This is a genomic window from uncultured Cellulomonas sp. (assembly GCF_947494015.1).
Classification (GTDB): Bacteria; Actinomycetota; Actinomycetes; order Actinomycetales; family Cellulomonadaceae; genus Pengzhenrongella.
Genome location: NZ_CANLTL010000015.1, coordinates 57,672 through 115,342, shown reverse-complemented (window position 1 = coordinate 115,342; position 57,671 = coordinate 57,672). Strand labels below are relative to the sequence as shown.

The 57,671-nt window shown below is 74.5% G+C and carries 48 protein-coding genes (2 of these 48 cut by a window edge); 28 read left to right on the top strand and 20 right to left on the bottom strand.

Annotated features, from left to right (window positions below):
* Together Q0840_RS15860 and Q0840_RS15855 are read right to left on the bottom strand one after the other, a co-directional pair.
* Window positions 1–389: the beginning of an alpha/beta hydrolase gene (locus Q0840_RS15860; protein WP_298461092.1), read on the bottom strand. Its footprint begins 838 nt before the window's first position; the window shows 389 of its 1,227 coding nt (coding positions 1–389); the start codon lies at window positions 387–389; the stop codon falls past the left edge of the window.
* Between the two features lie 2 nt (window positions 390–391).
* On the bottom strand, window positions 392–1,648 hold the full coding sequence (locus Q0840_RS15855; protein WP_298461090.1) for a kynureninase: 1,257 nt from the start codon (window positions 1,646–1,648) through the stop codon (window positions 392–394).
* A 216-nt stretch (window positions 1,649–1,864) separates the two neighbouring features.
* Here Q0840_RS15855 and Q0840_RS15850 point away from each other — a divergent pair, with 216 nt between their 5' ends.
* On the top strand, window positions 1,865–2,542 hold the full coding sequence (locus tag Q0840_RS15850; protein ID WP_298461087.1) for a haloacid dehalogenase type II: 678 nt from the start codon (window positions 1,865–1,867) through the stop codon (window positions 2,540–2,542).
* Window positions 2,543–2,567: 25 nt separating this feature from the next.
* Here the strand turns inward: Q0840_RS15850 and Q0840_RS15845 are convergent, their stop codons facing one another.
* Window positions 2,568–3,539, bottom strand: a complete 972-nt coding sequence (locus Q0840_RS15845; RefSeq protein ID WP_298461085.1) for an aldo/keto reductase — start codon at window positions 3,537–3,539, stop codon at window positions 2,568–2,570.
* 131 nt (window positions 3,540–3,670) lie between these two features.
* Between Q0840_RS15845 and Q0840_RS15840 the strand changes: the two genes are divergently transcribed.
* Window positions 3,671–4,177, top strand: a complete 507-nt coding sequence (locus Q0840_RS15840; protein WP_298461082.1) for an SRPBCC family protein — start codon at window positions 3,671–3,673, stop codon at window positions 4,175–4,177.
* Window positions 4,178–4,180: 3 nt separating this feature from the next.
* On the opposite strand, the gene Q0840_RS15835 is transcribed toward Q0840_RS15840, so the two are convergent.
* Window positions 4,181–5,887 carry an ABC transporter ATP-binding protein gene (locus tag Q0840_RS15835; RefSeq protein WP_298461079.1) on the bottom strand — a complete coding sequence of 569 codons (1,707 nt, stop codon included), beginning with the start codon at window positions 5,885–5,887 and terminating at the stop codon, window positions 4,181–4,183.
* Window positions 5,888–6,097: 210 nt separating this feature from the next.
* On the opposite strand from Q0840_RS15835, the gene Q0840_RS15830 reads away from it, so the two are divergent.
* The 7 genes from Q0840_RS15830 (at window position 6,098) to Q0840_RS15800 (ending at window position 14,158) form a co-directional block, all read left to right on the top strand.
* Window positions 6,098–7,306 carry a dipeptidase gene (locus Q0840_RS15830; protein ID WP_298461076.1) on the top strand — a complete coding sequence of 403 codons (1,209 nt, stop codon included), beginning with the start codon at window positions 6,098–6,100 and terminating at the stop codon, window positions 7,304–7,306.
* Entirely contained in the window at window positions 7,306–8,952 is a 1,647-nt protein-coding gene (locus Q0840_RS15825) for an ABC transporter substrate-binding protein (RefSeq protein WP_298461073.1), read from the top strand. The genes Q0840_RS15830 and Q0840_RS15825 overlap by 1 nt, the downstream gene beginning before the upstream one ends.
* 15 nt (window positions 8,953–8,967) lie before the next feature.
* The gene (locus Q0840_RS15820; protein WP_298461072.1) at window positions 8,968–9,930 is read left to right on the top strand and encodes an ABC transporter permease; all 963 of its coding nucleotides are present in this window, start codon (window positions 8,968–8,970) and stop codon (window positions 9,928–9,930) included.
* Window positions 9,927–10,859, top strand: a complete 933-nt coding sequence (locus tag Q0840_RS15815) for an ABC transporter permease (RefSeq protein WP_298461071.1) — start codon at window positions 9,927–9,929, stop codon at window positions 10,857–10,859. Before Q0840_RS15820 ends, Q0840_RS15815 begins: the two co-directional genes overlap by 4 nt.
* Window positions 10,849–12,072 (top strand): Xaa-Pro peptidase family protein, encoded by a 1,224-nt coding sequence (locus Q0840_RS15810; protein ID WP_298461069.1) that lies wholly within the window; start codon window positions 10,849–10,851, stop codon window positions 12,070–12,072. Before Q0840_RS15815 ends, Q0840_RS15810 begins: the two co-directional genes overlap by 11 nt.
* A 99-nt stretch (window positions 12,073–12,171) precedes the next feature.
* Window positions 12,172–13,086, top strand: coding sequence for an alpha/beta fold hydrolase (locus Q0840_RS15805; RefSeq protein WP_298461068.1), 915 nt, complete (start codon window positions 12,172–12,174; stop codon window positions 13,084–13,086).
* 10 nt (window positions 13,087–13,096) lie between these two features.
* Window positions 13,097–14,158, top strand: coding sequence for an Lrp/AsnC family transcriptional regulator (locus Q0840_RS15800; RefSeq protein ID WP_298461066.1), 1,062 nt, complete (start codon window positions 13,097–13,099; stop codon window positions 14,156–14,158).
* A gap of 67 nt (window positions 14,159–14,225) precedes the next feature.
* Here Q0840_RS15800 and Q0840_RS15795 read toward each other — a convergent pair whose 3' ends face one another.
* Window positions 14,226–15,698: an alpha-N-arabinofuranosidase gene (locus Q0840_RS15795; RefSeq protein ID WP_298461138.1), complete on the bottom strand. Its 1,473-nt coding sequence runs from the start codon at window positions 15,696–15,698 to the stop codon at window positions 14,226–14,228.
* 123 nt (window positions 15,699–15,821) lie between these two features.
* The gene (locus Q0840_RS15790; RefSeq protein WP_298461064.1) at window positions 15,822–16,511 is read right to left on the bottom strand and encodes a GntR family transcriptional regulator; all 690 of its coding nucleotides are present in this window, start codon (window positions 16,509–16,511) and stop codon (window positions 15,822–15,824) included.
* A gap of 299 nt (window positions 16,512–16,810) precedes the next feature.
* On the opposite strand from Q0840_RS15790, the gene Q0840_RS15785 reads away from it, so the two are divergent.
* From Q0840_RS15785 to Q0840_RS15735, 11 genes are all read left to right on the top strand, one after another.
* A complete protein-coding gene (locus tag Q0840_RS15785) occupies window positions 16,811–18,535 on the top strand; it encodes a GH39 family glycosyl hydrolase (RefSeq protein ID WP_298461062.1) in 1,725 nt (574 codons plus the stop codon).
* Window positions 18,532–19,377 carry an aldo/keto reductase gene (locus Q0840_RS15780; RefSeq protein ID WP_298461060.1) on the top strand — a complete coding sequence of 282 codons (846 nt, stop codon included), beginning with the start codon at window positions 18,532–18,534 and terminating at the stop codon, window positions 19,375–19,377. Before Q0840_RS15785 ends, Q0840_RS15780 begins: the two co-directional genes overlap by 4 nt.
* A 31-nt stretch (window positions 19,378–19,408) precedes the next feature.
* Window positions 19,409–20,383: a carbohydrate ABC transporter permease gene (locus Q0840_RS15775; RefSeq protein ID WP_298461058.1), complete on the top strand. Its 975-nt coding sequence runs from the start codon at window positions 19,409–19,411 to the stop codon at window positions 20,381–20,383.
* The gene (locus tag Q0840_RS15770; RefSeq protein WP_298461056.1) at window positions 20,380–21,321 is read left to right on the top strand and encodes a carbohydrate ABC transporter permease; all 942 of its coding nucleotides are present in this window, start codon (window positions 20,380–20,382) and stop codon (window positions 21,319–21,321) included. The genes Q0840_RS15775 and Q0840_RS15770 overlap by 4 nt, the downstream gene beginning before the upstream one ends.
* A 43-nt stretch (window positions 21,322–21,364) precedes the next feature.
* Window positions 21,365–22,810 carry an ABC transporter substrate-binding protein gene (locus tag Q0840_RS15765; RefSeq protein ID WP_298461054.1) on the top strand — a complete coding sequence of 482 codons (1,446 nt, stop codon included), beginning with the start codon at window positions 21,365–21,367 and terminating at the stop codon, window positions 22,808–22,810.
* Window positions 22,811–22,838: 28 nt separating this feature from the next.
* Window positions 22,839–23,606 (top strand): SDR family NAD(P)-dependent oxidoreductase, encoded by a 768-nt coding sequence (locus Q0840_RS15760; protein WP_298461053.1) that lies wholly within the window; start codon window positions 22,839–22,841, stop codon window positions 23,604–23,606.
* Between the two features lie 271 nt (window positions 23,607–23,877).
* The gene (locus Q0840_RS15755) at window positions 23,878–24,798 is read left to right on the top strand and encodes a sugar phosphate isomerase/epimerase (protein WP_298461052.1); all 921 of its coding nucleotides are present in this window, start codon (window positions 23,878–23,880) and stop codon (window positions 24,796–24,798) included.
* Window positions 24,799–24,970: 172 nt separating this feature from the next.
* On the top strand, window positions 24,971–25,945 hold the full coding sequence (locus tag Q0840_RS15750; protein ID WP_298461050.1) for a 3-hydroxyacyl-CoA dehydrogenase family protein: 975 nt from the start codon (window positions 24,971–24,973) through the stop codon (window positions 25,943–25,945).
* 59 nt (window positions 25,946–26,004) lie between these two features.
* Window positions 26,005–27,717 (top strand): dihydroxyacetone kinase family protein, encoded by a 1,713-nt coding sequence (locus tag Q0840_RS15745; protein WP_298461048.1) that lies wholly within the window; start codon window positions 26,005–26,007, stop codon window positions 27,715–27,717.
* Between the two features lie 61 nt (window positions 27,718–27,778).
* Window positions 27,779–28,246, top strand: coding sequence for a ribose-5-phosphate isomerase (locus Q0840_RS15740; RefSeq protein WP_298461046.1), 468 nt, complete (start codon window positions 27,779–27,781; stop codon window positions 28,244–28,246).
* Window positions 28,243–29,019 carry a triose-phosphate isomerase gene (locus Q0840_RS15735; RefSeq protein ID WP_298461043.1) on the top strand — a complete coding sequence of 259 codons (777 nt, stop codon included), beginning with the start codon at window positions 28,243–28,245 and terminating at the stop codon, window positions 29,017–29,019. Before Q0840_RS15740 ends, Q0840_RS15735 begins: the two co-directional genes overlap by 4 nt.
* 33 nt (window positions 29,020–29,052) lie before the next feature.
* Here the strand turns inward: Q0840_RS15735 and Q0840_RS15730 are convergent, their stop codons facing one another.
* Genes Q0840_RS15730 through Q0840_RS15695 form a run of 8 tightly spaced genes read right to left on the bottom strand, consistent with a single transcriptional unit; the run spans window position 29,053 to window position 38,713 of the window.
* Window positions 29,053–30,183, bottom strand: a complete 1,131-nt coding sequence (locus Q0840_RS15730; protein WP_298461040.1) for a glycerate kinase — start codon at window positions 30,181–30,183, stop codon at window positions 29,053–29,055.
* Window positions 30,180–31,889 (bottom strand): sugar phosphorylase, encoded by a 1,710-nt coding sequence (locus tag Q0840_RS15725; RefSeq protein WP_298461037.1) that lies wholly within the window; start codon window positions 31,887–31,889, stop codon window positions 30,180–30,182. Before Q0840_RS15725 ends, Q0840_RS15730 begins: the two co-directional genes overlap by 4 nt.
* The gene (locus tag Q0840_RS15720; RefSeq protein ID WP_298461036.1) at window positions 31,886–33,193 is read right to left on the bottom strand and encodes a glycoside hydrolase family 36 protein; all 1,308 of its coding nucleotides are present in this window, start codon (window positions 33,191–33,193) and stop codon (window positions 31,886–31,888) included. The genes Q0840_RS15725 and Q0840_RS15720 overlap by 4 nt, the downstream gene beginning before the upstream one ends.
* Window positions 33,190–34,320, bottom strand: coding sequence for a Gfo/Idh/MocA family protein (locus Q0840_RS15715; RefSeq protein WP_298461033.1), 1,131 nt, complete (start codon window positions 34,318–34,320; stop codon window positions 33,190–33,192). Before Q0840_RS15715 ends, Q0840_RS15720 begins: the two co-directional genes overlap by 4 nt.
* Window positions 34,317–35,372: a zinc-binding alcohol dehydrogenase gene (locus Q0840_RS15710; protein WP_298461030.1), complete on the bottom strand. Its 1,056-nt coding sequence runs from the start codon at window positions 35,370–35,372 to the stop codon at window positions 34,317–34,319. The genes Q0840_RS15715 and Q0840_RS15710 overlap by 4 nt, the downstream gene beginning before the upstream one ends.
* A gap of 13 nt (window positions 35,373–35,385) precedes the next feature.
* The gene (locus Q0840_RS15705; RefSeq protein ID WP_298461027.1) at window positions 35,386–36,252 is read right to left on the bottom strand and encodes a carbohydrate ABC transporter permease; all 867 of its coding nucleotides are present in this window, start codon (window positions 36,250–36,252) and stop codon (window positions 35,386–35,388) included.
* On the bottom strand, window positions 36,249–37,286 hold the full coding sequence (locus Q0840_RS15700) for a carbohydrate ABC transporter permease (RefSeq protein WP_298461025.1): 1,038 nt from the start codon (window positions 37,284–37,286) through the stop codon (window positions 36,249–36,251). The genes Q0840_RS15705 and Q0840_RS15700 overlap by 4 nt, the downstream gene beginning before the upstream one ends.
* Window positions 37,283–38,713: an ABC transporter substrate-binding protein gene (locus tag Q0840_RS15695; protein ID WP_298461022.1), complete on the bottom strand. Its 1,431-nt coding sequence runs from the start codon at window positions 38,711–38,713 to the stop codon at window positions 37,283–37,285. The genes Q0840_RS15700 and Q0840_RS15695 overlap by 4 nt, the downstream gene beginning before the upstream one ends.
* Before the next feature lie 157 nt (window positions 38,714–38,870).
* Here Q0840_RS15695 and Q0840_RS15690 point away from each other — a divergent pair, with 157 nt between their 5' ends.
* A complete protein-coding gene (locus Q0840_RS15690) occupies window positions 38,871–40,019 on the top strand; it encodes an ROK family protein (RefSeq protein WP_298461019.1) in 1,149 nt (382 codons plus the stop codon).
* A 9-nt stretch (window positions 40,020–40,028) separates the two neighbouring features.
* On the opposite strand, the gene Q0840_RS15685 is transcribed toward Q0840_RS15690, so the two are convergent.
* Window positions 40,029–40,799, bottom strand: a complete 771-nt coding sequence (locus tag Q0840_RS15685) for a copper homeostasis protein CutC (protein ID WP_298461017.1) — start codon at window positions 40,797–40,799, stop codon at window positions 40,029–40,031.
* Between the two features lie 163 nt (window positions 40,800–40,962).
* Between Q0840_RS15685 and Q0840_RS15680 the strand changes: the two genes are divergently transcribed.
* Complete coding sequence (locus Q0840_RS15680) at window positions 40,963–44,016, top strand: AAA family ATPase (protein ID WP_298461014.1); 3,054 nt, start codon at window positions 40,963–40,965, stop codon at window positions 44,014–44,016.
* 72 nt (window positions 44,017–44,088) lie between these two features.
* On the opposite strand, the gene Q0840_RS15675 is transcribed toward Q0840_RS15680, so the two are convergent.
* Entirely contained in the window at window positions 44,089–44,685 is a 597-nt protein-coding gene (locus Q0840_RS15675) for a hypothetical protein (RefSeq protein ID WP_298461012.1), read from the bottom strand.
* 248 nt (window positions 44,686–44,933) lie between these two features.
* Between Q0840_RS15675 and Q0840_RS15670 the strand changes: the two genes are divergently transcribed.
* Window positions 44,934–46,565: a trypsin-like peptidase domain-containing protein gene (locus tag Q0840_RS15670; RefSeq protein ID WP_298461010.1), complete on the top strand. Its 1,632-nt coding sequence runs from the start codon at window positions 44,934–44,936 to the stop codon at window positions 46,563–46,565.
* Between the two features lie 63 nt (window positions 46,566–46,628).
* On the opposite strand, the gene Q0840_RS15665 is transcribed toward Q0840_RS15670, so the two are convergent.
* Window positions 46,629–48,125 carry an NAD(P)/FAD-dependent oxidoreductase gene (locus Q0840_RS15665; protein ID WP_298461008.1) on the bottom strand — a complete coding sequence of 499 codons (1,497 nt, stop codon included), beginning with the start codon at window positions 48,123–48,125 and terminating at the stop codon, window positions 46,629–46,631.
* A 60-nt stretch (window positions 48,126–48,185) separates the two neighbouring features.
* Between Q0840_RS15665 and Q0840_RS15660 the strand changes: the two genes are divergently transcribed.
* The 3 genes from Q0840_RS15660 (at window position 48,186) to Q0840_RS15650 (ending at window position 50,341) form a co-directional block, all read left to right on the top strand.
* Window positions 48,186–48,407 carry a hypothetical protein gene (locus Q0840_RS15660; protein ID WP_298461005.1) on the top strand — a complete coding sequence of 74 codons (222 nt, stop codon included), beginning with the start codon at window positions 48,186–48,188 and terminating at the stop codon, window positions 48,405–48,407.
* A gap of 85 nt (window positions 48,408–48,492) precedes the next feature.
* On the top strand, window positions 48,493–49,344 hold the full coding sequence (locus Q0840_RS15655) for a sigma-70 family RNA polymerase sigma factor (protein ID WP_298461002.1): 852 nt from the start codon (window positions 48,493–48,495) through the stop codon (window positions 49,342–49,344).
* Window positions 49,345–49,447: 103 nt separating this feature from the next.
* Window positions 49,448–50,341 (top strand): NAD(P)-dependent oxidoreductase, encoded by an 894-nt coding sequence (locus Q0840_RS15650; protein WP_298461000.1) that lies wholly within the window; start codon window positions 49,448–49,450, stop codon window positions 50,339–50,341.
* Between the two features lie 28 nt (window positions 50,342–50,369).
* On the opposite strand, the gene fdhD is transcribed toward Q0840_RS15650, so the two are convergent.
* The 3 genes from fdhD to Q0840_RS15635 form a co-directional block, all read right to left on the bottom strand.
* Window positions 50,370–51,215 carry a formate dehydrogenase accessory sulfurtransferase FdhD gene (gene fdhD / locus Q0840_RS15645; RefSeq protein WP_298460998.1) on the bottom strand — a complete coding sequence of 282 codons (846 nt, stop codon included), beginning with the start codon at window positions 51,213–51,215 and terminating at the stop codon, window positions 50,370–50,372.
* Between the two features lie 164 nt (window positions 51,216–51,379).
* Entirely contained in the window at window positions 51,380–53,995 is a 2,616-nt protein-coding gene (locus Q0840_RS15640; RefSeq protein ID WP_298460996.1) for an ExeM/NucH family extracellular endonuclease, read from the bottom strand.
* A gap of 167 nt (window positions 53,996–54,162) precedes the next feature.
* Window positions 54,163–55,437, bottom strand: a complete 1,275-nt coding sequence (locus Q0840_RS15635) for a glycoside hydrolase family 3 N-terminal domain-containing protein (RefSeq protein WP_298461134.1) — start codon at window positions 55,435–55,437, stop codon at window positions 54,163–54,165.
* Window positions 55,438–55,641: 204 nt separating this feature from the next.
* On the opposite strand from Q0840_RS15635, the gene Q0840_RS15630 reads away from it, so the two are divergent.
* Window positions 55,642–57,021: a sensor histidine kinase gene (locus Q0840_RS15630; protein WP_298460994.1), complete on the top strand. Its 1,380-nt coding sequence runs from the start codon at window positions 55,642–55,644 to the stop codon at window positions 57,019–57,021.
* A protein-coding gene (locus Q0840_RS15625; RefSeq protein ID WP_298460992.1) for a response regulator transcription factor crosses the window boundary here: on the top strand, window positions 57,018–57,671 show its 5' portion. Its footprint extends 36 nt past the window's final position; the window shows 654 of its 690 coding nt (coding positions 1–654); its start codon is at window positions 57,018–57,020; its stop codon lies off the right edge, out of view. The genes Q0840_RS15630 and Q0840_RS15625 overlap by 4 nt, the downstream gene beginning before the upstream one ends.

The following is a 57,671-nucleotide window of genomic DNA, read 5'->3' as shown; positions in this document are numbered from 1 at the left end:
ACGCCCGGCGAGCGGTCGGGCGCGCGGTCGCCGAGGTCGACGCGCAGGATCGCGGCACCCTCGGGCAGCCGCAGGTCGGCGACGTCCGGCGCGTCCGCGGGCAGGACCAGCACCACCTCCGCCGTCGTGGGCTCGCCGGCGGGCTCGTCGGCTGCGTCGTCGGCGGGGTCGCCGGCGGACCACCGCACGGCGCTCGCGATCTCGGCCGGGCCGGCCGAGGTCACGAGCTCGCCGGGCACGCCGGACGTCGTCAGGGCGCGCTCGACCACCTCGCGCGCGGCGCCGACGTCGGGCACGGCGCCGCGCGCGAGGACGACGCGCAGCCGGCCGCCGACCGGAGAGACACCGGGCGAGGCACCGTGCGCGGCCCCGGCCGTCGGGTCCCCCACCGTCACGGCAGCGGCCGGGACGCGAGCACGTCGCGCAGCGCGACCATGCCGTCGTACAGCTCACGGAAGCTCGTGCTCAGCGGCGCGGGCCCGATCCGGACGCCGCCGGGGTCCCGGTAGTCCGGGATGACGCCGCGCTCCCACAGCAGGTCGGTGACCTCGCGGTGGTCGGCGCGGCGGAGGGTCACGTGGCCACCGCGTCGACCCGGGTCACGCGGCGAGGCGACGTCCACGCCCAGGTCTGCCAGCCAGGCGTCGGCGAGCTCGAGGGTGAACGTGGTCAGCGCGAGGGACTTCGCCCGGACCGCCGCCATGCCGGCGCGGTCGACGACCTCCAGACCGCACCGCAGGGGGACCATGGCCAGGATGGGCGGCGTGCCGCTGACCAGGGCCCGCGCACCGGACGCCGGCGCGTACCCGGGCCCCATGGTCATCGGCTCGGCGTGGCCCATCCACCCCTGCACGGGCTGGCGCAGGCGACCCTGGTGGCGGGTCGCGAGGTACCCGAACGCCGGCGACCCCGGACCACCGCACAGGTACTTGTAGGTGCAGCCGACGGCGAGGTCGACACCCCACGCGTCCAGGTCCAGCTCCACCGAGCCGACCGAGTGGCTCAGGTCCCACAGCACGAGCCCGCCGGCCCCGTGCACCGCGGCGGTGATCGCCGGCGCGTCGGCCAGGTACCCCGACCGGTAGGCGACGTGGCTGAACGTCGCGACCGCGGTGCGCGGCCCGACGGCGGCACGCACGGCGTCGAGCGTGATGCCGAGCGCCGGATCGGTCCGGACCCAGCGCACGGTCAGGCCGCGCTCGGCGGCGACGCCCTCGACGACGTACCGGTCGGTCGGGAAGTTGTCGGTGTCGCAGACGATCTCGTCGCGACCGGCGGGTGCGGCGTCCACCGCGGCGCGCAACAGCTTGTAGAAGAGCACGGTCGTGGAGTCGGCGACCACGGTCTGCCCGGCGGCGGCACCGAGCGCGACCCGGCCGAGCTCGTCGCCGACCACCTCCGGCCACTGCATCCACCCGTCGGTCCAGCCGCGGATGAGACGTCCGGCCCACTGCGAGCCGACGAACTCGCTCATCCGGTCCGCCGTGGCGCGCAACGGCCGGCCCAGGGAGTTGCCGTCGAGGTAGGAGACCACGTCCGGAGCGGCGTCGAGCAGGAACTCCTCGCGCACCGCGGCCAGCGGGTCGGCGGCGTCCAGCTCCTCGGCGCGCCGGCGCCAGTGCTGGTCGGCCTGGGCGGTCGCGGTCACGGGGCTCCTCGGCGTGGGTCGGACGTCCTGTCGGGCCGGCGGGTCGGCCCGGCCACCAGCAGACCGTAGACGCCCGCCGGGTGGGCGCGCCGCCGGGCTGGCACGCTGGGCGCAGCCGCCGGCGCACCGGCACCGGCGCACCGGGCACCGGCGCACCGGGCACCGGCGCACCGGCGCACCGGCGCACCGCGCGCCGACCCTGCAGGAGGACCCACCGTGGACCGACACCCCGTCGTGGTGCTCGACGTGAACGAGACGCTGTCCGACATGTCCCCCCTGGGGGAGCGCTTCGCCGAGGTCGGCGCGCCGGCGCACCTGGCGTCGCTGTGGTTCGCCACGGTGCTGCGTGACGGCTTCGCCCTGGCGGCCAGCGGCACGCAGCAGCCGTTCGCCGCGGTCGCCGAGGCCGACCTGCGGCTGGCCCTCGCCCCGCACGACCTGGACCGGCCCCTGCCCGACGCCGTCGAGCACGTGCTGGCCGGGCTGCACGCCCTCACCGTGCACGACGACGTCCCGGCCGGCCTGCGTACGCTGCGCTCCGCCGGGCTGCGGGTCGTCACCCTCTCCAACGGCGCCGCGAGCGTGGCCGACCGGCTGCTGGCCGACGCCGGCGTCCGGGACCTCGTCGAGCGGACGCTCAGCGTCCAGGACGCGGGGGTGTGGAAGCCCGCCGCGGACGCCTACGCGTACGCGGCCGAGGTGTGCGGGGTCGACGTGGCCGACCTCGTCCTGGTCGCCGTGCACCCGTGGGACGTCGCCGGTGCCGTCCGTGCCGGGGCCGCCGGCGCCTGGGTGAACCGGTCCGGCAGCGAGTACCCGCAGGTCTTCGCCGCCCCGACGGTCTCCGGCCGGTCGCTGCCCGAGGTCGCCGACGCCGTCGCCGCCCGGTCGTGACCACGTCCGACCGGGCGGACCGGCGTCACGGTGCGGCGGTGTAGAAGTTGCGCTCCCAGCGGTGGGCGCGGATGGTCTCGCGCTGCTCGTCGGTCAGGTGGCGTCCGTCGCTGGTGGCGCAGTTGCGCTCGACGTTGCGGACCGTGCGCATCCCGGCGATGACGGTCGACACCGCGGGCTGGTCGAGGACGTAGCGCAGCGCGACGTCGGCGACCTCGTCGGTGCCGATGCCCAGGCCGTCGGTGAGGGCCTGCACGTGCCGCTCGACCTGCGCGGCCCGGTCGCCGCCGAAGTAGCGGTTGCGGAAGTCGCCGTCGGGGAAGGTGGAGTCGGCGGTGATCCGGCCGGTGAGGCCGCCCTCGTCGAGGGCCACGCGGACGATGACGCCGACGCCGTGCTCGACGCAGGCGGGGTAGAGCTCGTGCTCCGGCTGCTGGTGGAACGCGTTGTGGATCACCTGCACCGTGTCGACCTCACCGGTGCGGATCAGCGCGAGGGCGTTCTCGGGCTGGTAGTCGTTGATCGAGATCCCGAAGTGGCGCAGCTTGCCCTCCTGACGCAGCGCTGCGACGGTCTCCAACCAGTCGCCCTGGCCGACCCACTCGTCGCTCCACACGTGGAGCTGGACGAGGTCGAACGCCTCCAGGCCGGACGTCCGCAGGCTGATCTCGAGCTGTTCGCGGATGTGGTCGCCCGGGAACGTCTCGTCGGGGTGCAGACCGGACGGGGCGGGCCAGACGCCGTTCTTCGGTGGCACCTTGGTCGCCACGAGCACCTCGCCGGGGTGGTCGCGCACGACCTGACCGACGATCCGCTCGCTCTCGCCGTAGCCCCGCGCGGTGTCGATGACGTTCACGCCGAGCTCGATGGCGCGGTGCAGGGCGGCGACCGACTCGTCCTCGGTGGCGCCGATCCAGGCCGACTGCCCGATCCCCCAGGCGCCGTAGCCGATCTCCGAGACGGTCAGGCCGGTGCGGCCCAGCGGGCGGTACTCCATGGTCGGGCTCCTGGGTGTGGTCGGGTCGGGCCGGGGGTGGTCGAGCCGGGCGGGGTCCACCCTGGACCCCGTCCTCGCGCGGCGCGACCCGGGGCTGGTCGCCGGGGTCGGGCCGGAGCACCATGGGCGCCATGGCACCGAGCGGCCGCACCGGCGACGTCGTGCAGGGTCCGGACGGCGTCGCCGTCGTGTTCGACCGCGAGTGGACGAACCCGCCCGCCGACGTGTGGTCGGCGCTGACCGACCCAGACCGGCTGGAGCGGTGGTTCGGCCGGTGGAGCGGTGACCCGACGTCGGGCACCGTCGAGGTGACGATGACCGCCGAGGAGGGCGCACCGGCGGAGCCCGTGACGATCGACGCCTGCGAGCGTCCGCACCGCCTGGCCGTGACCACGGGCGCCCCGGGGCAGGGGTGGCCGCTGGACCTCGTGCTGTCGTCGCTGCCCGACGGCGGGACCCGGCTGCGCTTCACCCACCGCCTGCGCGCGGGCGACGACGCCGCGAGCATCGGGGTCGGGTGGCACTACTACCTGGACCGGCTCGACGCGGTCGTCGCCGGCCGGCTGCCGACCGGGTCCTGGGACGAGTACTTCCCCGCCCTGGCCGTCCACTACGCGGCGCCGGCCGGCCCGGGCTGAGGGTCAGGCCGCCGGGCGGGCCCCGGTGAGCTTGCCGCGCTCGGCGCGGGTGAGCGGCGGGATCGAGGCGAGCAGCTCGCGGGTGTACTGCTCGCGGGGCCGGGCGAAGATCTGCCCGACGTCCCCCGTCTCCACCTCGAGGCCGTGGTGCATGACGAGCACCCGGTGGGCCAGGTTCTGCACGACCGACAGGTCGTGGGAGATGAACACGATGCCGACCCCCAGGCGCTCCTGGATCTCCACCAGCAGGTCCACCACCTGGGCCTGGATGGTCACGTCCAGCGCGGACACCGGCTCGTCGCACACCAGCACGTCCGGGTCGCGCACCAGCGCCCGGGCGATCCCGATGCGCTGGCGCTGCCCGCCGGAGAACTGGTGGGCGAAGCGGTCCATCGCGTCGGCGCCCAGACCGACCAGCCCGAGCACCTCGGCGACCCGCTCGTAGCGCTCGGCCCTCGTCCCGGTACGGCGCACCGCCATCGGCTCGGCGACGACGTCGCGCACCCGCATCCGCGGGTCGAGCGACGTGTACGGGTCCTGGAACACCATCGGGATCCCTGCCCGGGCGGTGCGCCGGCGCCCGTGCGTCCGGCGCGTCACGTCGGTGCCCCGGAACGTGACGGTCCCCTCGTCGGCGCTCTCCAGCCCGACGAGGATCCGGGCCAGGGTGGACTTGCCGCTGCCGGACTCCCCCACCACGGCGAGCGTCTCCCCGCGCCGCAGGGTCAGGTCCACGCCACCGACGGCACGCACGCTCGTCCGCGACAGCCGCGACCCGGTGTGGAACACCCGGGTGATGCCGGTGGCCCGCAGGACGACGTCGTCGGCCGGCCCGTCCCCGGCCGCGGCCGGCGTGGCGGGCGGCAGCACGCGCGCCGGTGCCGGCACGGGGGCCGAGCCCAGCAGCTGACGGGTGTAGGCGGCCCGCGGCGCGGCGAACACCGCGTCGGCGTCGCCCTGCTCGACGACCACGCCGCGGTACATCACCGCGAGCCGGTCGGCGACCTCGGTCACCACGCCGATGTCGTGGGTGATCAGGAGCACCGCCATGTCCAGGCGGCGGCGCAGGTCGTCCAGCAGCCGCAGGATCTGGGCCTGCACCGTGACGTCCAGGGCGGTGGTGGGCTCGTCGGCGATCAGCAGCTCGGGCTCGAGCGCGATGGCCATCGCGATGAGGATGCGCTGACGCATGCCGCCGGAGAACTGGTGCGGGTAGTCGTCCACGCGCTGCCCCGGTCGGGCGATCCCGACCAGGTCCAGCAGCTCGACGGCGCGGGCTCGTGCCGCCTTGCGGGACAGTCCGCGGTGCACGCGGAACACCTCGCCGATCTGGTCGCCGATGGTCAGCACCGGGTTGAGCGACGACAGCGCGTCCTGCAGCACCATGCTCATGCGCTCACCGCGCACCTGGCGCCGCGCCCCCTCGTCGAGGGTGAGCAGCGACGTGCCGGACAGGCTCAGCTCGTCGGCCGTGACGACGGCGGCGGCGTCCTGGATCCCCATCACGGCGCGGGCCGTGACGGTCTTGCCGGACCCCGACTCGCCGAGCAGCGCGACGAGCTCGCCCGGGTGCACGTCGAGGTCGACCCCGGTGGCGGCGATCACGGCCGGTCGGCCGGGTGGGGTGAACCGTACGTCCAGGCCCCGCACCCGCAGCACGGGGGGACGGGTGCCGGCTCGCGGGGGCGTCGGCTGGTCGAGGATGGCCATGGGCCCATCCTGCACCCGACCAGGCGCCGATATGTTGCGTTCCCGTAAATTATCGCGCCGAAGTTTCGCGGTTTGGTTGACTCTCGCGCCGGATTCGGCGAAGAGTGTGCGTCAGGCGCCGGTACCGACCTGCGCTCCCGCCCCGACGAGCCCGACGGACGCACACCGACGTGCGAGCCGGCGCCGGCTCCTCGACCAAGGAGGACCACCGTGCTGGAACCGGCCAAGCGGTACACCGGCTACACCGCCTACGACTACCTGGAGCCCGGCGTGGACTACCGCGCCTTCGGGTACGCCGACCAGATCGGTCGCGTGCCGGAGTACGCGGGGCTCGACCTGTCGACGGACCAGGCCGAGCGCGCCCAGCGGCTGCTCGCCGAGGAGGTCGTGATCTCTCTGCACGAGCACGTGCAGGCGTTCCCCGCCGACATGACGAACCTGCGCGACCACATCCGCCAGGGCCGCGAACCCACCGCCTACCAGGGCCTGTCCCGCTCGGGCCTGACCGCCGTCTTCGACAACGGCATGGACGGGACGTGCTGCATCTCCAGCGACGCCGGCTGGAAGTACCAGGACGTCCTGTTCGACCTGGGCGTGCGGATGGCCGACCTGGCCCACCAGGACTTCGTGATCAAGGGCGAGACGCTGGCCGACATCCGCCACGCCCACGAGACCGGGCGCATCGCCCACGTCTTCGCTCTCGAGGCCTCGACCATGATCGAGAACGAGGTCGACCGGCTCGACGTGCTCTACGGGTTCGGCGTCCGGCAGATGGGCATCGCGTACTCCGAGGCCAACACCCTCGGCAGCGGCCTGAAGGAGCGCGGCGACGGTGGGCTGACGTACTTCGGCGAGCGGGCGGTCGCCCGGATGAACAAGCTGGGCATCGCCATCGACGTCTCCCACTCGGGTGACCGCACCTGCGTGGACACCATCAAGGCGTCGACCAAGCCGATCTTCATCACCCACGCCGGGGCCCGCGCCGTCTGGCCGACCAACCGGATGAAGACGGACGAGACCATCGTCGAGTGCGCGCGCCGCGGCGGCGTCATCGGGCTCGAGGCGGCGCCGCACACGACCCTGTCCCCGCAGCATCCGAAGCACAGCCTCGAGTCGGTCATGGACCACTTCGTGTACTGCGTGGACCTGGTCGGCATCGACCACGTGGCCTTCGGGCCGGACACGCTGTTCGGCGACCACGTCGGCCTGCACAAGGCCTTCGCCGCCAACCTCTCGCTCGGCCAGGCGCACGCCGGCGTCGAGTACGAGGAGGTGCCGTACGTCGACGGGCTGGAGAACCCGGCGGAGGCGATGGGCAACATCATCGGCTGGCTGGTCCAGCACGGGTACTCCGACGACGACATCCGCAAGGTCGTCGGCGGCAACATCATCCGCGTTCTCGAGGAGGTCTGGGTCTGATGCGCCGTCCGTCCGCACTCCCCGCCGCGGCGGTCACCGCCCTGGCCGCGCTCGCCCTCGCCGCCTGCGCCCCGCAGGCACCCGAGGAGGCCGACGCCCCCGCGACCGGCGGGTCCACCGCTGCCGCCGCCGGCAGCGACACCCTCACCATCGCCACCACCACCGACGTCGTGAACTACAACCCGCTGATCGGCAACAGCCGCAGCGACTACTGGATCACCAACCTCATGTACCCCCACCTGCTGTCGATCGCCGACGACGGCTCGAAGGAGCCGATGCTCGCCACGGACTGGGGCTACGTCGACGACACCACCGGGTACTACGAGATCCGCGACGACTTCATGTGGAGCGACGGCGAGCCGCTCACCGCCGACGACGTCGCCTACACGCTCAACGCGGTCAAGCGCGACGCCCCGGCCGGGACGTTCTACGGCCAGATGGGCACGTTCGAGGCCGAGTCCGCGGTCGCCGTCTCCGACACCCGGGTGGAGTTCACGCTCACCGAGCCCGACACCTCGCTCGTCGAGGAGATCGGGTTCTGGGGGAACGTCGTCCCGCAGCACGTCTTCGAGCCGGCCGGGTCGGTGGCCGAGTTCGCCAACGACGGCAGCGACGGCGGCTGGGTGAGCGCCGGACCGTACCTCCTCACCGACGTGCAGGCCGGCCAGAGCTACACCATGGAGCGGGTCGAGCCGTACCCGCTGGTCGAGGGCGGCGTGCCCGGCCCCGAGACCGTCGTCTACCGGGTCCTGCCGGACGTCAACACCGAGATCCTCGCCCTGCAGAGCGGCGAGGTGGACGCCATCGCCAACGCGCTGCCGCCCGCGCAGGTGGAGCAGCTGCGCAGCACCGAGGGCATCGAGGTGGTCGAGGTCGTCGGCCTCGGCTACGCCCACATGGTCTACAACATGGACAACCCCGACCTGGCCAAGACCGAGGTGCGCCAGGCCCTCGCCCACGCCGCGGACTACGAGTCGATCCGGCAGGTCGTGCTCCAGGGCCAGGCCGTCTCGACCGGCTCCAGCGCGCTGATGCCGGTGCTCGCCGACTACTACGACGAGTCCCTGACGGAGTACGAGTTCGACCCCGAGCTGTCGCGGTCCCTGATGGAGCAGGCCGGCTACACCGCCGGACCCGACGGGATGTTCCCGGTGTCGTTCCGGCTCATCTACTCCCTGCAGGACTCGGTCGGCAGCCAGTGGGCGCAGCTGGTCCAGGCCAGTGCCGCCGAGGCGGGCATCACGATCGAGCTGCAGGGCACCGAGCGCAACACGTACCTGGCGATGACCAACGAGGGCGACTACGACATCTACGCCGGCAACTTCGCCATCATGGACGACCCGGTGACGAACTTCCGGCTGTCGTACCTGCCCGGCGGCGCGATCAACTACACCCACGTCGACGACCCCGAGCTCAACGAGCTCATCGCCCAGGCCGGGGTGACCACCGACGAGGACGAGAAGATCGAGCTGATGCGACAGGCCGCCGCGATCGTCCACGAGCAGGTCTACGACAACATCATGTACACGCAGAACCTGTACGTGGCGCACAGCTCGGACTGGACCGGCTTCATCTCCAAGCCCAGCGAGCTGCTGTCCATCGTCAACCCGGTCTCGGTCGCCAGCGCCCGCAAGACCGACGGCTGAGGGAGGGCTGCCCGCGTGTCCATCGCCCTGTTCGTCCTGCGCCGCCTGGGACGAGGTGTGCTCACGGTCTGGTTCGCCGTCACCGTGACCTTCCTCCTGCTGCGGCTGCTGCCCGGCGACCCTGCCCTCGCCGTCGCGAGCACGAACATGACCGAGGAGGCGCGGGCGGCCCTGCTCACCCAGTACGGCCTCGACAAGCCGCTGCCCACCCAGTACGTGCTGTACCTGGGCCAGCTGCTCCAGGGGAACCTGGGGACGTCGTTCACGCAGTCCGTGCCCGTGCTGGACGTCCTCGCCCAGCGGATCCCCTGGACGCTGCTGCTCACCGCGACCGCCCTGGTGCTCACCGTCGTCGTCGGGATCCCGCTGGGGGTCGCGGCGGCGGCCCACCAGGGACGGTTCGTCGACCGCGCCGTGCAGGTGATCGGCGTGACCGGCCAGTCCTTGTTCGTCCCGAGCGTCGGCATCCTGCTGCTCTACCTGTTCGGCCTGCAGCTCGGCTGGCTGCCGATCGGCGGCGCCTACAGCCAGAACGTGTTCGGGTTCGAGTGGTACGGGTCGGTGCTCAGCCACCTCGTGCTGCCCGCCGTCTCGCTCACGCTCATCCAGCTCGGCTCGTACGCGCTGACCATGCGGGCCACCGTGGTGGAGGCGCTGCGGGACGACTACGTGGTGCTCGCCCGCGCCAACGGGATCCCCTACCGGCGGATCCTGTGGAAGCACGCGCTGCGCAACGCGCTGCTGCCGGCGACGACCCTGATCGGCCTCCAGCTCGGATTCCTGGTCGGCGGCGCGGTCCTCACCGAGACCGTGTTCGCCTACCCGGGCGTGGGCCGCGGCATCTACGAGGCCGTCACCCAGCTCGACTTCCCCGTGCTCCAGGGCGCCTTCCTGCTGCTCGCGGTCACGGTCGTCGCCGCGAACACCCTCACCGACATCGCGTACGGATTCCTGGACCCCCGAGTGAAGGCGTCATGACCAACCCCATCCCGGACACCGAGCTCGTCCCCGCCGTCGACCAGCCCGCCCTCGACGAGCCCGCCGTCGACGAGCCCGCCGGCACCGACGGGACCCGCGCCGGGCGGGCCACCTGGCGGGCGTTCCGCCGCCAGCCGCTGGGCATGATCTCCCTGGGCGTCCTCGCGCTGCTCGTCCTCATGAGCGTCGCCGCACCGCTGCTGTCCGCCGCGCCGGCGTCGTTCAGCGTGGACGTCCTGCGGCCACCGGGCGGGGACCACTGGTTCGGCACCGACGCCCTCGGCCGTGAGGTCTTCGCCGAGGTCGTCTGGGGGGCCCGCCAGTCGCTGCTCGTGGCGGGTGCCGCCTCGCTGATCGCCATCGTGGTCGGCACCCTGGTCGCCGTCGCGGGCGCCTACGTTCCCGCGGTGGACAGCGTCGTGGGCGTCGTCGTGGACCTGACCCTGTCGCTGCCCGTGCTGCCGCTGATGATCCTGGTCGCTGCGCTCGCCGGCCCGAGCACGACGACGATCATCCTGGTCATCGCGGCGTTCTCCTGGCCCGAGGTCACCCGCCTGGTGCGGTCCCAGGCACTGTCCGTCGTTCACCTGCCCTACGTCGACGCCGCCCGGCTGATGACCGGCCGGCACGGCTGGATCATCGGGCGGCACGTGATCCCCGCCGTCACCCCGGTCATCGTCGTGTCGGTCGTGGTGACGGCCTCACGCGCCGTGCTGTCCGCCGCCGGGCTGGCGTTCCTCGGCCTCGGCGACCCGACCGTCTGGTCCTGGGGCCGGATCCTGTACGAGGCGCAGCAGTCCGGCGCGATGGTCAACGCCTGGTGGCTGACCCTGTTCCCCTCGCTGGCCATCCTCGCGCTGGTGCTGTCGGCGACCCTGCTCTCGATCGCGTACAACGACGCCCGGAACCCGAGGAACCATGACCGCTGACGCCGTCACCTCCGTCCTGCCCGACGCGCCGGGCGGCCGGCGCACCCGGCTGGACGCCGACGTGCTCGACCGCCTGCAGGACTCCGTGCGCGCCCGCACCGCGCTCGCCGGGATGGACGCCGTCCTCACCGACGACCCCGACGACGTCGCCTACCTCACCGGGTTCTTCCACCACCCGTGCGAGCGGCCGGTGGCTGCCCTCGTGGAGACGTCGGGACGCACCCTCCTGCTGGTCCCCGAGCTCGAGCTGCAGCACGCGCAGGAGCAGCACGCGCGCGCCGAGCTCGTCTCGTACCCGGAGTACCCGGGTCGCCAGAGCCCGTTCGCCGCGCTCGCGCGGGTGGCCGCCCGGCCGGCCGGGGCGCGCATCGGGCTCACCACCACGATGACCCAGCACCGGCTGGCGCTCGCCGGGGCGGCGTTCGGGGACGTCGCCTGGGTGCCGACGGAGCTCGTCACTCGGGCCCGCTACGTCAAGGTGCCCGAGGAGGTCGCGCTGCACCGGGAGGCCGCCCGGATCACCGACCTGATGCTCGCGGCCGGGGTCGAGCTGGTCACCGACGCCGTCGCGGCCGGCGGCGCGCTGCCCAGCGAGCAGGAGCTCGCGGCGCACGTGACCCGGACCGGCACCGGCCTGATGTACGCCGAGCACGCCGACGTCGTCGTCGTCTCCCCGCTGGCCGGCGGACTGGTCTACGCCGGGGCCAACTCCGCGATCCCGCACGGGCTGCCGTCGGGCTACCGGCTCCGCCCCGGGGACACGTTCATGCTGTCCCTCGGGTGCGCCGTGGGCGGCCGGTTCGTGGAGGGCGAGCGCACCTTCGTGCTCGGCGAGCCCTCGGCGGACCAACGCCGCTACCACGACGCGGTGCGCGACGCACAGGCCGAGGGCGGACGCGCGATCGCACCGGGGGTGCGCTGCGCCGACAGCAACGCCCGCTGCCTCGACGTCATCCGCGCCCGTGGGCTGGGCGGGTACCTGCGTCACCGGCAGGGCCACGGCATCGGCGTCGGCATGCACGAGCCGCCGTGGCTCGAGGACGGCGACCCGACCGAGCTGATCCCCGGCATGGTCGTGTCGAACGAGCCGGGGATCTACGTGCCCGGGCATGCCGGGTACCGGATCAGCGACAGCATGCTCGTCACGCGCACCGGCTCCGAGCCGCTGACGTCGTTCCCCCGCTCGCTCGACGACTGCGTCATCCCGGTGTGACGCCCCGCGCCTCCCGCCCGCCCGGCTCAGCCCAGCCCAGCCCGGTCCAGTCCAGCCCAGTCCAGTTCAGCCCAGCCCAGTCCAGTCCAGGAGCACACCGTGACCACTCCGCCCGACGTCTCCCCCGAGTTCGCCCGTGCCACCACCGGTGCCCAGCGGGTCCGCATCAACGGCAACGAGCTCGCCGTCGAGGTGCTCGGGCCCCAGGGCGCGCCGGTCGTCCTGACCCACCACGGCGCCCCCGGCCTGGGATCGCGCGCCGAGCCGCGGGCGTCGTTCGGCCGGCTCGCGGACGAGTACCGCGTCGTGGTGTTCGACGCGCGCGGCAGCGGTGAGTCCGAGGGCTCCGGCGAGCTGAGCCACGAGCAGTGGGCCGCCGACCTGGACGCCCTGCGCGAGTGGGCCGGCGCCGAGACGGTCGCGATGGCCGGCGGCTCGTACGGCGGCTTCATGGCGATGGAGTACGCGATCCGCTACCCGCACCGGGTCCGGGCGCTCGTGCTGCGCGACACCTCGGCCGACAACGGCAACGCCCACCTCGCGCGCGAGAACGCGCTGGCCTCGGACCGCGTCACGGTCGACATGGACAAGTTCGACCGGATCGACCGCGGGCAGGTGCGCGACGACGAGGACCTGCGCGACTGCTGGCGCGAGATCCTGCCGCTGTACGACTTCGTGTACGACCCGGCCGCCGTGGAGCGCAAGGTCGAGGCCACCCCGTACCGGTACCAGGCGCACAACTACGCTTTCTCCGTGAACCTGCCGCAGTACGACCTCAAGCCCCTGCTGCCGCAGATCACCGCGCCGACCCTGGTCACCGTGGGGCGCACGGACTGGATCACCCCGGTCGCCTGCAGCGAGACGATCGTCGACCTCGTGCCGGGTGCCGAGCTCGCCGTCTTCGAGCACTCGGGTCACTCCCCGCAGATCGAGGAGGCCGAGGCCTGGACCGCCACCGTGCGCAGCTTCCTGCACCGGGTGTACCCGCCGCACCCGGCCGGTGGCGGGTCCTGATCGGCACGCCATGAGCCGACTGCTGGGCCCGCTCGACGAGCTCGACACCCGGATCGTCGTCGCGCTGCAGGAGGACGGGCGCGCGTCGTGGCGCAAGGTCGCCGACGCCGTCGACAGCCCGGTCACCACGGTGGCGCGCCGCGGTCAGCAGCTGCTGGCCGACGGCATCGTCAAGGTCACCGCCGTCCCGGCGCTGGGCGCCCACGGCCCCTACGACAACTTCCTGGTCCGCATCAACTGCACCCCCGGGACGCACGCCACCGTCGCCGCTGCGCTCGTCGAGCGCCCGGACGTGCGGTTCTGCACGATCGTCACCGGCAAGTTCGACATCATGGCCGAGCTCGTGGTCTACGGCGGGGTCAGCCGGTACCCCGAGCTCATGGCCGGGCTGCACGGCGTGGACGGCGTCGAGCGCTCGCGCAGCGACCTGATCCTGCACGTCTACAAGGTCACCCACGACTGGTCCCGCCAGCTCTCCGGGCGTGACCCGGGGCTGCCCGACACCCTCCCGCCCGACGTGGCCGCCGAGCCCGAGCCCGAACCGGCCGACCTCGCCCACCTGGACGCCGCGGACTGGGCCATCCTCGACCGGCTGCAGCAGGACGGGCGGGACACGTTCCAGTCCGTCGCCGACGCGGTCGGCCTCAACGAGAGCAGCGTCCGGCGTCGGTTCGAGCGGATGCGCTCCGCGGGGTGCGTCGACATCGTCACCCTCGCCCGGTCCGCCGCCCTCGGCATGGGCACCGAGACGCTGGTGACGGTGCGGGTGGCCCCGTCCCGGCTGGACAGCGTGGCGCGCGCGCTGGCCCGGCACCGGTCGGTGCGGTACCTCGCGGCGCTGCTGGACGACAACTCCCTGTTCTGCGAGGTCATCACGGCCTCGGCCGCCGAGCTGCACCGGTTCTTCCGGTCCACGCTCGCCCAGCTCGAGGGCGTCGAGGGCTGGAACGCGTCCATGGAGCTGGTGTTCCTCAAGCGCGGCGGCGTCCAGACGCCGTGGTGGCGGGCGCAGCTGGAGCAGGACGCCCCGAGCCTGCTGCAGCAGCCCCCGAGCATGGACGCCGTCCGCTGAGGGTGCTCGCGTACGTGAGCCGGCGCCGGTTCGGCACGGTGCCGGTGGACCCCTGACGGGCCGGGGCTCAGTCGCCCGGCTGGTCGGCCCGACGTCCGGCGCGCAGCGAGAACACGTTCCACGAGGCGGGCGGCAGCGACGCCCGCAGCTCGCCGTCCACCACCTGCGCGCCGGGGTGGGCGACCGGCACGACGCGCTCGGGGTCCTGCCGGGTGTTGGCCGCGCGCCAGTCGTCGTCGGCCAGCAGGACCGCCCGCTCCAGCGTCGCGCCGTCGAACGCCGCCAGGCTCACGTCGAGGTCGACCGCCTGCGACGGGTCGCGGTTCACCGCGAACACGGTCAGGTCGCCGGTGGCCTCGTCGAAGGTGGCGACCGTGTCGATCGCGAGCACCGGCCCGTAGCGCGCGGTCTCGACGGTGGGCGCGTCGACCTGCGGGCTCAGCACGACGCCCTTCGCGGCGTTCGCGACGTGCGCGAACGGGTAGAAGATCGTCTGCCGCCAGGCGGGTCCCTCGGGCTCGGTGCGGATGGACCCGATGGTGTTGACCAGCTGGGCCTGGCACGCCGCCGCGACCCGGTCGCTGTGCCGCACCAGCGTGATGAGCAGCGAACCGACCACCACCGCGTCGGCGACCGTGTAGTCGTCCTCGCTGATGCGCGGGGCCTGCGGCCAGCCCACGGGGAAGCCCCTGGCCTTGCGCTCGGCGTTGTACCAGACGTTCCACTCGTCGAAGGAGATGTCGATCCGCTTGGTGCTGGACCGCTTGGCGCCGACGTGGTCGGCGGTCGCGACGACGTCGTCGATGAACCGGTCCATGTCCACCGAGGACGCCAGGAAGCTGGCGACGTCGTCGCCGACGACCTCGTAGTACGCGTGGGCGGAGATCATGTCCACGACGTCGTAGGTCTCCTCCAGGACGGTCGCCTCCCACGACCCGAACGTCGGCATCTGGCGGTTGGAGCTGCCGCACGCGACCAGCTCGAGGTCCGGGTCGTACTGGCGCAGCGCCCGCGCGACCGTCGCGGCGAGCCGGCCGTACTCGGCCGCGGTCTTGGCGCCGAGCTGCCACGGGCCGTCCAGCTCGTTGCCCAGGCACCACAGCCGCACCCCGTGCGGCTCGGCCGTCCCGTGCTCGGCGCGCAGCCCCGACAGGGTGGTCCCGCCCGGGTGGTTGCAGTACTCGAGCAGGTCGACGGCCTCGTGCACGCCCCGGGTGCCCAGGTTCATGGCCATCATCGGCTCGACGTCGGCCTTGCGGGCCCAGCGCATGAACTCGTTCAGCCCGAAGGCGTTCGTCTCCGTGGTCCGCCACGCCAGGTCCAGCCGCGTGGCCCGCTCGTCGGCGGGGCCGACGCCGTCCTCCCACCGGTACCCGGAGACGAAGTTGCCGCCCGGGTACCGCACCATGGTCACGCCGAGCTCGCGCACCAGCTCCAGCACGTCGGCGCGGAACCCGTCCTCGTCGGCGGACTCGTGACCCGGGTCGTAGATGCCGCCGTACACGCACCGGCCCATGTGCTCGACGAAGGAGCCGAACATGCGGGGCCGCACCGGCCCGACGACGAAGGCGGGATCGATGTGGAGACGCGCTGCGGTCACGGGGTCCTCCCGGTCGGGGTGGGTACGGCTCGGACGAGCCGCGCCGGATGGTGGACGGCCGGCCTAGGGACGGTCGTCCTCGCTGCCCGCGGGCAGCTGCAGCTGGCGCAGCCGCGAGTAGGAGCCGGTCATGTGCTTCTCGACGGCGCTGCGGGCCGCCTGGGCGTCCCCCCCGCTCAGCACCGTCCGCAGCTCGTGGTGCTCGGGGAACCCGACGGTCGGGAAGTCGGGGAAGTTGACGTTGCGGGTGTGCAGGAAGAAGGCGACCTGGCTGCGGATCGAGGTCCACACCCGGCGCAGCCGCGCGTGGTCGGCGGCGTCGTAGATGACGTCGTGGAAGGCGAGGTCGAGCCGCACCGCCTCCTGCGGCTCCACCGAGCCCGGCGTGACCTTCATGGCCTGCAGGATGCGGTCCATCTCGGCCAGGTGCGCGGGCGAGAGCCGGGTGACCGCTCGCTCGGCGGCGAGCGTCTCGACGGCGGCCCGCAGGCTGTGGACCTCCTCGACGTCACGCTGGGTCAGCACGCTGACGAACGCACCACGGTGCCGACGGATCTCGACCTGCCCTTCGGCCTCGAGGATCGCCAGCGCCTCCCGGACCGGGCCGCGGCTGACCCCGAGCGCGGTGGCGAGCTCCGCCTCGCGCAGGTGCTCCCCGGGGCGCAGTTCGCCGGTGGCGGTCTTCTCGCGGATCACCTGCACCACGTAGTCGGCCAGCGTCGCGCGCGGCGCGCTGGCACCCAGCGGGATCATGGGCCCCCCACTCCTGACCGTCCCGCGACCGGCTCGCGGGTCCGCCGCATGCCGGGGCAGCCGGGTGGCGGCAGCCGTGCCGTCCTGGTCATCGCTCGTCCTCATCCTCGTGCACCGGCGTCCGCGACGCCTGCGCACCGTCGCATCCCGTCACGCCGCCCGGTACGCCGTCCAGATCATAGTAGACAGTAGATTGTTGACAATCTACGGCGGCCGTCCATAGCCTCGGACCGCGGTCGTCGACGAGGACGACGCGGGCCCCATGGGCCCATCGGGTGCGACGAGAGGCGTGGTCCCACGTGAGCGCGAACACCGAGCTCAACCCCGGCATCGGCATCGACGAGGCCTTCCCGCGGTCGGCCCCCAGCGACCCCGGAGCCCCGCACGTGCGACAGGCACGGGTGCGGGTGGACGCCGGCGTCGACCGCGGTGCGCTCACCCGCATCTGGGAGAGCATCGGCTACGACGAGATCAACTGGACGTACACCCCCACCGGCCGCCGGCTGCTGACGACGTTCGGCGAGATGACCGACCGCGGCTTCCATGTGCGCCCGCACTACGTGTTCTGCTCCGGGACCGGCTTCGGCATCCCGCACTGGGGTCAGGGCAACGTGTACCACGAGGACGCCGACGGCAACCCGTTCTACGACTTCACCATCGCCGACCAGACCTACGACGCCATCGTCGAAGCCGGCCACCACGTCCTGGTGGAGCTCGCCTTCACCCCGCGGGACCTGCTGCCCGACGACGCCGCGGACCTGGAGGTGGTGCGCAGCCCCACCGTCTACAGCAACTACGAGGCCGGCGCCTGGGCCTACCCGCCCAAGGACTACGAGCGCTGGGGCGGCCTGGTGGCCGCGCACGCCCAGCACTGCCTCGAGCGGTACGGCGCCGACGAGGTGGGCACGTGGCTGTGGGAGCTGTGGAACGAGCCCGACATCTTCTACTGGCGCGGCACCCCGCAGGAGTTCTACGACCTGTACTCCGTCACCGCCCGCGCGGTGCGCAGCGTGCTGCCCGACGCCAAGGTCGGCGGCCCGGCCGTGACCGGCGCGGGGGTGGACTTCCTGCGCGGCTTCCTGCAGCACACCCGTGACCAGGGCGACCCGCTGGACTTCGTCTCCTTCCACACCAAGGGCTCGGCCTTCACCCCGTGGCGGGTGTACGGCCCGACCGGCGGCGAGGCCCCGGAGAAGCAGAACCCGTCCGCGCACAAGATGCTCTTCGAGATCCGTCGCCTGCTGCGGGTGATCGCCGAGTTCGAGGAGTACCGCGGGCTGCCGGCGATCGTCGACGAGTGCGACGCCGGCGTGCCGGCCCACTACAGCGTGTACGACAACGCCAACTTCCGGTTCCAGAACACCGAGTACTACCCGGTGTTCCAGATCAAGCTGATGAAGAAGATCCTCGACCTCAACGAGCTCGAGGACGTCCGGGTCGAGCAGGCCACCTCGTGGAGCTTCTACTTCGAGGGCGAGCGGTTCTTCGAGGGCACGCGGGCGTTCCTGACCGCCGGCGGCGTCGAGAAGCCGTTCCTCAACGCCTACCGCGCGCTCGCCCGGCTCGGTGAGAACCGGGTCGAGGCGTCCTCCGACGCCGAGCACAGCGTCACGCTCCTGGACGAGGCGAACGGCCGGAGCATGCCCGAGGAGGTCGACGTCCTCGCGTCGAGGTCGACGTCCGGCACGGTCGCCGTCCTGGTGTGGCGGCACACCGACGACCAGTACCAGACCGACGACGACGCCACCCGGGTCGCGCTCGAGGTCGCCGGGCTCGACGCGGACCGGTACACGCTCAGCCACTTCCGGATCGACGCCGACCACAGCAACGCGCACACCGCCTGGGTGGCGGCGGGCTCGCCCCAGCTGCCCTCGGACGAGCAGCTGGCGGCGGTCAAGGCTCGCCAGGGGCTGGAGGAGCTCGAGCCGGCCCGCCGGGTCGAGGCCGCCGGATCCACGCTGGAGCTCGAGGTCAGCCTCCCGCTGCCGGCGGTGTCGCTGCTGGTGCTGGAGCCCGTCCGGTGACCGGCTCCCTGCACCGGACCGTCGCCCTGCACGACGGCGTCACGATCCCCCAGATCGGGCTCGGGGTGTTCCAGGTGCCGTCGCACGAGGCGCAACCCGTCGTGGAGCAGGCGCTCGGGCTCGGCTACCGGCACATCGACACCGCGGCCGCCTACGTCAACGAGCAGGGCGTCGGGGCGGCGGTGCGCGCCAGCGGGCTCCCCCGCGAGGACCTGTTCGTGACGTCGAAGCTGCGCAACGGCGACCAGGGCTACGACAGCACGCTGCGCGCCTACGACGACACCCTGGGGCGGCTCGGCCTGGACGCGCTCGACCTGTACCTCATCCACTGGCCCAACCCCTCGGCCGGCCGCTGGCAGGACTCCTGGCGCGCGATGGAGCGTTTGCGCGACGAGGGCCGGGTGCGCGCGGTGGGGGTGTCGAACTTCCTGGTGGAGCACCTGACCGAGCTGCGGGACATCGCCGACGCCATGCCCGCGGTCAACCAGATCGAGCTGCACCCCGCCTTCCAGCAGGCCGACGTCGTCGCGGCGTGCCGCGCCCACGGCATCGCCGTGGAGGCGTACTCCCCGCTCGGGCAGGGCGCCGCCCTCGACGACGCGCGGGTGCTGTCGATCGCGCAGGAGGTGGGCGCCTCACCGGCCCAGGTGGTGCTGCGCTGGCACCTGGACAAGGGCCACGTGGTGATCCCCAAGACCGTCTCGCCCGAGCGCATGCGCGCCAACGCGGACCTCGAGGGCGTCGCACTCAGCCCCGAGCACGTCGCGGCGATCGACGCGCTGGAGACGGGAACCCGCATCGGCGGCGACCCACGGACGTTCTCGCTCAGCCAGATCCGCTGACGCGGACACGACCAGGACGGGAGTGACCTCGATGACGAGTCAGACCCGGACGAGGACGCCCGGCGCCGACGCGCCCGGGCGCACCGCACCGGTGAGTGCCGACCGCCGTTCACGGCAGCGGCGGCGCAACCTCTGGATCTACGCCTTCCTCATGCCCACGTTCGTGCTGTACGGGCTGTACACGATCTACCCCATCCTCGCCAGCTACTGGTACTCGCTGGTCGAGTGGAACGGGTTCAGCTCGCAGCAGCGGTTCGTGGGCATCAGCAACTACGAGGCCGTGTTCGCGGACCCCATGTTCTGGTCCTCGGTACGGATCACCTTGGTGTTCATGCTGATCGTCGCGCCGCTGCGGGTCTTCGGGGCCTTCTTCCTGGCGATCCTGCTGAACTCGCCGAGGTTGCCGTTCGCGACGTTCTTCCGCACCGCGTACTTCATCCCGGTGGTCACCACCACCGCGATCGTGGGTGTGGTCATGCGCTTCATCCTCGACCCCGGCAGCGGCCCCTTCGCCGCCGTGGTGCGACTGCTCGGCCTGGCGCCGATCGACCTGCTCGGTGACTCCGGCACCGCGCTGGCCACCGCCGCCGTCGTCTACGTCTGGAAGTTCTTCGGGATCACGATGATCTACTGGCTGGCGGCGCTGCAGACCATCCCGCGCGACCTGTTCGAGGCGGCCCGCATCGACGGCGCCAACGCCGTGGGCGTCTTCCGGTACATCACGCTGCCGATGCTGCTGCCGTTCCTGCTGATCATCTCGGTGCTGACCATCGAGGACTGCTTCCGGGCGTTCGACCTGATGTATGCGATGACCGCAGGCGGGCCCTTCTTCAGCACCGAGATCATCGAGATCTACATCTACCGGTGGGCGTTCGCGGCATCGATCCCGCAGCTGGGCTTCGCCTCGGCGGCCGCGGTGCTGTTCGGGGTCCTGGTGCTGGCCGTCGTGGCCCTGCAGGCCTGGGCGACCGTGAAGTCCCGCGCGATGCAGAAGGGGCAGCGATGAGCGCCATCACCGAGGGCCGGCCCAGCGGACAGCCGAGCGGACAGCGGGGCGGACAACGGGGCGGACTGCGGCGCAAGCACCCGAACGCGCAGCCGGGTGGGCAGCGCACGCGCAGCCGGCGGACCGGCTGGTGGGTGGTCGCGCTGGTGCTCGCCGTCCTCGCGTTCGTCTGGGTCTTCCCGTTCATCTGGATGGTGTCGGCCTCGCTGAAGACGTCCGGTGAGGTCTTCGCGGGCGGGCTGGGGCTCGTCCCCGAGTCGCTGCAGTGGGAGAACTACTCCCGCGCCTGGGTCGACGGACGGTTCGCCCGGTACCTGCTCAACACCGTCATCGTGACCCTCGCGACGGTGGTGATCGTGGTGGTCAGGTGCGCGCTCGCGGGGTACGTCATCGGCCGCTACCGGTTCCCGGGCTCGCGCCTGATCATCGGGATCTTCGTGGCGACCCTGTTCGTCCCGACCGGGTACACCATCATCCCGATCGTCAAGGTGTCCCTCGAGCTCGGGCTGCTGAACTCCCTCATGGGGATGATCCTGGCGCTGTCCGGCATCTCGAACGTCGCCGCGATCCTCATCTACGCCGGTTACTTCCGCGGCATGCCGGCCGAATTGGAGGAAGCCGCGACGGTCGACGGGGCGGGATTCTTCCGGACGTTCTTCACCATCATGCTGCCGCTGTCCATGCCGGTCACCGCCACCGTCGCGATCCTGACCTTCCTGGCGACGTGGAATGCGTTCTTCCTGCCCCTGGTCTTCTCGTTCAGCAACCCCGACCTGCGCACGGTCAGCGTCGGCATGCAGGCCTTCGTGGGCGAGAACTCGACCGACTGGCCCGGCATGGCGGCGGCGGGGGTCATCTCGATCCTGCCCGTCGTGATCCTGTTCATCTTCATGCAGAAGTACTTCGTCGAGGGCATCGCCGGTGCGGTCAAGTCCTGACCGCACGTGCCCGTCAGCTCGATCTCGAGGAGGAGAGAGTGCAATGACCAGATTCTCGCGTCGCGTCGTATGGCAGTCCATCGGCGCCGGCACGGTCGCCGCCGCCCTCGTCGCGTGCTCCGGTGGGGACGTGGAGCCCGTCGCCGAGGAGGGGGCCACCGCCGCCGGTGGCTCCGACTGCGCCGGCATCACCTGGTGGGACCACTTCGGCGGGCTCCAGGACATGCACCAGGAGTGGGCCGCGCAGCTGTCCGAGGAGATCGGCGTGCCGATCGAGTACACGTACAACGAGCCCGCCCGCGCCGTGGAGGGGCTGCAGCTGGCGAACCAGTCCGACCAGCTGCCCGACGTGTACTCCAACATCCTCGGGCTCCCCCTGCCGGCGCTGATCGAGGCGGGGTGGCTCCATCCCATCGACCTGCCCGAGGAGGCCGTCGACCGGCTGCCCGAGGGCACGTTCGTCGAGGGCATCACCATGCTGGACGGCGACATCTACGGCCTGCCGGTGCTGTCCGACCGGCAGTACTGGGCCGCCACCTGGTACAACTCCGAGATCGCCGAGGAGGTCGGGTTCGAGGCCCCGCGCAGCTACGACGACCTCCTCACCGCCCTGCAGGCGATCGACGAGCACGGCGAGTACGCCCCGATGACCCTGGCTCTCGGCTTCGCCGGGCGCATGCAGGAGCAGGTCGACGACCTCGCCCAGGCCGGCGGGTTCCCCGGCTACGAGGGACTGCGCTTCGACACCGGCGAGTACAACTACGACCACGAGTCGTACATCGAGGCGATCGAGCTGCTCAAGACGATCTCCGACAACGGCTGGCTGCTGCCCGGCACCAACTCGTTCCAGATCCCCGACGCCCGCGGCCGGTGGGCCGCCGGCAACGTCGGCTTCTTCATCGACGGCCCGTGGTCACCGGGTGGGGTGCGCAACCTCAACGCCGACCACCTGCCGCGGATGGCCACGGCGGGCATGCTCACGCCGGACGGTGACGAGGCGGTCATCACCCGCGGCGCGCCGGACCCGACGTGGTTCATCGCCGGGAACACCGACTGCCCGGAGGCGGCCAGCGAGCTGCTGGCGTCGTTCACCCGCGACGAGTACCAGGTGAACCTGGCCGAGGCCATGGACCAGCCGCCGATCAACCTCGGGGTGGTCGAGGACGCCGACGTCATCGAGCCGTACGCCTGGATCGTCGACGACTTCCAGAAGCGGGTGTTCCGCGCACCGCAGCCGGTGGTCCGCAACGTGGACGTCACCAAGGCGCTGGCCTACACCACGCCCATCTCCCCCGGGCTGGGCGACATCGTCCAGGGCTACCTCGGCGGGGACATCACCGACCTGCGGGGCGAGCTCCAGGCCCTCAACGACAGGTACGAGGCGGACCTGACCCAGGCGATCGAGCGGGCCCAGGCCGAGGGGGCCGACGTCTCGCGGGACGACTGGGCCTTCCCGGACTGGGAGCGCGGCGAGGACTACACCTACTGATCGACCCCCTGATCGAAAGAAGGACCCGATGGACAGCTTTCCCCCCGAGCGATCGGCGATCATCACCGGCGCGGGATCCCAGCGCGGCATCGGCCGTGCGACCGCTCACCGGCTGGCCCGAGAGGGCTGGTCGGTGGGCGTGCTGGACATCGACGCCCCTGCGGTGAAGGAGCTGGCCGAGGAGCTCGTGCAGACGTACGGCATCCAGGCGGCAGGCGCAGGGGTCGACGTCGGCGACGGCGCCGCCGTCCGGGCGGCCGTCGCGGAGGTCGGCTCGGCGCTGCCCCCCGTCGTGGCCCTGGCCAACGTGGCCGGGGTCAGCTCCCCCACGCCGTACCTCGAGCTCGACGACGCCGAGTGGGACCGCGTGCTGCGGATCAACCTGCACGGCGTGCACCACGTCACCCGCGCCGTCGTCGACTCGATGGTGGGCGTGGGGGTCGGCCGGGTGGTCTCCGTCTCGTCGGTCTCGGCGCAGCGCGGCGGCGGCACCTACAGCAAGACGCCGTACTCGGTCGCCAAGGCCGGGGTGATCGGGCTGACCCGGTCGCTCGCCCGCGAGCTCGGTCCGCACGGCATCACGGTCAACGCGATCGCGCCCGGCCCGATCGACACCGACATCATGGGCGGCGCCCTGACGGACGAGCGCAAGTCCGAGCTGGTGGCCGACCTGGTGGTCAACCGGGTGGGCACCACGCAGGACATCGCTGCGGCCATCGCCTTCCTCGTGGGGCCGGAGGCCGGCTACATCAGCGGGCAGACGCTCAACGTCGACGGCGGGCTGTACATGCACTGACGCCGGCGCACCGGGGCGGGACCGTCGGCGGTCGGCGGTCCCGCCCCGGTGCGACGGCCCGGCCGGGGCGTCCTCGGACGCCGTCGACCCGCCCCGACGGGATACGGTCGGTCGGTCCTTCGTGGTCCGTCCCGGGTGGCCGGGCCGCGCCCGGTGCGACCGCCGGCGACGACACGACCGAGCGAGCCGCTGCGGACCCGCCCGCGGCCACCCACGACCGAACGACCTGACCACCGGTGCAGGTCGACGCACGCACCAGGAGCGAACACCGATGTTCACTGCACAGGAATGGCCGATCGCCTGCAACATGCTGTCGTTCGGCAACGTGGCACCGGGCGGCGGGCACATCAAGGACGCGCCTGCCTCGGTCTGGGCCGCGCAGCTCCGCCAGGTCAAGGAGCTCGGCTTCGACCACATCGACCCGACCGACGCCTGGGTCCCGCTCGCCGCGCTGAGCGAGGCGCGGGTCGCCGAGTTCACCCAGGTCCTCTCCGACGAGGGACTGGCGATCTCCTCCATCTCGATGACCCGCAACAGCGTGGTCGACGTCGAGCACGGGGAGCGCAACCTCCGGGACGGGCACCGCCTCATCGACCTGGCACCGCAGTTCGGCGCGACGATCGTCAACACGGGGTTCATGCAGGCCACCACCCCGGAGCAGCAGGCGGCGCTGTGGTTCTGGCTGGTCGACGGCCACCGGGACGACCCCGCGCTGCGACCCCTGGCGATCGAGCGCATCCGCGAGCTCGGCGACCACGCGCAGCGCAACGGCATCCAGCTCAGCCTCGAGATGTACGAGGACACCTACATCGGCACGCCCGACGACGCCGTGTCCTTCATCCAGGACGTGGCCCACCCGGCGGTCGGGCTGAACCCGGACCTGGGCAACCTCGTCCGGCTGCACCGCCCCATGCCGCCGTTCATGGAGATGTTCGAGAAGGTCCTGCCCTACTCGAACTTCTGGCACATCAAGAACTACCTGCGCGACGAGGACCCGGCGACCGGCTCCTACGCCAGCGCCCCGATGCCCCTGCGGCTCGGCGTCATCAACTACCGGACGGTCATCCGACGCGCCCTGGAGCTCGGCTACACGGGCCCGTTCTGCTGCGAGCACTACGGCAGCGACTCCATCGGCGTCTGCGCGGAGAACCGCGACTACATCCGGCAGGTCCTCACCTCGGCGCTGCGGTGACGGGCCCCGGCGCGACCGGGTGCACCGCGCGTCCGAGGGGGGCTAGCGTCGTGGTCGGCGCTCGCGGAGCACCGCGGGACGCACGTGGCGGCCCCGGTGCGACGAGACCCGCGACATCCGGCGCGATCCTGCACGTCCCGCACTCCCGAGCTTCCGCAAGGAGATCCATCCGATGATCGAGAGCATCCAGACGGTCGCCGTGGTCGGTGCCGGCTACATGGGCGGCGGCATCGCCCAGTCCCTGGCGCAGTCCGGCTTCGACGTCGTCATCGCCGACGCGTCGGCCGAGACCACCGCCGCCCAGCTCGCTCGCATCCTGGGTGAGGCGGAGCAGTTCGAGCAGCAGGGCCTGTTCGAGCCCGGCAGCTCCGACCGGGTTCGCAGCAACCTGCGCGCGGCGGACAGCATCGAGGAGGCCGTCGCGGGGGTCGACTTCATCGAGGAGGCGGTGATCGAGTCCCCCGACGTCAAGCACGACGTGCTGCGGCGGGTGTCGGCCGCGGCCCGGCCCGACGCCATCATCGGCAGCAACACCTCCACCATCCCGGTCAGCGTGCTCGAGACCGCGGTCACCGGGCCCGAGCGGTTCCTGACGGTGCACTGGAGCAACCCCGCACCGTTCATCCCCGGGGTCGAGCTCGTCGTGGGTGAGCGGACCGACCGCGCCGTGCTGCCCGCGGTCACGGACATGCTGGCCCGAGCCGGTCGCTCGAGCGCCCTGGTCGCCGACGTCCCCGGGTTCGTCCTGAACCGGCTGCAGTACGTGCTGCTCAAGGAGGCCATGTCGATCGTCGAGGAGGGGGTCGCCACCGCCGACGACGTCGACACCATCGTCCGGTCCACGTTCGGCTTCCGGCTGCCCTTCTTCGGCCCGTTCGCCATCGCCGACATGGCCGGGCTGGACGTCTACGCACTCGGCTTCCAGACGTTCGAGGAGGCCTTCGGCTCGCGGCTGTCCCCGCCCCAGCTGCTGGTCGACGCCGTGGCGGCCGGTCGCCACGGCACGAAGAACGGCGCGGGGCTGACCCGCGACTACTCGCCCGACGAGGTGCAGGCCGTGGTCGCCTACCGCAGCGAGGCGTACAGCCGGATGGCGCGCCTGCTGGCCGAGCTCGGGCCGGCCCCGCTGCCGCCGGCCCGGTCCTGACCCGCCGCGCCCGGACGGACGAGCGCACGACCTCCACCCCTCAACGCCGAAGGGCTGACATGACGCACCTGTTCAACGACCCCAGGCAGTTCCCGGTCGAGGCCGTGGCCGGCTTCGCCGCCGCGCACCCCGAGCACGTCGCGATGGTGCACGGCGGCGTGGTGCGCTCCACCGAGTCGCCGCAGGGCCAGGTGGCGGTCGTCCTCGGCGGTGGGTCGGGCCACTACCCGGCCTTCGCCGGCTGGGTCGGCCCCGGCATGGCCCACGGCGTGACCTGCGGGAACGTGTTCTCCTCCCCCGCCGCGTCGCAGGTGTACTCGGTCGTGAGCGCCTCGCACAACGGCGGCGGGGTGCTGCTCGGGTTCGGCAACTACGCCGGGGACGTCCTGCACTTCGGGCAGGCCGCCGAGCGGCTGCGCGCCGAGGGCGTCGACGTGCGCATCGTGACCGTCACCGACGACATCGCCTCGGGCCCGGCCGACCGCCCGCTGGAGCGACGCGGCATCGCCGGGGACCTGCTGGTCTTCAAGGTCGCCGGCGCCGCCGCCGAGGCTGGCCTGGACCTCGACGCCGTCGAGGCCGTCACCCGTCACGCCAACGACCGCACCCGCTCGCTCGGCGTCGCGTTCGACGGCTGCACGCTGCCCGGCGCCGACGCCCCGCTGTTCACCGTGCCGGACGGCGCCATGGCGATCGGGTTGGGCATCCACGGCGAGCCGGGCCTGTCCGAGGTGCCGCTCGGCAGCGCCGACGACGTCGCCGACCAGCTGGTCGACGGCGTCCTGGCCGAGCAGCCCGATCGCGGGGTGGACGGGTACGACGGCCGCGTCGCCGTCCTGCTCAACGGCCTCGGGGCCACGAAGTACGAGGAGCTGTTCGTCGTGTACCGCCGGGTGGCCGAGCGGCTCGCCCAGGCCGGGCTCACCCCGGTGGCACCCGAGGTCGGCGAGCACGTCACCAGCCTGGACATGGCCGGGGTGTCGCTCACGCTCATGTTCCTCGACGAGGACCTCGAGCGGTTCTGGACCGCCCCGGTCGACACCCCCGCGCTGCGTCGTGGCGGCGCCCTCGGGCAGCGTGCGCACCGCGAGGTCACCGAGGCGGACGCCGGCGAGGCGGACGGCGTCGTCGAGCCCGGCAGCCCGCAGAGCCAGGCCGCCGCACGCGCGGTGGTGGAGGCGCTGCGTGCCTGCGCGGGTGCCGCGGCCGAGCACGAGCGCCGCCTCGGTGAGCTCGACGCGGTCGCCGGTGACGGCGACCACGGTCAGGGGATGGTCCTGGGAACCACCGGTGCCCTGCGGGAGGCCGAGTCCGTCGCCGAGGCGGGCGCCGGCCTGCGCACCCTGCTCGTGCGGGCCGGTGCGGCGTGGTCGGAGGCGGCCGGCGGCACCTCCGGGGCGCTGTGGGGCGCCGCACTGACCGCCGCGGGAGGTGAGCTCGACGACGCGGCGGCACCCGACGAGCAGCGGGTGCTGGCCGCCGCGCAGGCCGCGGGCGACGCCGTCCAGCGGCTCGGCGGCGCCCGGCCCGGCGACAAGACGCTCGTCGACGCGCTGGTGCCGTTCCTCGAGACGCTCACCGCGGCCCACGCCGACGGCCGCGGACTGCGCGACGCCTGGCGGGAGGCCGCCGACGCCGCCCGCGCTGCCGCCGACGGCACCGCCGACCTGACCGCTCGTCTCGGCCGCGCCAAGACGCACGGCGACCACAGCGTCGGCCACCCCGACCCCGGTGCGGTGTCCTTCGCGCTGCTCATGGCGTGCGTCGTGTGACCACCGCACCCCACCACGACGCGGGCCCCCGGTCCGCACACCCCCAGACAGGAGACGCACCATGACGTTCCGCATCGTCGTCGGCTCGGACAGCGCCGGGTTCGAGTACAAGGAAGCGCTGAAGAAGGACCTGCAGGCGGACGACCGCGTCGTCGAGGTGATCGACGTGGGCGTCCAGGGCGGGGACGCCGACACCGACTACCCCCACGTCGCCGTCGACGCCGCCCGCCGGGTCGCCGCCGGGGACGCCGACCGGGCGCTGCTCGTGTGCGGCACCGGCCTCGGGGTCGCGATCGCCGCCAACAAGGTGCCCGGCATCCGCGCCGTCACCGCGCACGACTCCTACTCGGTCGAGCGGTCGGTGCTGTCCAACAACGCCCAGGTGCTGACCATGGGCCAGCGCGTGGTCGGCCTCGAGCTCGCCCGCAAGCTCGCCCGGGAGTGGCTGTCCTACGAGTTCGACGACACGTCGAAGTCCGCGGACAAGGTCGCCGCCATCACCGCCTACGAGGAGCGGGCCACCGAGTGACCGCCTGGGTCGGCACCAGCTGGAAGATGACCAAGACGCTCGCCGAGGCTCGCGGCTACGCCGACGCCCTGGCGACGGCCGCGCGCCCCGGTCGCTGGCCCGGGGTCCAGCCGTTCGTCATCCCGCCGGCGACCGCGCTGACCACGGTGCGCGACGCGCTGCCGGGGTCGTCGGGCGTGCTCATCGGCGCGCAGAACGCGCACTGGCAGGACGCCGGGGCGTGGACGGGTGAGGTGTCGGTCCCGCAGGTCGCCGACGCCGGTGCCCGGCTCGTCGAGATCGGGCACTCCGAGCGGCGCGAGCACTTCGGCGACACCGACGAGGTGGTCCGCCGCAAGGTCGGGGCGACCCTGCGGCACGGCCTGGTGCCACTGGTGTGCGTCGGCGAGCCGGACGAGGTCAGGCTCGCGGGCGGCTCGACGCAGCACGTCCTGGCGCAGGTCGACGCGGCCCTGACCGGCGTGGCCGACCTGAGCACGGTGCTGATCGCCTACGAGCCGGTGTGGGCGATCGGCGAGCACGGTAGGCCGGCCGAGCCCGGCGACATCGCGGGCGTCGTCGCGGCCGTGGTCGACCGGTGGGGCGACCGGGTCGCCGGAGTGCTCTACGGCGGCTCGGTGAGCCGCGCGAACGCGCTCGAGCTCATGTCGGTCCCCGGCATCAGCGGGCTCTTCATCGGGCGCGCGGCCTGGGACGTCGACGGCTACGTCGCGATCCTGGACGCCGTCGCGCAGGACACGGAGCAGCCGGTCGACCTCTCCCCGATGGGGTGACCCGGTCCGGCGTACCGCCGGGTCCGCCACCGCTCAGCGCCGCCCTGCCGCGGCCCGGTACAGCCGCACGACCTGAGTCGCCGTCCGCCGCAGCCCGGCGGCCGTGACGTCCGGGTCGAGCGCCTCGGCCAGCGGCATCGGACGGGCATGGATCGGCAGCACCGCGTCGAACAGGTCACCGGTCGGCCCGAGCGGGTGGTCGACCCGCCCGGCCAGCGCGACCACGACGGCGCCGGCCGCCCGGCCGCGTCGCGCGACCCCGGCCGGGGCCTTGCCGTGCGCGGTCTGCGCGTCCAGACCGCCCTCCCCGGTGATCACCAGGTCGACCCCGCCGGCGAGGGCGGCGTCGAGCCCGGACTCGCGTGCGACCGCCGCGAACCCCGGCTCGATCCGGCCGCCCAGCGCGAGCACCGCGGCGCCCAGCCCGCCGGCCGCGCCCGCGCCGGGGTCGTCCACCTCGCGGCCGGTGGCCGCCCGCAGCGCGGCGGCCCACCCCGCGAGCCGCTCGTCGAGGTGGGCGACCTGGACGGGCGTGGCGCCCTTCTGCGGCCCGAACACGGCGGCGGCGCCGGTGGGGCCGAGCAGCGGGTTGGTGACGTCGGTGAGCGCGACCAGCTCCACCCCGCTGAGGTCCGGCAGGGTCGCGGCGTCGACCGACTCCAGGTCCCACAGCGGGTTGCGGCCGGGGCCGGCCGGCGGGGACAGCCGCACGCCGAGCGCGGCGAGCAGGCCGGTCCCGCCGTCGGTCGTCGCGGTGCCGCCCAGCCCGACCAGCACCCGGGGCGCGCCCGCCTCGACGGCGCGCCGCAGCTGCAGCCCCAGCCCCCACGACGACGCCCGGGGTGGGACGGTGGCGTCGACCGGGCCCACCAGCGGCAGCCCGAGGGTGGCCGCCGCCTCGAGCACGCACGTCCCGTCGTCCAGACGCAGCAGGTCGGCCCGGCGCGGCCGGCCGAGCGCGTCGGTGGTGTCCACGGGGACGCGGGTCCCACCGCGCCCGGCCTGCACCGCGGCGATCGTCCCCTCGCCGCCGTCGGCGACCTGCACCACGCGCACGTCCGCGGCCGGGTCGGCGGCCAGGACGCCGGCGCGCACCGCCGCCCCCGCCCCGGCGCTGTCCAGGCTGCCCTTGAAGGAGTCCAGCGCGACCAGGACCCGGGTCACGGCACCAGCCACGCGTACCCGTGCGGGCCCAGGTGGACGGCGTCGTGCCGCTGCCCGGTCAGGACGTCCGTGCCGGCCAGCCGGTCGAGGGTCACCGGCTCGGCGCTGACGTTGACCACGGCCACCACCTCGTCGGGGGTGCCGGCCGCCCGGCGCAGGACGACGACCCGCTCGTCGTGCCGCTCGGCGTCCTGGGCGGCGAACGGGGAGAAGCCGGGCAGCGTGCGGCGGACCGCCAGCAGGTGACGCAGGCCCTCGAGCATGCCGCGACGGCGCGGGGAGCCGCCGCCGGCTCCACCGACAGGCGCGTCGGTGAGCTCGGCGGCGAGCCGGTCGGCGTCCAGCACCTCGCGGTTGATCCGCCGGGGGATGTCGCTGGCCGCCAGGCCGGCACGGTCCTGCCCGGAGCCGAGCAGCGAGTGGTAGTAGATCGCGGGGACGCCGACCATGGACAGCAGGATGACGTGCGCGGCCAGCCCGCGCGTGACCGCGGACGCGTCCGGGTCGGCGTCGCCGGGTTCGACGAGGGCGTCGAGGTAGTTCGTGTTGAGCTCGTACACCTGCTCCGACCCGTCCGGAAGGCGTGCCATCGACACCCGCCCGCCGCGGGCCAGGGTCCGCTCGACGAGCAGCGCCCGGTCGTCGTCGGTGAGCAGACCCTGCGTCGGGCGCACCCCGATGCCGTCGTGGCTGGCCAGGAAGTTGAACCAGGTGGCGGTCCGGCTCACCGGTGCGATGCCCGCTGCCCAGCCGGTCAGCGCGGTGGCGCGGCCGGTGACGAACGCGTGCAGCACCAGCGGCGGCAGGGCGAACTGGTACACCATGTGCGCCTCGTCGGAGCCGTCGCCGAAGTAGGTGACGTTGTCGGCGTGCGGCACGTTGGTCTCGGTCAGCAGCAGCGTCCCGGGGCACAGCTCGTCGACCAGCGCCCGCCACACGCGGATGACGTCGTGGGTCTCGGGCAGGTGCAGGCACGTCGTGCCGGACCGCTTCCACAGGAAGCCGATCGCGTCCAGGCGGACGGTCGTGGCCCCGCGTGCGACGTACCCGAGCAGCACGTCGGTGAGGTCGACCAGGACGGCGGGCGTGCGCACGTCGACGTCGACCTGGTCGGGGCCGAAGGTGGTCCAGGCGTGAGCGACCGTGCCGTCCGGCCGCGGGTAGGGGTGCACGAGCGGCGTGGTCCGGGGCCGCACCACGCGGCTCGTGTCCCACTCGGGACCCGGGTCGACGAAGTACCCGGCCCGGTCGGGGTCGCCGGCGAGCCAGCCGGTGAACCACGGGCTCGCGGACGACACGTGGTTGGCGACGAAGTCCAGCATGACGGCGTGGTCGGCCCGCAGGTCGGCGACGTCGTCCCAGGTCCCCAGGTCCGGGTTGACCTTGCGGTGGTCGACGACGCCGAAGCCGTCGTCGGAGGTCCACGGGTAGAGGGGCAGCAGGTGGACGTCGGTGACGGCGTCACGCACGTGGGTGCGCAGGACGTCCGCGAGCGTGTGCAGGGGCGCCTCGCCGGGACGGCGGAACGCGTCGCCGTAGGTGATGAGGTAGCTCGTGGACTCGTCCGGCCGCCGGGCGGACCCGGTCAGCCGCGGCGCCCACCGGTCGGCGAGGTCCAGCAGCCCGGTCAGCACCTCCTCGGCCCGCTCGGCGTACAGGCCGGCGACGAGCGGCGCGAGCCGCTCGGCCAGGGCGTGACGGTTCACGACACCACCTCCGTCAGCAGTCGGCGGACGCACGCGCGTCCCCAGTCGTCGAGCTCGGCCACCCGGTCGGAGAAGCTGCGCAGCCCGGGTGCGGCCAGCACCACCTCGGCCCACTCGCGGCGCAGCGCGAACGACGGCCGCGCCACCAGGCAGTCCGGGTCCGTGGTCCACAGCCGGCCGTGCTGCCATGCGCGCGCCGTCAGGGACATCCGCCCGCGCAGGCCCTGGGACCCGTCCTCGCCGCCCTCGTGGAACGTGTCCGGGGACACCCGCATGGCGTCCACGAGGCCGACGCTGGGCAGGATCGGCGCCCCGCAGCCCAGCAGGTAGGCGTCCTCGCCGAGCACCTCGCGGACCAGCGCCAGGCCCGAGCGGTACGCGGCGACGGGGGTGACGTCGTCGTGCCGACGCCCGGGGACGGCGCCCGCGTAGAGGAAGTCGAGCTTCGCGTAGTCGATGCCGAGCCCCCGCAGGCCGGCCAGCACGTCGGTGAGGTAGCCGCGCACGCCGGGGTGGGTCAGGTCGAGCCCCGCGAGGTCCTGCCCCCAGTTGTGCCCGGCCGGCCCGACGAGCCAGTCCGGGTGCGTCCGGGCGACGTCGGAGCCGACGCCGACGACGAACGGCGCCAGCCAGATGCCCGCGCGCCGGCCCGTGTCGCGGATCGCGGCGACCACGTCGGGCAGGGAGCCGAAGCCGGGGCGGGGCCGCGTCCACTCCCCCGTGCCCAGGCTCCAGCCGTCGTCCACCTGGACGACGTCGACCGGAAGGTCCTGGGCGTCCAGCGCGCGCAGGTTCTCCAGCACGTCGGCCGCGGTGACGTCCTCGAAGTAGCGGTACCAGGTGCACCACACGCGCGGCGCCGCGTCCGACCGGCGGGCCCCGGCGGCGGCGCCGAGCCGGTCGCCGAAGGCCGCGAGCGCCGCCCCCGGCGTCGGGTCGGTCCAGGTGGTCACCGTGCCGTCGGCGTCCGTGCCGCCGCCGGCGTCCGTGCGGTGCCGGGTGACGACGACGTGCCCGTCGCGCCAGGTGGCGCGCAGCGTCGGCACGGTGGTCGTGGCGTCCAGGGCGCCGAGGGTGCGCACCGGCCGGCCGTCGCCCGGGTCGACGACGAGCAGCCCCTCGCCCTGCACGGCGTCGGCGGCCACGTCGACCCCGGGCCGGAACCGCATGAGGTGCTGCCAGGCGTGCTCCGGACGGTGGGCGGCGTCGCCGGCTGCGGACCAGGTGGTCGGGCTCCAGCTCTGCCAGCCCTCGGCGTACACGCGGGCGTCCGGTCCGACCGGGATCTCCTCGACGACGGTCATGCCACCGTCCCCGCGATCCGCGACGCCGGCTCGCCGGGTCGGGTGAGCACGAGGCGGTCGGGGTGGACCGGGGCGCCGCCGGACTCCGCGGAGTCGCGTGCGGCCAGCGCGAGCCGGACGGTCGCCACCACGTGCGCGGCGGAGTGCTCCGGCTCGCGGTCCTCGGCGACCGCCGACATGAGCTCGCCCATCGCCCCGGCGAACCCGTCGGTGAACCACTGCCCGTCCAGGGCGTAGCGGGTCCGGGTCGCGCCCCGGTCGAGCTCGAGCGCGTCGGACCCGAGCAGCACGCTGCCGCGCAGGGTGCCGCGGGTGCCGTGCACCCAGAACGGGCACCCGCCGGAGCGGGTGGCCGCGTCGCCGACGACGCGGATCACGGCGGTGGCCCCGGTGTCGCACCCGACGTGCACGGTGGCCTGCCAGGGGTTGCGGGCGTCGTCCGGCTGGCCGGGCACGCGCGAGTCGTGCGCGCTCACGGTGGTGACCCGGGCCCCTTCCAGCCAGCAGCGGGTGATGTCGAGCCAGTGCACGAGGTAGTCGGTGAGCAGCATGTGCGGGACGTCGTCGAACGGCGTGCCCGCCAGCGGCGGCAGCGGCTTGTCGTGCAGGTGGGTCACCCCGACGACGTCGCCGATGGCGCCGTCGCGCGCGAGCAGGGTCGCCAGCCGCCAGGCCGGTGCCCACCGGCCGTTCTGGTTGACCGCCACCCGGACCCCGCGCCGGGCGGCGTCGTCGAGCACCCGGGACAGGCGGGGCAGCTCGGTGGGGTCGACCAGCAGGGGCTTCTGCGCCAGCACGTGCTTGCCGGCGCCGACCGCGGCCTCGACCAGGTCCAGGCGCCCGGCCGGCCCGGTGGCCAGGTCGACCAGCTCGACGCGGGGGTCGGCGAGCAGGGCGGCGACGTCGTCGTGCACGACCGGGACGCCGAAGCGCCCGGCGAGCGCGCGGGCGTCCGCCGGGCGGCGGGACGCGACCGCGACGACCGGCACCCCCCACGCCGCGTAGGCGGGCAGGTGCGCGGACCGGGCGATGGCCCCCGCACCAATCAGCCCGACGCCGGGGCGGTGGTCCGGCAGCCGGGGCCGGTGGTCGGGTACGTGGTCGGGCCGGTGGTCGGGGACGCTCACCGGGCACGTCCCGGTGCGGCGTCGAAGCGCAGCACGACCTGCAGCACGCCGGGGTCGCCGCGGTCGAGCCGGTCGAAGGCCGACGCGACGTCCTCGACCGGGACCTGGGTGACGAGCGCCGCGGCGTCGACGGCGCCGCGGGTGAGCTGCCCGATGACGGTCCGCACCAGGCGCGGCTGGTCCCAGCGGCCGCCGAGCCCGACCGGCACGCCGGAGATCTGGCTCGCGACGACCCGGACCCGGTTGTGGTGGAACTCCTCGCCGAGCCGCAGGTGCTCGGCCCCGCCCTGGTAGAAGCCGGCGGCCGCGACGGTGCCCTCGACGACGACCGAGCGGACCGCCTCGTGCAGCGCCCGGTCGGACCCGGACAGCTCGATCGCGCTGTCCGCACCGCCGCCGGTCAGCGCGCGCACCGCCGCGCCGGCCCCGCCCGGGACGGCGGCGTCCACGACCTCGACGGCGCCGAAGGCGCGCCCGACGGCGAGCCGTGCGGGCTGGGCGTCCACGGCGAGCACCCGGGCGCCGGACAGGGTCGCGAACCGGGTCGCGAGCAGCCCGATGACCCCCTGCCCGAAGACCGCGACCTGCTCACCGAGCCGCACGTCGGCGGCCAGGACGGCGTTCAGCGCGACCGACCCGACCCGCGCGAACGTGCCGAGCACGGGGTCGACGTCCGGCGGCAGGACCCGCCAGGCCACCGCGGTCGCCGGCAGGACGACGTCGCTGCGGTGGCCCCAGAGGCCGTGCACCACGTCCCCGACCCGCGGGGTGTCGACGTCGTCGGCCACCTCGACGACCTGTCCCACCTCGGAGTAGCCCCAGCCCTGCACGGGGTAGCCGAACGACGGCTCGCCGGGGACGAACAGCCGTCGCCCGGCGTCCCAGGTGGAGGTCAGGTACGGGTTGGTCCCGCGGTACGCGGTCAGCTCGGTGCCGGCCGAGATGCCCGAGTACCAGGTGGCGACCCGCACGGTGCCGGGGGTCAGCGGCATGGCGGCGACCTCGACGAGGTCGACCTGCAGCGGGCCGGGGAACTGCACGATCTGGGGCACGACGGCGTCCTCCTCAGCCCTTCTCTGCTCCCGCGGTGAGGCCACCGACCAGCAGCCGCTCCGAGGCGAAGAAGAGCACGATGATCGGCAGCGTGAGGATGACCGAGCCGGCCATCAGCACCGTGGTCGGGACCTCGATGCTGCCGGACAGCTGGGACAGGCCCAGCGAGACGGTCCACCGGTCCCGCCGCTCGACCAGGAAGAGCAGCGCGAACAGGAACTCGTTCCAGGCGATCATGAAGATGAACAGGCCGTTGGAGACGATCGCCGGCATCGCCAGCGGCAGGGCCACCTTGCGCATCGCCTGGAGGCGGGTGCAGCCGTCGATCGCCGCGGCCTCCTCCAGCGAGGCCGGGATCGTGTCGAAGTAGTTGCGCAGCATGTAGATCGACACGGCGGCGACCTGCGCGACGTACACCACGAGCAGCCCGACCAGCGAGCCCCGCAGCCCGATCCGGGTGAAGAACACGAACAGCGGGACGGCGAGCAGGATGCTCGGGAAGAAGTAGACCGCCAGGAACAGCCCGGAGATCTGCCGGCGGCCGAAGAACTGCAGCCGGCTGACGGCGTAGGCACCCGGGATCGCGACCAGCAGCGACAGGACCACCGTCGCCAGCGCGACGACGAGGGAGTTGCGGATGAAGGTCATGAAGCCCTGGCCCCCACCGGCGACCGAGGTCAGCACGTCGGTGTAGGTGCCCACGTCGACCTCGCCGACGGACACCCACAGCTTGCCCGGGTCCTGCAGCAGCGCGTTCAGCGGCCGGAAGCTGAGCACGACCATGTAGTAGAAGGGGAACACCGCGGCGATCAGCAGCACCCCGATCACGACCGGCCGCAGCACGGCCAGCAGCCGGTTCTCCAGGGTGTCGCGGCTCATGGCTGGTCCCCCGTCCGTCCGAAGCGCCTGAGGTAGACCCCGACGAGCACGGCGAGGATCGCGGCGAGCACGAGCGCCTGGGCGGCCGCGGCGCCGATGTCACCGCGGGCCGTGAGGTAGTCGAACACCCGCACGGAGACGACCTCGGTGCCGGCCCCGCCGCCGGTGAGCAGGTAGATGTCGTCGAAGTTGTTGAAGGTCCAGATGAAGCGCAGCACCGACAGCACGGCGATGGTCGGCACGAGCTGGGGCCACAGGATGTAGCCGAAGCGCTGGCTCGGGGTGGCGCCGTCCACGCGGGCCGCCTCGTCGAGCGTCTCGGGGACGGCCTGCAGCCGGGCGGTCAGGAACAGGAACGCGAACGGGAAGGACCGCCACGCCTCGAACAGGATGACCGTCACCAGCGCGGTGGGGACCTCGATCTCCCAGCCCAGCAGCGACATGGGCGTGGACCGGGCCGACAGGAACGCGATGGGGTCGTCCCACCCGAGGTAGGTGGTGCCGATGTGGTTGACGAACCCGAACTGCGGGTTGAGCATCGTCGACCACACGAACGTCGCGGCGACCACCGGGGCGACGTACGGGAGCAGCATCGCCGCGCGGACGGCGCCCCGCCCGCGGAACGGCCGGCGCAGGGCGAGCGCCGCGCACAGCCCGATGCTGATGGCCAGAGCCGTCCCGAACACCGAGTACAGCACCGTGGTGAGCAGCGCCTGGAGGAACCCCGGCGACGTGAGCACGTCGGTGAAGTTCTCCAGGGTGTACTGCCCGAAGACGCCGGTGGTGCGGATGTTGAGCAGCCGCACGCTCTGGAACGCGAGCGACACCGTCCACAGGATCGGCAGCACCACGACCACCGTGACGATGACGGCGGTCGGCGAGATGAGCAGCAGCCCGGCGCGGGACTCCTCCCGGGAGCGGGCCGACCGTCGCCGGCGGCCGCCGCGCGACGTGCCGCGCCCGCCCGGACCGCCCGGCTCGGGGGCGCGGGGGGCCGGGCCGGTGACGCCCGACCCCCCGGCGAGCTGGGTCACTGCAGGGACTCCGCGATGGCTCGCACCGCCTCGGCGGCGGCCTGCGCGGCCTGCTCCGGATCGGTGCCGTTGGCCACCTCGCTCACCGCCTCGGCGACGGGGTGCTCGCCCTGGGTCGCACCGAGCAGGTCACCCTGACCCTGGGTGATGCCCCACCGCGCGAGGTCCTCCGGCCCGGTCGCGACGGCATCCAGCACCTCCGGGGAGTAGAAGTCCGACAGCGGCGCCTTGGTGTCCACCCCGACTGGCAGCTCCGCCCACAGGTCGGAGTACAGGGTCGGCTCCTCGGGGGTGCCGGTGCGGACCGGGACCTTGCCCTCGGGCGCGATCGCGATCCACGGCTCGTAGCCGTCGGTCAGCATGTACTCGACGAAGCTCTGCGCGGCCTCGGTGTCGGCGCCGGCCGTGATGGTCCAGGAGGTGATCTCGCCGAACTGGGCGGGAGCCGCGCCGTCGGGTCCCTCGATCGCGGTCACCACGCCGGTGTTCTTCGCCAGGTACGCGGGGTCGGCGGCGCACTCGGGACAGGTGGGCAGCGCGTCCTCGCGCAGCCCGGCCATCTCGTCGAGCACGAACGTCGACCACACGAACATGGCCGCCTGACCGGCGAAGTAGGCGGCGCGGGTGGTGTCCACGTCCTGCGCGCCCGGCACGGAGTACTGCGTCACCAGGTCGCCGTAGAAGTCGAGGGCCGCGACGCACTGCGGGGAGTCGAGCTGCACCTCGCCGTCGTCGTCCACGAGCTGGCAGTCGTTGCCGAGGGCGATGTGCTCGAAGGTCTGCTCGGTGAACGCGTCACCGGGCGCGGTGGCGCCGACGAAGCCGGCCATGCCCTCGCCGTCCAGGGCCTGCGCCGCCGCGAGGATCGCGTCGTAGGACGTCGGCGCCTCCAGGCCCGCGGCCTCGAAGAGGTCGGTGCGGTAGTAGAGCATCTGCGTCCAGGACTCGCTCGGGATCGCGAGCTGGGCGTCGCCGTCCTGGGTCAGCTCGACGGCCTTGTCGGAGAACGTCGACGGGTCGAGCGTCTCGAGGAGCTGCCCGACGGCGTCGGTGTCGAGCAGCTCGTTGGCCGACAGGGTGCGCACCTGCGGCAGCGAGACGCCGCCGATGACGTCCGGCAGGTCCCCCGCCGCGGCCGCCGAGGTGATGAGCTGGGCGAACTGGTCCTCGCCGACCGAGACCAGCTCGACCTCCGTGCCGGTGGCCTCCGTGAAGTCGTCGACGATCGCCTGGGTGGCGGCGACCCGGTCCGGCAGGTCCTCCTGGACCCAGACGGTGAGCCCGCCGCCGCCCTCACCTCCGTCGCCGCCGTCGGCCTCCGGGTCGCCGCTGCAGGCGGTCAGCGCGAGCGCCGCCACCGCCGTCACCGCGACGGCCCTCGTGCTCGCCGCCCGGGTCGTCCTCGCTGCCGTGCCACGTATCTTCACCGTGCGCCTCCTCGCGCTGGGGTGGTGCTGCGGACAGATCGCCGGACGTCGTCGTCTCCGTCGATATGTACAGACGCTAGGCATAAGGTGGCTAGCGGTCAATCACGGTCGGGTCACGACTCCGCACAGGGACGACTCAGCACAGGGAGGTGCGCCGATGCCCGGACCGGGCGACGTGCTTGAGCTCATCCGCACCGGCCGGGCCGTGACGCGGGGGGACGTGCTGGACGTCACCGGCCTGTCCCGGATGACGGTGGCCGGACGCATCGACGCGCTCCTGGCCGCCGGCCTGGTGGTCGAGAACGGGACCGACCGGGTGACCGGCGGACGCCGGCCGCGCCGATTGGAGTTCAACACGGGCCACGCGCGGGTGGTGGCCGCGACCGTCGAGACCACGCACACCACGGTCGCCGTCACCGACCTGACCGGCCGGGTCGAGCACCGTGCCCGGCTCGACCTCGCCGTGGCCGACGGCCCGGCCCGCACCCTGGAGGCGATCACCACCACCGCCGCCGGCCTGCTGGACCGCGCGGGGATCGCCCCGACGGACCTCGGCGGGATGGGCATCAGCATTCCCGGACCGGTGGACCCGGAGACCGGCCGGCCGAGCCAACCGCCGATCATGCCGGGCTGGGACGCCTACCCGGTGCCGGACCACCTGCACGACGCCCTCGGGGCGCCGGTCCTCGTGGCCAACGACGCCGACGCCGCGGCGCTCGGCGAGCAGCGCGCCGGCTACCCCGGTTCGCGGTCCCTGTGCCTGGTCAAGGTGTCGACCGGGATCGGGACGGGCATCGTCATCGGCGGCCGCGTGTACCGCGGGGTCGACGGCGGCTCCGGCGACATCGGGCACGTCCGGCTCGCCGGCCACGAGGACGCGGTGTGCCAGTGCGGCGCGCACGGCTGCCTGGCCGCCGTCGCCTCCGGGCGGGCCGTGGCCCGGGCGCTGACCGCGCTCGGCAAGCCCGCCGCGTCCGGCTCCGACGTCGGCGCGCTGCTCGCGCAGGGTGACGCCGACGCCGCCCGCCTCACCCAGGCCGCCGGTCGCGTGATCGGGGAGGTCATGGCCACGGTCGTGTGCCTGCTGAACCCGGGCGAGGTCGTCATCGGCGGCGCCCTGGCGTCGACCCCGCTGCTGGCCGGCGTCCGCGAGACGCTCTACCCGCGCTCTCTGCCGCGCGCGACGCGGCACCTCACCGTGCACCTGGCCGGCCTCGGCGAGGACGCCGCGGTGGCCGGGCTGGCGGCGATGGTGGTCGAGCGCGAGTACTCCGCTGCGGCGGTCAACGCGCTGCTCGGGGGCTAGGGCGTCCCGTCAGCTGCGTGTGCTCGCGCGGACCTGTGCCACCGCCGCCTGCACCAGCCGCTCGTCGGTCACCTCCAGGCCCGCGTCCAGTCCCCCACCGGGGCCGACCGGCCCGCGGTCCGGCACGACCGCGCGCCCGGACAGGTGCACGGCGTCGACCAGGTCGGGGGCGACGGCGGCGTGCACGCCCCCGCCGGCCATTACCTGCACCCGGCCGGCGGCGTGCGTCACCAGGGCCCGCAGCTCGGGGACCGCGTCACCCGCTGCCGGCGCACCACCGGAGGTGAGCACCCGGACGACGCCGAGGTCCGCCAGCGCGTCCAGCGCACGGGCCCGGTCGTCCACCACGTCGAACGCCCGGTGGAAGGTCACGTCGGCACCGACCGCGGCGGCGACCACCTGTGCCACGAGCGGGACGTCGACCCTCCGTCCAGGCGTCAGCGCCCCGACGACGACGCCGCTCGCACCCGCCGCGAGCGCGTCCCGCACCTCGGCGATGACCAGCCGACGCTCCTCGTCGTCGTGCACGAATCCGCCCGGCCGCGGCCGGACCAGCACGTGCACCGGCAGGCCGACGGCGACGACCTGCGCGACCCGGGCCGTGGTGGGCGTCAGGCCTCCGGTCAGGCCCAGCGCGGTGCACAGCTCGACGCGGTCGGCTCCCGCCGCGAGCGCGACCCGGGCGCCGGCGGCGTCCTGCACGGCGATCTCCACGGCCACCGGCCGCCCACCGGACGGCACGCGGGCCCCGGAGCGGTCGGCGCGGTCGGTGGTCGGCATGACGCCGACCGTAACGGCCGAGGCGTCCCCCACGGCCGGTCTCGGCGCGCGACCCCGCGCGCCTTCCGCTGACCGCGCCCTTCCGGGAGACTCCCAGCACCGGCCGCCGCCGACTCCGACGGTGACGGTGACGCGGTGGCCACGCGGGAGGGGGCAGCAGGCCATGGACGTGACCGACGTCTTCGTGGGGAGGACCGCCGAGCTGGCGACCCTGGTCGGCGAGCTGGGTCTGGCCGCCGCCGGACGTGGCCGGACCGTCGTCGTCCAGGGGGCGCCGGGCACGGGCAAGACGCGCCTGGTCCAGCACGCGCTGGAGCTCACCGGGTCCACGGCCGACGACCGGGTGGTGCTGCACGGGGGCTGCGTCGAGCGTCCCGGCCCGCACTACCCGAGCGTGCCGTTCGCGCCGTTCGTCGAGGCGCTGCGCCGGCTGCGGGGCACGGACGCGCCACCGGAGGTGCTCGCGGCGGCCCGCGCCTGGGTGCGCCCGTGCCCGCCCGCCGACGGTCGGCCGGAGGCGGACACCAGCGCCGGCGAGGACCAGGTGCTGCGCCGCTTCACCGAGATGCTCGACGTGCTCGAGGCCGTGGCCGCCTGGCGGCCGGTCGTGCTGGTGGTCGACGACCTGCAGTGGGCCGACCCGTCGAGCCTCGCGCTGCTCGTGTTCCTGGCCCGGGCCGTGACGACCGAGCCGGTCGCGCTGGTCGCCGCACTGCGCGACGCCGCCGCGACCCGGCACGAGCACCTCGACCGCGCCGTCGCCGAGCTGCACCGCGCACCCGCGGTCTGCTGGCTGCGGCCGGACCGCCTGCCCGACGACGACGTCGCCGCGCTCGTGCACCGGGTGCGCGGCCCGGGCACGACCGAGCGGGACGTCGCCGCCGTCGTCCGGCGGGCCGAGGGCAACGCGCTCGCCGCCGCCGAGCTCGCCCAGCACCACGGCGGCGACGACGAGCTGCCGCGCTCGTACACCAGCGCCGTGGTGGCTCGCCTCGCGGGCCTGTCCCCGGGTGCGCTGCACGTCCTGCGGGTGGCGGCCACGATCGGGCGCCCCGTCGAGCCCGAGCTGCTCGACCGGCTCACCCGGTCGCTGCCGTCCGAGGGGGTGTCGTCCGGCGCGGTCCCGGCCGACGCGGTCCCGTCCGGCGCGGTGCCGCCTGACGCCTCGCCCGACGACGTTCCGCTGGACCCGGGTGCGCCCGAGCCCGCGCGCGACGCGGAGCCCCCGGCGCCGCTGGACCCGCCCGAGCGGAGCCTCGCCGAGGCGGTGCAGTGCGGGCTGCTGGTGCACACGTCGTCGGGCTACGCGCTGCGGCACGGCCTGGACCGCGAGGTGGTCTACCGCGCGATCCCGCCGTGGCTGGCCCGCCGGCTGCACGCGCACGTCGCCCGCGAGCTCGAGCAGACCTCCGGCTCGACCGGCGCACAACGGCTCGCAGAGATCGCCGACCACTGGAGCAGGTCCGGCCACGAGGCCGCGGCACTGCGCACCTGCCTCGCCGCAGGTCGCGCCGCGATCCAGGTCCGGGCCTTCCTCGAGGCGGTCGCCCTGCTGCGCCGGGCGCTCGGCCACCGGGACCGGCTCGAGCCGCCGCTGTCGGAGTCGATGGCCGCCGCGGCCGACATCCGGCTCGAGCTCGCCGAGGCGCTGCGGCTCGGCGGGGACGTCGATGCGGGGATCGCGCTGCTCGAGGACACCCTGCGGGCGCCGATGTCGCCCGAGACCGAGGCGTGCTGCTGGGAGCGGCTGGCGTGGTTCCGGCGGGAGACCGGGGACGGCGACGGCGTCAACGCGGCGTACCTGAGGGCGCTGGAGTCGGTGGCGCTGACCGACGACTCCCCCACCCGGGCCCGCGTGATGGCCAGCCACGCGGCGTCGCTGATGATCTTCGGCCGGTTCGACGACGCCGGCGCCCGTGCCCAGGAGGCGCTCACCGTGGCACTGGCCAGCGGTGCGGACGCGGCCCGCGCCGGCGCGCTGGACACCCTGGGCGTCGTCGCGGCGCTGCGCGGGGACGCCGACGAGGGACTGCGTGCCCTGCGCGAGGCCCGCGACGTCGCGGCGGCGTGCGGCAGCGACGAGGAGCTGTGGCGGGCCGTGTCCAACACCGCCTACGTGCTGCAGAACGTCGGCCGCGAGGCCGAGTCGGTCGAGGTGGTCACGCAGGCGGTGGGGGCCCTGGGGACGCAGGCGCACCCACCGGTGGCCATCACCGCCGTCGGCAACGCGGTCAGCGCCCTGATCCTGCTGGGCCGGTGGGACGAGGCGATGACCTGGATCGGCTGGTGCACCGAGCGGCGCCCGCCGGCCGGGCTGGCCGCGCACATCGCGCTGACCGAGGCCGAGGTGCGGGTGTACCGCGACGACCACGCCACCGAGGCCCTGGCCGCGGCGCACGGCGTGGTCGACCGGTCGGCCGAGCCCGACCTCGTCGCCGCGCTGTGGCGGGTCGAGGCCGACCACCTGGCCTGGCACGGCCGCACCGCGGCCGCCCGCGACGCCGTCGACCGGTCGATCGACGCGCTGGGCCACTCCGACGACCCCGAGTCGCTGCTGCACACCCTGACGGTCGGCCTGCGGGTCGAGGCCGACGCGACCGTCCTGCCGGGCGGCGCCGACGACGCACGGGTGCAGCGCCTGGGCGCGCTGGCGGCGTCGGTCGCGGCGTCGTCGTCGGCGGACCTGCCGGACGTGCGGCTCGGGTCGGCGCTGTGCACGGCCGAGACGGCGCGCGCCCGCGGCGCGGGCGACCAGCCGTGGTCCGACGTCGCCGAGCTCGCCCGCCGGCTGGACCGCCCGTTCCGGCTGGCGTACGCCCAGCTCCGGCTCGCCGAGCACCGTCTGGCCACCGGCGCGCGGCGGGACGCGGGCGAGCCGCTCGCCGAGGCGCACGCCGTGGCCGAGCGTCTGGGTGCGGCGCCCCTGGTGGCCGCGGCGCAGGCGGTCGCCCGACGCTCGCGGCTGCCGCTCGCAGCCCCACCGACCCCGGACGCACCCGAGCGCGGGCCGGTGCCGTTCGGCCTGACCGCGCGGGAGCTGGAGGTGCTGCACCTGCTCGCCGACGGCGCCAGCAACCGGCAGATCGCCCGCAGCCTGTTCATCAGCGAGCGCACCGCGGGCGTGCACGTCTCGCACATCCTGGCGAAGGTCGGCGCGGGCAGCCGTCAGCAGGCGGCCGCGGCAGCGCACCGGGCCGGGCTGCTCGCCACCCGCTGACGTGGGCGCTCGGTCCGCGACGGGTGCGGTGCGCTCCGGGCGCCCGCTGGAACGGGCGCGTCCGGCGCGCGTCTAGGTAGGCCGTCCGGACGTGCGGGAGCCGCCGCCGTCGTCGGTGAGCCGGGACCAGTCGTGCACCACGGCCTGCGACTGGGCCGCGTCGGCCGCCGTCGCGACCGGCTGGTACTGCTCGACGACGACCGGTCCCACGAGGTCGTCACCGCCGCCGGGACGCCAGCCGCCGGCGGCGGCCTGCGCGGTCCAGGCCTCCACCGCAGCGGCGCGGGCCTGCGGCTCGACGCCGTCGTGCCAGACCAGCGTGAGGCGCACGGACGTGGGGTCGGTCTGTGAGCCGGTGACCTCCAGCTGCCGGCAGCCGTCCGGGTAGAGGGCCTGCGTCCCCCGGTACCGGTGCACGCCGTCCGGCGCGGTGGCCTCCTCCTCGTCCGTCAGCAGGCCGGGCAGGAAGGCCAGGGGCCACGGCACGTCGTCGGCGGCCGGCGCCGCGGGATCGGGGTCCCCTGACGCCCCGACCGCGCTGGGATGCACCGGCTCACGGTCGCGGCCGGGACGGTCCCCGTGCCGGCCGGGCCGGTGGGTGTCGGACGGGGCGTCGGTCCCGGTGCCTGTCCGGGCCGAGCGCAGCACGATCACATCCGCCATCGCCATGGACGCATGCTTCCAGGTCCGCCGAGACGGTCACAAGGGCTCGGCCACCGACGTACGCACGGGCCTCGGCGCCGCCACCGGCGACACCCCGGTCAGGTACGTACTTCTGCGCCGCGCAGATACGTCATCCCCCCGATGTCGGCGGTCCCGCGCCGGAGGAATCTCTTCTGCGGGACGAGATCGCGTCCCGGACACCACGTCCTCACCGGCCCGCCGGAGCGAGGACCCCCGCACCGAAAGGCACCACCATGCTCTCGACGACCAGCCTGCGTCGCCGACCCGCTCTCCGTCGCGCCGTCCTGCCGCTCGCCGGCGCCGGGGCCGTCGCGCTCACCGCCGGCTCGCTGCTGCTGGCTCCGGCCGCCTGGGCGACGCCCACCACCCCGCCGGCCGACGCGCCGAGCACGACCGCGACCCCGGCCCCCGCCGCACCCAGCCTGCAGGACTCGATCGAGCCGAGCGTCGTCCAGCTGTACATCGAGTGGAGCGGCTACGTCGGGATCCCCGACGAGGCCGGCACGATCTGGAGCGACGAGCTGTCCGTCGCGTCCATCTGCACCGGGTTCTTCGTCTCCGAGACCGGCCAGATCGCGACCGCCGGCCACTGCGTCGACCCGGTCGAGGGCCGACACGCCCTCGTCGACACGTTCCTGGAGACGACGGTGGCCGAGGGGTTCCTGACCCCCGACGAGGCGGCGGGCATGATCGGCACCGCGTACGCCACCTGGCCGGTCGAGGGCCTCGACGCCGGCTCCGAGCCGCAGCGGATCGTCTACGCGATGCAGCCCAAGGCGGTCGACGGCATCGTCATCGAGGACCCGCTCGCCGTGCAGCTCGTCGACTACCGCTCCTTCGACCAGGGCGACGTCGCGCTGCTCAAGGCCGACGTGACCGGGAGCATCCCGCTGCCGGTCACCGCGACCGACCCGGGCAACGGGATGGCCGTCACCTCGGTCGGCTTCCCCGGCTCGGTGCAGAGCGTCGTGGACGCCAGCCGCGTCCGGGCGAGCTTCAAGACCGGCTCGGTCAGCAGCCAGCAGATCAGCGAGCTCGGCGTGCCGCGGACGGAGATCAACGCGGACCTGTCCGGCGGCATGTCCGGCGGGCCCACGGTCGACCCGCTCGGCAACGTGGTCGGGGTCAACTCCTCCAAGATCGTCGGCGACCAGGCGTTCAACTTCATCACCGACGCCTCCGACCTGCACGACTGGCTGACCGCCAAGGGCGTCACCCTGACGCCGGAGAACGTGCCCGCCCCCGAGCCGGCTCCCGAGCCCGCCGCGGCGCCCGCCCCGACGGTGGACGACGAGGCACTCGCGATCGGGATGGTCGTCGCGATCGGCGCCTCGGTGCTCGGGGCGGTCGTGACGGTGGTCATCGCCGTCGTCGTGGTGGTCCGGCTGCGCCGCCGCAAGGCCCAGCGTGCCCTGGTCACCCCCGCGCCGCTGCCGGCCGCGCCGGCTCCCGCGATGTCGACCGGCGCGCCGACCGGCACGCCCGCCATGGCGCCGGCCATGGCCGCGACCGAGGCCCAGCCGGTGTCCGTGCTGGACACCACCGGGTCGATCGGCTTCGGGCCGGCCACCACGATCGGCACCCCGGCGCCGGCCGCCCCGGCGGGGCCGGCTGCCCCGGCACAGCGCCCCATGGCACCGGTCGGCATGACGGGGGTCGCGCCGGCCGTGCACACCGGCACGACCACCGGCTTCACCGCGCCGGTCGCGTCCGGCCCGATGACCGCCGGCTCGACGACGTCGGTCCTCACCGCGGCCCCGGCCCGGCACGCGGCCACGGCGTCGGCTGCTCCGAGCTGCCGGTCCTGCGGCGCCCCGGGCACCGACGGTCAGCGGTTCTGCGGCTCGTGCGGCGGGCAGCTGTGACCACGCGGCTCGGCGTGGCGTGACCCGGGGGTCCGCCCCCGGTACGACGGCCCCGCTCGGCGCTCAGGCGCCGGGCGGGGCCGTCGGCGTGCCGACCGCCGGGGAGGACGCGGCGGCGGCGTGGGCGGCGGCGCCGTCGTGCAGGACCTGTGGTCGCGGGTTGGGCGGTCCCAGGCCACGGACCCGTGCCCGCGCGGCCCGCCAGGCCAGCTCGGGACGGAACAGCCGCAGCGGCGAGGCCATGAGGTGGTAGACGCGGGACAGCGAGTCGGCCGCGAGCGTGTCACCGTGCGCGGCGAGCCGGCCGAGCTCGTCGCCCCACCAGCTCAGCACCGCGTCGGCCGGCGACGCGGGACCCGCGTCGCTGGTCGGGAAGCGGCGGTCCTCCCCGGTGGCGATCCCCCAGGGCAGCGCGACGACGCGGGCGAACCCGCGCAGCAGCCGGCGCTCGGCACCCGGGCGCCACCCACGAGCCAGCGCCCGGCGCAGCAGCATCGCCTCCTGCGCGGCGACGGTCACGCCCTGCCCGTAGATGGGGTTGAACGCGCACAGGGCGTCGCCCACCACCAGCAGCCCCGGCGGCCAGTCCGGCACCGACTCGTAGTGGTGCCGCCGGTTCGCGGTCTGCCGGTGCACCGCGACGTCCGTCACGGGGCGCCCGACGTCCATGACCTGCGCGATCGACGGGTCGCGCAGGCCGGACGCGAACTGCGCGAAGCCGTCGGCGTCCCGGGGTGGCCGGCGCTCACCGGCACCCACCACGCCGACCAGCCACCGGCCGCCCTCCACCGGGAGCGCGAGCCCGCCCGCGGGGCTCGAGGGCGTGGCCAGGAGCACCACCGCCGCCACGCGCACTCGGCCGGGCTCGACCGCGTACTCGCGGGTGGCGTAGCCGATCCGGGCGTCGAGCTCCGTGGTCGCGGCCGGGCTGACGCCGGCGGCGGCCAGCCACACCGGCAGGCGTGACGACCGTCCGCTCGCGTCGATCACGAGGTCGGCCGGCTCGCACGTGCCGTCGTCGGTGTCGACCGACCAGGTGGCCTGGCCGTCGGCGGTGCGCCGCACCCGCTCGACCCGGACGCCGTCGCGCACGCGCACCCCCGGCAGTGCCCGGACCCGCGTCATCACGAGGTGCTCGAACAGCGGCCGGCTCGCGGCGAGGACCTCGATCTGGGGCCGCCCGTGCAGCGCCCAGCCGGACTCGGCGAGCCAGGCGAACTGGCCGGTGTCCAGCGGCACGGCGCCGGCAGCGCGCAGGTCGTCCTCGAACCCGGGCAGCAGCGCCTGCGCCGAGAGGAGCCCTCGGCGCAGGATCGCGTGCGGTTGCCGGCCCTGCGGCACGCCGCCGCGCGGGTGGGGCCCGTCGGGCAGGACGTCGCGCTCGAGCAGCGTCACCGACCGCCCGTCCCCGGCCGCGGCGGCCGCGGCGAACGCGCCCGCGAGGCTGGCGCCGATCACCACGATGCGGCGCGGACCGGCCTGCCGCCGGGCGTGCCGCCGGGCGTGCCGCCGGGCGGCAGGCACCCCCTCGGGCGCGCGTCCGGCCTCGTGCTGGACCACGGGCCCACCTCCGTCGTCGCCGGCGACCGCCTCCCTGCACGGTAGGCGCAGCGCCCTGCCGTGACGAGCCCCGGCGCGGCCACCACCCTGCACGCACGGGCGCCCGCACCTACGGTGGGCACCTACGACCACGACGGAGGTATCACCATGGGATTCATCGGCAAGGCGATGAAGAGCGGGATCGCCCTCAAGGCGGGTCAGATGCTCATCCGCCAGGCGCAGAAGCCCGAGAACCAGCGCAAGGCGAAGGAGCTGCTCGCGAAGGCGAAGCGCAAGCGCTAGCGGGCGGGGACGGGGCGGGTCGCGTGCACACGCGGCCCGCCCCGTTCGTCGGCAGGATGCAGCAACCGGCAGGGGGAGCCGACGGATGTCTGCTGAGCACCACACCAACGCCCTGGTCACGGCGCACATCGCCGTCGTGGGCTACGAGGTCAACGCGCTCGCGTCGCGGCTGCCGTCGCACATCCACCGCGACGACCTGACGTCGGCCGGGCACCTCGCGCTGGTGCGGGCGGCGCGGTCGTTCGACGAGGCGGCGGGGGTGCCGTTCGCACGCTGGGCGGCGCTGCGGATCCGCGGCGCACTGATCGACGAGCTGCGCAGCCTGGACTGGGCGTCGCGGCAGAGCCGGCAGCGCGCCTCCCGGGTGGCGCAGGTGACCAACGAGCTCACCTCGACGCTGGGTCGCACGCCGACGACGCAGGACGTCGCCGAGCACACCGGCATGACGGCCGACCAGGTCACCGCGGCGCGGTCCGTCGCGGACGTGCGGATCCTGTCGATGGATGCCGGGCCGGAGGAGTCGTCGCTGGTCGACAGCGTCCCGGACACCGATCTGGGCCCGGAGGAGCGGCTGCTGGTGGACGAGCGCGAGCAGTACGCCCGGGCCGCCGTCGCCGCCCTGCCGGAGCGGATGCGGCAGGTGGTCCACGGCCTGTTCTTCGCCGGCCGCACCATGGGCGAGCTCGCGGCCGAGATGGGGCTGACCCACTCCCGGATCAGCCAGGTGCGCACGGAGGCGATGGCGCTGATGCGGGACGGGATCAACGCCCACCTCGACCCGGACCTCGTCCCGGTGCCGGACCGGCCGGACGGCGCGGTCGCCCGCCGCCGGCAGGCGTACTACGCCCGGGTGGCCGCCGCCGCGGCCGAGGCGTCCCTGATCGCCCTCCCGAGCCAGCGCCCCGCCCCCGCCCCCGCCGAACGCACCGCCGTCTGACCCCACCCCCCACCCCCTCCCGCCGAGTGCGACGTCGTGGACCGTTCGAGACGTGTGAACGGTCCACGACGTCGCACTGGGCACGTCGCGTGAAGGAGAGCTCATGCCTGTCATCACCGTCGCCATCCTCGGGGCCGGCGCGCTCGGCCACGCGATGGCCGTCCGCCTCGACACCCAGGGCCTGTCCGTCCGGGTCTGGAACCGCACCACCAGCAAGGCCGCCGCCGTCGCCGACGAGCGCGCGGACATCACCGTGGCCGGCGGCGTCACCGAGGCGGTCCGCGACGCGGACGTGGTGCTGACCGTGCTGCGGGACGAGGCCGCCGTCGCCGCGGTCGCGGACGACCTGCTGAGCGGCGTCCGCCCGGACGCGGTCTGGGTGCAGGCGTCCACGATCGGCCCGTCCGCAGCCGGACGGCTGGCCGCCCGGGCGGCCGCGGCCGGAGTGGCCTACGTCGACGCGCCCGTCTCCGGCAGCACCGGACCGGCCCGCGCGGGCACGCTGGTCTGGCTGGTCTCCGGAGCCGACGACGCCGTCGCGCGGGCGCGGCCGGTGCTGGACGCCCTGGGTGGCTCGGTGCACGCGCTCGGCACCGCGGGCTCGGAGGGCAGCGCGGCGAAGCTCGTCGTCAACGCGTGGATGGCCTCCGCGGTCGCGGCCGCCAGCGACGCCCTCGCCCTGGCGGACTCGCTCGGCGTCGACCACGCGGCGCTGCGCGAGGTGCTCGGCGCGGGTGCCCTGGCGATGCCGTACGCGCTGGCGAAGATGGAGGCGATGGACTCCGGCGCCGTGGAGCCGGGGTTCGCGGTGGGGCTCGCCCTGAAGGACCTGCGCCTGGCCGGCGCCGACGGGAGGGTCCCCTCCCCCGTGCTGGACGCCGTCACGCGGCGCTTCGACGAAGCGGTCGCGGCCGGCTGGCAGGGGCTGGACGTCGCGGCGCTGCACCGGCTGCACGGGGCGGGGACGTCGACGCCGGGCGACGCGCGGCCGTCCTGAGCGCCCCGCCCACCGGGCGCCACGCGGGTCAGCCCGGCACCACGCGGTCGGGGTGGCTGTAGACGTTGAGGTCCTCGCCGCGGTTGAAGCCGACGACGGTCACCCCGAGCTCGGCGCCCAGCTGGGCAGCGAGCGCCGACGGCGCCGACACCGCGGACAGCACCGGGATGCCCGCCATCGCCGCCTTCTGCACCAGCTCGAACGACGCGCGACCGGACACCTGCAGGGCGCATCCCCGCGCCGGCAGCAGCCCCTCGAGCAGGGCCCAGCCGACCACCTTGTCCACGGCGTTGTGCCGCCCGACGTCCTCGCGCACGCACACCAGCTCCGGCTCGGCGCCGCCGGCCGCCGGCGCGAACAGCGCGGCCGCGTGCGTGCCGCCGGTCCGGCTGAACACGTCCTGGCGCGCCCGCAGACGGTCGGGCAGTCCGAGCAGGTGCCCGACGCCGATCGTCGCGTGGTCGGTCGCGACGTCGTAGCGCGAGACCTTGCGGACCGCGTCGATGGACGCGGTGCCGCAGACCCCGCAGCTGCTCGAGGTGTACACGTGGCGCTGCATCGAGGTGTCGGGCGGCGCCACGCCCGCGGCCAGCGCCACGTCGACGACGTTCAGGTCGCGCCGCCCGTCGGCGTCGACGCCCCCCCGGTACTCGACGCGCGCGATGTCGTCGCGGGCGTGCACGACGCCTTCGGAGACCAGGAACCCCGCGACCAGGTCGACGTCGTGCCCGGGGGTGCGCATCGTGACGGTGAACGGCGCACCCGCGACCCGGATCTCCAGCGGCTCCTCCCCGGCGAGCAGGTCGGCCCGGTCGCGCACCGCGCCGGACGCCCTGACCTGCCGGACCCGCCACCGCTGCGTCACCCGTCCCATCCCGGCATCCTCGCCCACCACCGGCGCTCCGGCGGGCACCCGCGCGCCCTCGCTGCCGCACCGGCGCGACAGGGCCGAGGCGTCACCGGCCCGCAGACGCCGGCCGGCGCGGACCCGGGTGGGTCCGCGCCGGCCGGCGTCGCGGGGTGCTGCTGATGGTCGGGTCAGGACTCGGGGCCGTCCTGCTCGGCCCGCCCCTTGCCGTTGCCCTGGTCGAGCAGGTCCGTGCCCGGACCACCGACGAGCCGGTCACTGCCGTTGGCGCCGACCAGGACGTCGTCACCGAAGCCGCCCAGCAGGGTGTCGTCGCCGTTGTCACCGGTGAGCCGGTCGTCGCCGGCGCCGCCGCAGACGACGTCGTCGCCGTTGCCGCCGACGATCACGTCGTCGCCACCCAGGCCCATGATCACGTCGCGGCCGTTGCCGCCCCGGAGCACGTCGTCGCCGGCGGTGCCGCGGATCGTGGGCAGCAGCCCGGCGCAGCGCTCCTCGAGGTCGATCCCGAGCACGAGCGGGTCGTGGTCGCTGGACCGGTACGGGGTCCGGGCGTAGAGCGCCGGGTCACCGGTGTACTGGTAGGCGAACGACTCCACCGCGTTGACGTTCCAGTGCGTGAGGTCGGTGACCTTGGCGGCCAGCGACGCGGTCGCCAGCGCGTGGTCGAGCGAGCCCGACATGTCGTCGAACACGTAGCTGTACCGGCCCGGGTCGAGCTGCTCCCCGAGGTCGACGAACCCGGCGTCGCGCAGCGCCTCGACCGGGTCCTCCTGGGTGTAGGCGTTGAGGTCGCCCAGCAGCACGACGTCGTCCTCGCCGGCCCCCGCGCGCAGGTCGGCCACGAACGCCGCCAGCGAGGCGGCCTGCCGGGTGCGGTCGCCGTTCCAGGCGCCCTGCCCGTCGCCGTCGTCGACGTTGTCCCCGGTGGCCGAGCCGCCCGAGCCCTTGGACTTGAAGTGGTTGGCGACCACGGTGAACGCGTCGCCGTCCTTGACGAACGTCTGCGCGATCGGCTCGCGGGCGTTGGACCACACGGACTCGTCGACCAGGCCCACCGGGTCGCCGACCGGCTGGACGACGTCCCCGCGGAGGATGATCCCGTTGCGGATCACGTCGCGGTCGACCGCGTACAGCTCGGCGGGCAGCGGCACGTACGTCCAGACGTCCTCGCCCACCGCGGCGTTGAGGCGGCGCACCAGATCGGCCAGCGCGGTGTCGGCGTCGCCCGGGGTCAGCCCGGTGGAGTCGGTGTCCTCGATCTCCATCAGCGTCACGACGTCGGCGTCCAGCGCGAGGATCGCCGGCACGATCTTGCCCGCCTGCTCCTCGAGCTCGGCGGCGTTGCGCGCCCCGCGGCCGACCGACTGGTCGAAGGTGAGGAAGTAGTTCAGGACGTTGAAGGCCCCGATCTGCACGTCGCCCCCGACCTCGGCGGGGACGTCCGGCCGGGTGTCCTGCGGGGCGAACACGCCCTCGGCCGTGCCGTCGGCCGGCTGCAGCCGCCACTGGCCGAACCCGTAGCCGAGCACGAGCGGCTCGGTGAACGTCAGCGGGTCACCGACCCGGACCGGCGTCGTGGGCGACAGGTACGGGCGGGTGGTCGTGCTGACCCGCGCCGAGACGCCGTCGTCGAGCACGATGCGCCGCAGGGCGTTGTCGGTCGCGACCTGCCGGGCCTGCGGCGTGCCGGGGCGCGCGAGCTCGGTCGGCTGGACCAGGACGCCGCCCTCGGCGAGCGTCAGCTCGCCGAAGCTGGTCAGGTCGAACACCTCGCTGACGGTCAGCGTGTCCACCGGTGCGACGAGCATGCCCTCGAGCCGCTCCCGGGTCGCGTCGTCGGCCGGCAGGTCGAGCGGCGCGGCCGCGGGCAGGTCGGCCACGGTGCCCTCGGCGCACACCTCGACGTCGGTGCGCGAGATCACCTGCGTCTGGCCGCCGAACTCCGCCGCCTCGCCGGTGACGCCCACCGTGTCGCCCAGGTCGACCGCGACCGGGCTGAAGACGAAGATCCCGTCGGAGGTCGCGGCGTCACCGTCGCCCGTGACGTCCTGCAGGTAGAAGCCGGAGAACCCCTCGACGTCGCCGACGACGACGCCGCGGACGGTCACCTGGCGGCCGGCGAGCGGGGTGGTCGCCCCGGTCCCCTGCACGGCGCCGATCCTGTGGGTCGGGGTGGTGTCGCACACGTCAGCCGGCTCGGGCTCCGGCTCGGTCACGACGGTGCCGTTGACGGCACCGCGGGTGGCGGCGGCCGGGCCGGACCAGACCAGCGCGTCGCTGGACGGGTCGAGGGCGCGCGACAGCGACTGCCCGGCGGGCTCGCTGCCGGTCTCGCTCACGCCGATGTCCGTGCTGGTCGCGCCGGCGGCCGGGCCACCGGTCGCCGTGAACGTCCCCTCGTAGGAGAGGAACTCCAGCACCACGCCGTCGCGGACCAGTGCCATGCCGTCCGGGGAGCCGTTCTGGATGGCCGGACCGTCGACCGTGACGACCACGGGCGCATCGGCCGGCGCCGAGACCGGGGCGAGGCCGAGCGTGGCGTACGACGCGCCACCGCTGCCGTTGTAGAGGACGACCGACAGGCCCGCCGAGGACGTCCCGGCCGGCAGCTGGACCTCCACGAACTCGCCGACGTCGCCCCCGGCGTTGTCGTAGTGGATCTCGGAGATGAACGGCTCGGCCGGCGGGGCGGCGACGGCGCCGACTGCGGGCAGGCCGACGACCGCGAGCGAGGCGGCGGCTGCCGCGAGCGCGGGCCGCGCGCAGCGGGGAGTTGTGGGCACGGTGGACCTTCCGGTGGGTGGGGCTGGTCGTGCGTGGGCCGGCGCGCGGTGGTCGCCGGACGCGCCGACATCGTCACCCATGCGGGTGATCGCGGGGTGTCCGGCACGCCGCGCCACCGCAGCCGCGACGTGTCCACGCGGTGACGCCGCGGAGCCGAGGTGGCCGCCTACGCCGTCGCGGCCTTGGCCGCGAGGACGTGCCGGACCGCGTCCGCGAGCCGGGCGGCGAACTCGGGGTCGGTCCGCGCCCGGGCGCTGAGAGCCTGCGCCATCTCGGGCGCGACCTGCGGGACCTCGGAGGCCAGCACCAGGTCGCACCCGGCGGCCACCGCGAGGACCGCGCGCTCGCCGGGCGTCCACCCGGCGACCTGGGCGGCACCGGAGAGGTCGTCGGTGACGACGAGCCCGTCGAAGCCCAGGTCCCCGCGCAGCAGGTCCCCCACGACGACCGGCGAGAAGGCGGCCGGGACCCCGGGGTCCAGCAGGGCGTAGTCGGCCGTGGACACCATGACCCCCCAGACGCCGTCGTCGACCATCCGTCGCACGACGGCGACCTGGTCGCTGCCCGCGTCGGTCGTGGTGTCGGTGACGCCGTCGACGGCGTCGGTGTTGCCCGTCACCCGGCCGAGCCCCGGGAAGTGCTTGATCACGGTGTGCACCCCAGCGTCCGCCATGCCCGCGGCGAACGCGGACGCGTGGGTCACCACGTCGTCGACCGTGAACCCGTACTGCCGGTCGTCGTGGCCCACGGGGGCGTTGGCCGCGGCCCCGGCCGGTGTGGGCAGGTCGACGACCGGCGCGAGGTCGACGGTGACGCCGACGGCGGCCAGCTCCCGGCCCCACCCGGTCGCCGAGGAGCGCAGCGCCGCGGGCTCGGTGCGGCCCTGCTGCACCGCGGTCGGGATGTCGCTGAACCCCTGCCCGCGCAGGACCTGCACCTGGCCGCCCTCCTGGTCGGTGGCCACGAGCAGCGGCCGGCCGTGCCCGGGTCCAGCCGGGAGGTCGTCCGTGAACCACCGCACGAGGTTGCCCACGCGCACCCGGCCCGCCTCGGTGCGCCCCTGGAGGAACACGTTGGCGACCGTGCCGTCCGCCACGAGGTCGTGGCTGAGCTGCTGGGGCGCCGAGGTGCGGACGCCCACCATGAGCACCTGGGCCACCTGCTGCTCGACGGTCCACCCCGCCAGCGGGTCGGCGGGGGGTGAGGCCGGCGGCGGGGTCGCGGGTGAGTGCGTCGGAGCCGGGGACCCGCCGGACGTGGGTCCCGTCGACGGCGGACCCGGCGCGGGTGACGGCGCGGGGCTCGGGGGCGGTGTCCCGACGCCCGACCCCGCCGACGTCGCGGCGTCACCCGGCGGCGCCGCCCGGCCGGGGTGGCCGGTGGCCCCGCCCGGGACGGTGGTGCAGCCGACCAGGCACGCCGCCGCGAGCAGGCCCGCCACCCGCACGGCCACGGGCCGGCGCGGACGCCGTCCACGGTCCCGGGGGCGCGAGCGGAGGTGCACCCGGACGATGCTAGGCGGCTGCCGACCTGCGGGCAGGCGGGCCGCCCGCCGTCGCGTCGCGGGGCACCTGCTCCGCGCGCAGTACCGCACCTGCTCCCGGGGGCCGACGACGCCCGGCCCGCGCCGCTCTAGCGTGGGCGGATGACGTCCGCCGCACCCCGGGTACCCACGGCGCCCGAGCGCGCGTCGGCCCGCTTCCGTGCGGGCCTGGCCGTGCTGGCGGTCGTCGTGCTGGTCGGGACCTGGGGTGCCGACCACGGTGCGGCTCGCGGCGCGGCCTGGCGGGGGGCGCCCTGGCGCGACGGGACGCCGCGGTTCGACCTCCTCCCGCCCGTGCCCCGGCCGCTGGACGCCGGTGGACTGCTCCTGGCCCTGGTACCGGTGGCGGCGCTCCTGCTGGTCCGCCGCCCTGGACGCGCCGGCGGGCTCGGCGCTGCGGCAGCCGTCGCCGCCCTGGCCGGCTACCTGCTGGCCGGCTACCCGTTCGGGCCGGTATTCCTGCCGGTGGTGGTCGCCGTCGTGCTCGCGGCCGCCACCGGACGGCGCGTGCTCGCCTGGGCGACGGCCGCCGGGCTGGCGGCGGCGCTGGTCGCGGCGCTCGCCGTGCGTGACGCGCTGGGGGCGACCCCGCTGCTGTTCGTCGTCCCGTGGCTCGCGGTGCTGCTCCTCGCGGGCGAGGGGCTGCGGGTGAGGCGCGAGCGGCAGGTCACGGCGCGGGCGGCGCAGGCGGCGCAGCTCGAGTCGCTCGTGGCGACGGAACGCCTCGGCATCGCCCGTGACCTGCACGACGTGCTGGCCCACTCGCTGTCCGCGATCCACGTCCAGGCGGGGGTCGGCCTGCACCTGCTCGACAGCGACCCCGGGCAGGCTCGCGCCTCGCTGCAGGCGGTCAAGGACACGAGCAAGGTCGCGCTGGACGAGGTGCGTGGCGTGATCGGCGCCCTGCGCCGGGACGGTGACGTGCCGCGCGCACCCGCTCCCGACCTCACGGACCTGCCCCGGCTGCTCGACGACGTCCGGGCGTCCGGCGTCGCGGTCACCGCGCACGGCGTGGCAGCGCTGCACGGGACCGACGAGGGGGCCGGCGCGGGGTACCCCCGGTCGGACGACGCGAGCGACGCAGCGGGTGCCGCCCGGACGGCCACGGGGCCGACCGTCCCGCGACCGGTGGGCGCCGCCGCGTACCGGATCGTCCAGGAGTCGCTGACGAACGTGCGCCGGCACGCGTCCCGGCCGGAGGCGGACGTGACCGTGACGATCGATACCGGCGACCTGCGGGTCACGGTGCGCAGCCCCCGCGGGACCGACCGTCCCGCGGGGGCGGTCCCGGGGCACGGGATCACCGGCATGCGTGAGCGCGTCGAGTCGCTCGGTGGCCGGTTCGACGTCGGCCCCGGGGGCGAGTGGTTCGTGGTGAGCGCCGTCCTGCCGCTGCGTCCGGTCGCGCCGGGGGCGCCAGGGGGACCGCCCGCGCCGTCGACCTCCACCGGGCCGCCGCCCGACGGCCGGAGCACCCGGTGATCCGCGTCCTGCTCGCCGACGACCAGGGTCTGGTGCGCGCCGGCTTCCGGGCCCTGCTCGACGCCGAGCCGGACGTCACCGTGGTCGGCGAGGCGGGCGACGGGGGCGACGCCGTCCGGCTGGCGCTCGACCTGCTGCCCGACGTCGTGCTGATGGACATCCGCATGCCCGGCGAGGACGGGCTGGCCGCGACCCGCCGCATCGTCGCGGACCCGCGGGCCGCCGGCGTCAGGATCGTGGTGGTCACGACGTTCGAGCTGGACGAGTACGTCGCCGAGGCGATCGCCGCCGGCGCGAGCGGGTTCCTGGTCAAGGACACCGAACCCGCCGAGCTCATCCGTGCGGTGCGGGTGGTGCACGCCGGGGACGCGCTGCTCTCGCCGTCGGTCACCCGGCGCCTGCTCGCCCGCGTCGCCCACGCGACGCGGCCAGCCGGGCCGGTGGCCGGCCTCGCGGACCTCACCGCCCGCGAGCGGGAGGTGGTCGCCTGGGTGGGGCGCGGCCTGTCGAACGAGGAGATCGCCCGCGGGCTGTTCCTCTCCCCGCTCACCGTCAAGACGCACGTGTCCCGGGCCATGGCCAAGCTCGGTGCCCGGGACCGGGCGCAGGTGGTCGTCGCCGCGTACGAGTCCGGACTGGTCCGGGCGGGA

Bases quoted from the DNA above. Each gene is read 5' to 3' on its own strand.
- Q0840_RS15845 (WP_298461085.1), bottom strand. From the start codon at position 3,539: ATGGAGTACCGCCCGCTGGGCCGCACCGGCCTGACCGTCTCGGAGATC.
- Q0840_RS15840 (WP_298461082.1), top strand. From the start codon at position 3,671: ATGGCACCGAGCGGCCGCACCGGCGACGTCGTGCAGGGTCCGGACGGC.
- Q0840_RS15835 (WP_298461079.1), bottom strand. From the start codon at position 5,887: ATGGCCATCCTCGACCAGCCGACGCCCCCGCGAGCCGGCACCCGTCCC.
- Q0840_RS15825 (WP_298461073.1), top strand. From the start codon at position 7,306: ATGCGCCGTCCGTCCGCACTCCCCGCCGCGGCGGTCACCGCCCTGGCC.
- Q0840_RS15815 (WP_298461071.1), top strand. From the start codon at position 9,927: ATGACCAACCCCATCCCGGACACCGAGCTCGTCCCCGCCGTCGACCAG.
- Q0840_RS15810 (WP_298461069.1), top strand. From the start codon at position 10,849: ATGACCGCTGACGCCGTCACCTCCGTCCTGCCCGACGCGCCGGGCGGC.
- Q0840_RS15800 (WP_298461066.1), top strand. From the start codon at position 13,097: ATGAGCCGACTGCTGGGCCCGCTCGACGAGCTCGACACCCGGATCGTC.
- Q0840_RS15795 (WP_298461138.1), bottom strand. From the start codon at position 15,698: ATGTTCGGCTCCTTCGTCGAGCACATGGGCCGGTGCGTGTACGGCGGC.
- Q0840_RS15790 (WP_298461064.1), bottom strand. From the start codon at position 16,511: ATGATCCCGCTGGGTGCCAGCGCGCCGCGCGCGACGCTGGCCGACTAC.
- Q0840_RS15775 (WP_298461058.1), top strand. From the start codon at position 19,409: ATGACGAGTCAGACCCGGACGAGGACGCCCGGCGCCGACGCGCCCGGG.
- Q0840_RS15770 (WP_298461056.1), top strand. From the start codon at position 20,380: ATGAGCGCCATCACCGAGGGCCGGCCCAGCGGACAGCCGAGCGGACAG.
- Q0840_RS15765 (WP_298461054.1), top strand. From the start codon at position 21,365: ATGACCAGATTCTCGCGTCGCGTCGTATGGCAGTCCATCGGCGCCGGC.
- Q0840_RS15760 (WP_298461053.1), top strand. From the start codon at position 22,839: ATGGACAGCTTTCCCCCCGAGCGATCGGCGATCATCACCGGCGCGGGA.
- Q0840_RS15755 (WP_298461052.1), top strand. From the start codon at position 23,878: ATGTTCACTGCACAGGAATGGCCGATCGCCTGCAACATGCTGTCGTTC.
- Q0840_RS15750 (WP_298461050.1), top strand. From the start codon at position 24,971: ATGATCGAGAGCATCCAGACGGTCGCCGTGGTCGGTGCCGGCTACATG.
- Q0840_RS15745 (WP_298461048.1), top strand. From the start codon at position 26,005: ATGACGCACCTGTTCAACGACCCCAGGCAGTTCCCGGTCGAGGCCGTG.
- Q0840_RS15740 (WP_298461046.1), top strand. From the start codon at position 27,779: ATGACGTTCCGCATCGTCGTCGGCTCGGACAGCGCCGGGTTCGAGTAC.
- Q0840_RS15720 (WP_298461036.1), bottom strand. From the start codon at position 33,193: ATGACCGTCGTCGAGGAGATCCCGGTCGGACCGGACGCCCGCGTGTAC.
- Q0840_RS15705 (WP_298461027.1), bottom strand. From the start codon at position 36,252: ATGAGCCGCGACACCCTGGAGAACCGGCTGCTGGCCGTGCTGCGGCCG.
- Q0840_RS15690 (WP_298461019.1), top strand. From the start codon at position 38,871: ATGCCCGGACCGGGCGACGTGCTTGAGCTCATCCGCACCGGCCGGGCC.
- Q0840_RS15685 (WP_298461017.1), bottom strand. From the start codon at position 40,799: ATGCCGACCACCGACCGCGCCGACCGCTCCGGGGCCCGCGTGCCGTCC.
- Q0840_RS15680 (WP_298461014.1), top strand. From the start codon at position 40,963: ATGGACGTGACCGACGTCTTCGTGGGGAGGACCGCCGAGCTGGCGACC.
- Q0840_RS15675 (WP_298461012.1), bottom strand. From the start codon at position 44,685: ATGGCGATGGCGGATGTGATCGTGCTGCGCTCGGCCCGGACAGGCACC.
- Q0840_RS15670 (WP_298461010.1), top strand. From the start codon at position 44,934: ATGCTCTCGACGACCAGCCTGCGTCGCCGACCCGCTCTCCGTCGCGCC.
- Q0840_RS15655 (WP_298461002.1), top strand. From the start codon at position 48,493: ATGTCTGCTGAGCACCACACCAACGCCCTGGTCACGGCGCACATCGCC.
- Q0840_RS15650 (WP_298461000.1), top strand. From the start codon at position 49,448: ATGCCTGTCATCACCGTCGCCATCCTCGGGGCCGGCGCGCTCGGCCAC.
- fdhD (WP_298460998.1), bottom strand. From the start codon at position 51,215: ATGGGACGGGTGACGCAGCGGTGGCGGGTCCGGCAGGTCAGGGCGTCC.
- Q0840_RS15630 (WP_298460994.1), top strand. From the start codon at position 55,642: ATGACGTCCGCCGCACCCCGGGTACCCACGGCGCCCGAGCGCGCGTCG.